Raw genomic sequence first — 56,607 nt, forward strand, 5'->3', positions numbered from 1 at the left:
CACGCTGTTGAGTTCTCAAGGAACGGACGCTTCCTTCGGACCGCCTTCCAGCGGACCCTCCGGGCTTCGTTCTTTCGTGTTTCCAGCTTATCAGACGCTTTCCGCTCCGTTTACCGGGGCTTTTCGCATCCAAAATCTGGTGTTAACCGCGGAGTCGCGGCGACTCGACCCACCATAGCCGGTCGATGGCCGGAGCGCGAATCGAGCCGCACCGACAGTCCTCCGGACGGCGGCATGATTTGTTGCTCTCGCGAGCATATACAGCAATGGTCCCGATTCGCCAAGATGCCTGTAGAGTGCGGCGCATCGGCCCAGAGGACTAGACCACTCACAGGTCGGTGAGTCGCCGGCCGGACAGGTAGGCAAGGGCGGGCGGGTCTTCGCCCGGGAATGTCAAAAGATGTCCGAAGTTGACATGATTTAGGCTTCAGTTGATCGTCATGCCGCTCCTCGCGGCCGCTCGCTGTACTGCGCATTTGGGAGGCACAACCATGACCACTGTGACGTCGCCGCTGACCGGCAAGATCGTGGGGCTCGCGGGCGTGCCCGACCCGGTGTTCTCGGGTGCGATGGTCGGCCCGGGCACCGCGATCGACCCCGTTCGTGAGCAGACCACGGCGGTCGCTCCGGTGGACGGTGTCGTCGTCTCCATGCACCCGCACGCGTTCGTCGTCGTGGACGCCGAGGGCCACGGCGTGCTGACCCACCTCGGGATCGACACGGTTCAGCTCAACGGCGAGGGCTTCGAGCTGCTCGTCAACAAGGGCGACACGGTGACCCGCGGTCAGGCCGTCATCAAGTGGGACCCGGCTGCCGTCGAGGCCGCGGGCAAGTCGCCGATCTCGCCGATCGTGGCGCTGGAGGCCACCACCGAGTCGCTCGGCGCGCTGCGGGAGGACGGCGAGGCCAAGGCGGGCGACCAGCTGTTCAGCTGGAGCTGACCCCTTCCTTCCGACACCCGCCCCGGACGAGATGACGGGGCGGCCCCCACACAGCGGTTCCCGGCGGGGCCGCTCATCTCAGCGGAGACAGGTGACATGGAGAAGACGCTGCGCGGCGTGGGCGTGAGCCACGGGGTCGCGATCGGCCAGGTGCGGCACATGGGGACGGCGGTGCTGGAGCCCCCGGCCACCCAGATCCCGACCGAGGACGCCCCGCGCGAGCAGGCGCGTGCCGAGGCCGCCGTCGAGGCGGTCGCCGCCGACCTCATCGCGCGCGGCAACCTCGCGGGCGGCGAGGCGCAGGCCGTGCTGGAGGCCCAGGCGCTGATGGCGCAGGACCCGGAGCTGATGGCCGACGTGTCCCGCCGGATCGCCGTCGGCAGCAGTGCCGAGCGCGGTGTCTACGACGCGTTCGCGGCCTACCGGGCGCTGCTCGCCTCCGCCGGGGACTACCTGGCCGGACGGGTCGCCGACCTGGACGACGTGCGCAACCGGATCGTCGCCCGGCTGCTCGGTGTGCCGATGCCGGGCGTGCCCGACAGCGACGAGCCGTACGTGCTGTTCGCGCGGGACCTGGCGCCGGCCGACACCGCGCTGCTCGACCCGACGCTGGTGCTCGGCTTCGTGACCGAGGAGGGCGGGCCGACCAGCCACAGCGCCATCCTGGCCCGGGCGCTGGGCGTGCCGGCCGTCGTGGCGCTGCCGGGTGCGACCGAGGTCGGCGAGGGCACCGTCGTCGCGGTGGACGGCAGCTCCGGTGACGTGCTGCTGGAGCCGTCCCAGGAGAAGCAGGACGAGCTGCGGGCGGTCGCCGCCGAGCGCAAGGCCGCGCTCGCCGCCTCCTCTGGCCCGGGGCAGACCTCGGACGGCCACAGGGTGCCGCTGCTGGCCAACGTGGGCGGCCCGGCCGACGTGCCGGCCGCGCTGGAGAACGGCGCCGAGGGCGTCGGCCTGTTCCGCACCGAGTTCCTGTTCCTGGACGATTCGGCGAAGGCACCCGGCGCCGAGAAGCAGGTCGAGGCGTACCGCAAGGTGCTGGAGGCCTTCCCCGAGGGCCGGGTCGTGGTGCGGGTGCTGGACGCCGGCGCTGACAAGCCGCTGGACTTCCTGACCCCGGCCGACGAGCCGAACCCGGCGCTGGGCGTGCGCGGTCTGCGCACCCTGCTCGAACACCCCGAGGTGCTGCGGACCCAGCTCCAGGCGCTCGCCAAGGCTGCCGAGGGCCTGCCCGTGCACCTCGAGGTGATGGCCCCGATGGTGGCCGACCGCAAGGACGCCAAGGACTTCGCGGCCGCGTGCCGGGAGGCCGGGCTGGACGCCAAGTTCGGTGCGATGGTCGAGATCCCGTCGGCCGCACTGCGCGCCAGGGCGATCCTCCAGGAGGTCGAGTTCCTGTCCCTGGGGACCAACGACCTCGCCCAGTACACCTTCGCGGCCGACCGTCAGGTGGGTGCGCTGGCCCGGCTCCAGGACCCGTGGCAGCCGGCCCTGCTGGACCTGGTCGCCGCGGCGGCCGACGCCGCGCGGGCGAGCGGCAAGAGCTGCGGAGTCTGCGGCGAGGCGGCTTCCGACCCGCTGCTGGCCGTGGTGCTGACCGGTCTGGGCGTCACCAGCCTGTCGATGGGCGCGGCCTCGATCCCCTACGTGCGGACCACGCTCGCCAAGTACACGCTGGCGCAGTGCCGCCGGGCGGCGGAGGCGGCCCGGGCCGCGGACGGTGCCGAGGAGGCACGGGCCGCCGTGCAGCAGGTGCTCTCGGGCGAGTAGGGACGGAGAGACGCGAAAGGGGCGCCCCCCGAGAGGACGGTGGGGGGCGCCCCTTTCGCGTACCTCGTCGTGTGCCTGGGGGCCGGTCAGGCCTGGCGGTCCAGGCGGAGCCGCTCGAAGAAGCGCAGGTGCTCGATGTGGTCGACGGAGCCGGGGTTGACGGCCTGCTCCAGCGGGGTGCCGGAGAGGATGCGCTTGACCGGGACCTCGATCCGCTTGCCGGTGAGGGTGTGCGGGAGGCCGCGGACGGCGATGACCTCGTCGGGCACGTGGCGCGGGGAGAGCTCGGTGCGCAGCGAGGTGCGGATGCGGCCGATCACGTCGTCGTTCAGCTCCGCACCGGGGGCGAGGACGACGAACAGCGGCATCCAGTAGCCGCCGTCGGGCTCCTCCAGGCCGATGACCAGGGACTCGGCGATCTCGGGAAGTCGCTCGACCACCTCGTAGATGTCCGAGGAGCCCATCCGGACGCCCTGGCGGTTGAGGGTGGAGTCGGAGCGGCCGTGGATGACGACGGTGCCCCGGGAGGTGACGGTGATCCAGTCGCCGTGGCGCCAGATGCCGGGGTACGTGTCGAAGTAGCTGTCGTGGTACCGGGTGCCCTCGGGGTCGTTCCAGAAGCCGGTGGGCATCGACGGGATGGGCTTGGTGACGACGAGTTCGCCGACGGTGTCGGTGTGCGGGTGGCCCTGGACGTCCCAGGACTCGACGGCGGCGCCGAGGCAGGGGGCCTGGATCTCGCCGAGGTACACCGGGAGGGTGGGGACGCCGCCGACGAAGCAGGAGCAGACGTCGGTGCCGCCGCTGACGGAGGCGAGCCAGACGTCCTGCTTGACCTCGTCGTAGATCCAGCGGAAGCCGTCGGGCGGGAGCGGGGAGCCGGTGGTGCCGATGCAGCGCACGGCGGAGAGGTCGAGGTCCCGGCCGGGGTGGAGCTCGGCCTTGCGGCTGGCGATCACGTAGGCGGCGGAGGTGCCGAGGACGGTGGCGCCGGTACGGGCGGCGACCGACCAGAGGGCGCCGGTGTCGGGGTGGCCGGGGCTGCCGTCGTAGGTGACGATCGTGGCCCCGACCAGGAGGCCGGCCAGCAGGAAGTTCCACATCATCCAGCCGGTGGAGGTGTACCAGAGGAACCGGTCCTGGGGGCCGAGGTCGAGGTGGAGGCCGGCCTGCTTGAGGTGTTCGAGGAGGATACCGCCCTGGCTCTGGACGATCGCCTTGGGCAGGCCGGTGGTGCCGGAGGAGTAGAGGACCCAGAGCGGGTGGTCGAAGGGGACCGTCTCGAAGACCGGCTCGACCTCGTCGGCGACCAGGTCGTCCCAGTTCAGGGCGCCCTCGGGGGCGGGGGCGCCGAGCAGCGGGACGTGCACGACGGTGTGCAGGCTGGGGAGTTCGCGGCGCAGTTCGGCGACGACCTCGGTGCGGTCGTGGTCCTTGCCGCCGTAGTGGTAGCCGTCGATGGCGAAGAGGACGGCGGGTTCGATCTGCTGGAGGCGGTCGAGGACGCTGCGGGCGCCGAAGTCCGGGGCGCAGCTGGTCCAGACCGCGCCGACCGCTGCGGTGGCGAGCAGGGCGACGGCAGCCTGCGGGACATTGGGCAGGTAGGCGCCGACGCGGTCGCCGGGGCCGATGCCGCGGGCGCGCAGGGCGGCGGCCAGCGAGCCGACCTGGCGGCGGAGTTCGGCCCAGGTGAGGACGGCCGGCTGGTCGGTGGTCTCGTCGAGGTGGAGGATCGCGGGACGGTCGGCATTGGCCGGGTCCTCGGCGGCGCGCAGGGCGTGCTCGGCGTAGTTGAGGCGGACACCGGGGAACCAGCGGGCGCCGGGCATGGTGGCGTCGGCGAGGATCTCGACCGGGATGGTGGTGCAGTGGTCGGTGGCCAGCCGGACGTCGAACCACTGGGTGATCGCGGTCCAGAACCGGTCGAGGTCCCCGGTGGACCAGGCGTGCAGGTCGGCGTAGCGCTGGGCGGCCTGCTGGTCGTCGACGGCCGGGGCGAGCGGGGCGGCCGGGGCGCCGTGGTGTTCGGCGGCCCAGGCCTGGAAGGCCACGAGGGTGGTGGCGGCGGCGCGAGCGGGGTTCGGGCGCCAGAGCGGCTGATCCTGCGGTGGGGTGCTCACGGTGGTGGTCTCCCGGCCGGTGGTGGGGACGGGAGGGCTCGTGGCAGACCCGTCCGGTTGGGCTGTCGGTGCAGACCATGCCATGTGATCGCCCGCCGCGCCAGGGTCGGCCGGTGGGTGGACGGCAGGTCAGCGGGGGGTGAACTCGCCGCTGAACCAGCGGCGCAGGACGCCGTTGTGGAAGTCCCAGACCAGCGGGGTCTCGGCGGTGGCGAGCAGCCAGCCGTCGGTCTCGTCGGTGGGGCGCGAGGGCGGGAGGTCGGCGAGCGGGCGGGCCGGGAGCAGTCCGCAGAGCATGACGAAGCGGCCGTTGGGGTCGGACGCGGTGTGGATCAGGGTGACCTCGGCCGGGTCGGCGGGGATGCCGGTCTCCTCGTGCAGTTCGCGCACGCAGGCCTGCTGCCAGCTCTCGCCGTAGTCCATGTAGCCGCCGGGAAAGGCGAGTTCGCCGTAGCCGGGCTCGATGGTGCGGCGGATGACGACCAGCGCGGGGTCGGCGTCGGGGCGGGTGACGGGGAGGACGGTGACCGCGACGGGCAGCGGGTTGCGGTAGCTGATCTCGGTGCAGCCGGGGCAGGTGCGCGGCCAGTCGCGGGTGCCGGGCGGGTAGGGCGTGCCGCAGAAGTGGCAGTGCGAGAACGGCCGGTGGGCGGTCTGGATCGCTTCGTCAGTGGTCATGGCCGGATGGTAGCCCGGTGGGTCGACGGTGTTGCCGCGAGCTGCGGAACGTCAGGGGGCCCCGGGGCCGTCGGCCGTGCCGTCGCGGGTGGGGCGGAGCAGCGCCGGGTGCAGCAGGCGGGCGTCGCCGGCGTGGTAGGTGCGGGCGCGGGGGCCGCCGCGGGCGCCGCCGCGCTCGGTGGTGGCGCCGGTGCTCTCGACGAAGCCGGGCACGGACAGCACCTTGCGGTGGAAGTTGCCGGGGTGGAGCTTCTCGTCCCAGACCGCCTCGTAGACGGCGCGGAGCTCGGGGATGGTGAAGTCGTGCGGCAGGAAGGCGGTGGCCAGCGGGCTGTACTCGAGTTTGGCGCGCACCCGGTCGAGGCCGTCGGCGAGGATGCGGGCGTGGTCGAAGGCCAGCGTGAGCGGGCCGGGGCCGGTGCGCCCGTCGACGCCACCCCCGTGGGTGTCGGCGGGCGCACCGGCGGCTCGGGACCGGCCGCAGGGCCGGAGGTCCAGGTCGGAGACGGGGTGCCAGGCGGCGGCCGCGGCGTCCGTGCCGGCCTGGGGGTCGGGCAGGTCGGGGGCGAAGGCGAGGTAGGCGACGGAGACGACGTGCATCCGCGGGTCCCGCTCGGGGGCGCCGTAGGTGCCGAGCTGTTCGAGGTGGAGGCGGCAGAGCCTGACCTCGGCCTCGGAAGCGCTCCGCAGGCCCGTCTCCTCGGCGAGCTCGCGGGCGGCCGCCTCGTCCAGGCCTTCCTCGCCGGCCCGCAGGAAGCCGCCGGGCAGCGCCCAGCAGCCCTGGTAGGGCGGGGCGCCGCGCTCGACGAGCAGGACGTGCAGGCTGCCGTGGCGCAAGGTCAGGGCGACCACGTCCACGGTGACGGCGATCGGGGCGTAGGCGCGCGGGTCGTACGCGGCGAGCCACTCCTGCTCGGCCTCGGGCCCGGTGGAAGGCGGTTGGTCGTCCGCTGCCATCGCCGGGCTCCTTTCCGTGCTCGCCGACGCCAGGTGACCTGTCTCACCGGCGTTGTTCTTCTCGGGATGAGCACAACGTAGCGATTGGGTTCCCCCGCGGCAAATGGTTTTCCCGCTCGGCGGGGACACCCACCTCTAGGCTGTGACCAGGAACTCTGCCAGAGGAGACCGACATGCCCACTGCTCCCCCGCCGGATTTCGCCGCCGCGCTGGCCGCCGGGCCGCTGGTGCTCGACGGCGGGATGTCGAACCAGTTGGCGGCGTCCGGGCACGACCTGTCGGACGAACTGTGGTCGGCGCGGCTGCTGGCGGACGACCCGCAGGCGGTGGTGGCCGCGCACCGGGCGTACTTCGCGGCGGGCGCGGACGTCGCGATAACCGCGAGCTACCAGGCGAGCTTCGAGGGCTTCGCGCGCCGAGGGGTCGGCCGGGCACAGGCCGCGCGACTGCTGGCGAGCAGCGTGGAGCTGGCCCGGGAGGCGGCGCGGTCGGAGCCGGGCGGGCGACGGCGCTGGGTGGCGGCCTCGGTGGGCCCGTACGGGGCGGTGCTGGCGGACGGTTCGGAGTACCGGGGCCGGTACGGGCTGAGCGTCGCGGAGCTGGCGGACTTCCACCGGCCGCGGCTGGAGGTGCTGGCGGCGGCCAGGCCGGACGTGCTGGCGCTGGAGACGGTGCCCGACGTGGACGAGGCGCGGGCGCTGCTGGGGCTGGTGCGCGGGCTGGGGGTACCGGCCTGGCTGTCGTACAGCATCGAGGGCGACCGGACCAGGGCCGGGCAGCCGCTGGCGGAGGCCTTCGCGCCGGCCGCCGATGTGGACGAGGTGGTCGCGGTAGGCGTCAACTGCTGTACGCCGCAGGACGCGGACCGGGCGGTGGCGGTGGCCGCCGAGGTGACCGGGAAGCCGGTGGTGGTCTACCCGAACAGCGGTGAGAGCTGGGACGCCGCCCGCCGGGGCTGGTACGGCGAGCCGACCTTTCGATCGGCGCGGGTGGGCGGCTGGCTCGCGGGCGGGGCGCGGCTGGTGGGCGGCTGCTGCCGGGTCGGGACGGACGGGATCGCGGCGCTGGCGGCGGAGGTGGCGGTGCTGCGGGCGGGGGCGGTGGGCTGAGGCGGCGGGGCCACGGCCTGCGGTTCGGACCGCCGGCGGGCGGGGTTACCCGGGGGGAAGGTGCACGGAGTCGGGGCGGCCTGGCAGACTCGTCCCGTCACCACTGCGGTCGACATTGTCGACCGCCTGTCAGCGCGGAGGTACCCATGCCCGGCCCGATCCAGTCGCTTTCCCGGGCCGCCGCGATCATGCGCCTGCTGGCCGGCGGCGAGCGCCGGCTCGGCCTGTCCGAGGTCGCGACGGCGCTGGACCTGGCCAAGGGCACCGCGCACGGCATCCTGCGCACGCTGCAGCAGGAGGGGTTCGTCGAGCAGGACCCGGAGAGCGGCAAGTACCAGCTGGGCGCCGAACTGCTGCGGCTGGGGCAGAGCTACCTGGACGTGCACGAGCTGCGGGCGCGGGCGCTGGTGTGGGCGGACGACCTGGCCCGGGCGGCCGGGGAGACGGTCTACCTGGGGGTGCTGCACCAGCAGGGCGTGCTGATCGTGCACCACGTGTTCCGGCCGGACGACACCCGGCAGGTGCTGGAGGTGGGCTCGATGCAGCCGCTGCACAGCACTGCGCTGGGCAAGGTGCTGGTGGCCTACGACCCGGTCGCGCGCGGGGAGTTGGGCGACGACCCGTACGAGTCGTACACCCTGCGGACGCTGACCGGTTCGGCCGACGTGGACGCCGAGTGCGCGCTGATCCGGGAGCGCGGCTGGGCGGACTCGATCGAGGAGACCTGGGAGGGCGTGGCCTCGATCGGCGCGCTGATCCAGGACCGGCGGCGCAACCCGGTGGGCGCGGTGTGCATCAGCGGGGCGGTCGAGCGGGTCTGCGAGGACGGCTTCGTGAAGCCCGCGCTGGTGGCCTCGGTGCGCAGCGCGGCGCGGGCGATCTCCCGCGACCTGGGCGCCGGGCGGTTCTGAGTACATCCGGGGACGGCTCGCGACGGGCCGTCGATTCGTCACGCTGAGGCGCGGACGGGCGGGAGGCCTGTCCGCGCCTCTGGCGTTTTGTCCTGTTTCGGGGCGCTCCGCTCGGTAACGTCGACGGACCGGTCGAGGCGAGGGTCACAGCTCCGTAACCCCGCCTTGACGTGGGGGCGACCCGGGGAGGAAGCTTCCGCATGACGGTCGACATTGTCGAACGATGGCCGGGAAGATCACTCCCACAGTGCGCTCACCCGCACAGCGATCGACCAGCCGCCTGCCCCCACCCACCCTCCGGGCCATATGGACAAGGGAGTCTTTGTGTCCGCGTTCTCCAACGGCGACGTTTTCGTCGGCGAAACCCTCGGCACCGCCGCCCTGATACTCCTCGGCGGCGGCGTCTGCGCCGCCGTGACCCTCAAGAAGTCGAAGGCCGTCAACGCCGGCTGGCTGGCGATCACCTTCGGCTGGGGATTCGCGGTCCTCATCGCCGCCTACATGTCGGCTCCGAAGTCCGGTGCCCACCTCAACCCGGCCGTCACCATCGCGCTCGCGGTCAAGAGCGGCGAGTGGAGCCAGGTGCCGCTCTACATCGGCTCCCAGCTGCTCGGCGCGATCATCGGCGCCGTACTGGTCTGGGCCACCTACCTGGGCCAGTTCAACGCGAACAAGGAACCCACCCTCGGCATCTTCTCGACCGGCCCCGAGATCCGGAACCCGATCCAGAACGTGATCACCGAGGTCATCGGCACCTTCGTGCTCTGCTTCGCGATCCTCACCATCGGCACCAACTCCGGCCTCTCCCAGTCCGGCACCGGCACCCTGATGGTCGCCTTCACCGTCGTCGGCATCGGCCTCTCGCTGGGCGGCCCGACCGGCTACGCCATCAACCCGGCCCGCGACCTCGGCCCGCGCATCGCGCACACCCTGCTGCCGATCCCGAACAAGGGCGACTCCGACTGGTCGTACGCCTGGATCCCGGTCGTCGGCCCGCTCCTGGGCGGCCTGGCGGCCGGCGGCGTCTACAACGCCATCTTCTAGCGGACGGGTTCGACCCCGCCGAGCACGGGGACTGACCGAGCAAGCGCGTCAGGCCCACCCACCCCGTAACCCCCGAACCCGAGCCGAGGACCCTCCCCATGACCTCCACCGGTAACTACATCGCCGCGATCGACCAGGGCACCACCTCCAGCCGCTGCATCATCTTCGGCGCCGACGGCCGGATCGTCGCCGTCGACCAGCAGGAGCACCGGCAGATCTTCCCCCAGCCCGGCTACGTCGAGCACGACGCCGCCGAGATCTGGACCCGGGTGCAGTCGGTCGTCCGCGGCGCGCTGGAGAAGGCCGGCCTGACCAAGGACGACATCCGCGCGATCGGCATCACCAACCAGCGCGAGACCACCGTCCTGTGGGACAAGAACACCGGCGAGCCGGTGCACAACGCGCTGGTGTGGCAGGACACCCGCACCGAGGCGCTCTGCCGTGAGCTGGGCCGCAACGTCGGCCAGGACCGCTTCCGCCGCGAGACCGGCCTCCCGCTGGCCAGCTACTTCGCCGGCCCGAAGATCCGCTGGCTGCTGGACAACGTCGAGGGCCTGCGCGAGCGCGCCGAGGCCGGCGACATCCTCTTCGGCACCATGGACACCTGGGTGATCTGGAACCTCACCGGCGGTGTCAACGGCGGCAAGCACGTCACGGACGTCACCAACGCCAGCCGCACCATGCTGATGAACCTGCACACCCTGCAGTGGGACGAGAAGATCGCCGAGTCGATGGACGTGCCGATGGCCGTCCTGCCGGAGATCCGCTCCTCCGCCGAGGTGTACGGCGAGGCCGTCGGCGACCTGGCCGGCGTCCCGGTCGCCTCCGCGCTCGGCGACCAGCAGGCCGCGCTGTTCGGCCAGACCTGCTTCGACGAGGGCGAGGCCAAGTCCACCTACGGCACCGGCACCTTCCTGCTGCTGAACACCGGCGAGAAGATCGTCAACTCGTACCACGGCCTGCTGACCACCGTCGGCTACCGGATCGGCGACCAGGCCCCGGTGTACGCGCTGGAGGGCTCGATCGCCGTCACCGGCTCGCTCGTCCAGTGGCTGCGCGACCAGCTCGGCATCATCTCCACCGCCGCCGAGATCGAGACCCTCGCCAACACCGTCGAGGACAACGGCGGCGCCTACTTCGTCCCGGCCTTCTCCGGCCTGTTCGCCCCGTACTGGCGCTCCGACGCCCGCGGTGTGATCGCCGGCCTGACCCGGTACGTCACCAAGGGCCACCTGGCCCGGGCCGTCCTGGAGGCCACCGCCTGGCAGACCCGCGAGGTCGTCGACGCCATGCAGAAGGACTCCGGGGTCGAGCTCACCGCCCTGAAGGTCGACGGCGGCATGACCAGCAACAACCTGCTCATGCAGAACATCGCCGACGTCCTGGACGCCCCGGTCGAGCGCCCGTACGTGGCCGAGACCACCGCCCTCGGCGCCGCCTACGCTGCCGGTCTCGCCGTCGGCTTCTGGAACGACCTCGACACCCTGCGGTCCAACTGGCACCGCGCCGCCGAGTGGACCCCGCGCATGGACGAGGCCACTCGGGAGCGTGAGTACAAGAAGTGGCTCAAGGCCGTGGAGCGCACCATGGGCTGGGTGGAGGAGGAAGAGAACAACTGACCGACAAGCCGGTCGGGGCCCCGTGCCCCGACCGGCCGCCCGCTGTTCCGGCAACGGGCGTCACCGTGTTTCACCGGCCCGCCGCACCGGGCCGCCCGGCCTCTCCCGTAGGGGCCGCACCGCACACGAGAGGAGTAACGGCGCCGCCCGACCCGCGCGCCGTACACAACCACCATGGCAACCATCCCGACCCTGGGCGCCGAGCGCACCGCCGGCCACACCGCCTCCCGCGCCGAGACCCGCGAGCTGCTCGGCAAGGCCACCTACGACCTGCTGGTGATCGGGGGCGGCATCCTCGGCACGGCCGTCGCCTGGACCGCCTCCCAGGCCGGCCTGAAGGTCGCCATGGTCGACGCCGGCGACTTCGCCGGCGCCACCTCCAGCGCCTCCTCCAAGCTCGTCCACGGCGGTCTGCGCTACCTGCAGACCGGTGCGGTCAAGCTGGTCGCGGAGAACCACAAGGAGCGCCGCGCGCTCTCCACCGACGTGGCCCCGCACCTGGTCAACCCGCTGACCTTCTTCGTGCCGGTCTACAAGGGCGGCCCGCACGGCGCCGCCAAGCTCGGCGCCGGCGTCTTCCTGTACTCGGCGCTGTCCGCCTTCCGCGACGGCATGGGCCGGGTCTCCACCGCCGCGCACGCCGCCCAGCAGGTGCCCGCACTGCGCACCGAGGGCCTGCGCTCGGTGGCCGTCTACGGCGACCACCAGATGAACGACTCGCGCGTCGCCGTGATGACCGTGCGCGCCGCGGTCGACGCCGGTGCCGTGGTGCTCAACCACGCCGAGGTCACCGGGCTGCGCTTCACCGGCGGCCGGGTCACCGGTGCCGAGGTCCGCGACCGCCTGGACGGCAGCGAGTTCGGCATCGACGCCCGCCTGGTGCTGAACGCCACCGGCCCGTGGGTGGACCACCTGCGCACGATGGAGGACTCCGGCGCCGCGCCGTCGATCCGCCTCTCCAAGGGCGCCCACGTGGTCGTCAAGCGCCGCTCGCCGTGGCGCGCCGCGCTGACCATCCCGATCGACAAGTACCGCGTCTCCTTCGCCATCCCGTGGGAGGACCACGTCCTGCTCGGCACCACCGACGAGGAGTACACCGGCGACCCGAAGGACGTCCGGGCCACCGAGGCGGACATCGACCAGATCATGGGCGAGGCCGCGCACGCGATCCGCGACGAGCACCTCGACCGCGACCTGATCACCTACTCCTTCGCCGGCCTGCGGGTGCTGCCGGGCGGCCCGGGCGACACGGCCGCCGCCAAGCGCGAGACCGTCGTCACCGAGGGCCGCGGCGGCATGCTGTCGGTCTCCGGCGGCAAGTGGACCACCTACCGGCACATCGGCCGCACCGTGCTGGAGAAGCTGGCCCACGTGCCCGGCACCAGCCTCGGCGAGGACATGTCCCCGATCGCCCCGACCGTCCCGCTGCCGGGCGTCGGCGCACCGAACGCGGTGGCGCACCGCCTGCTGATCGACCGTGAGCCGGGCTCGCGGATGGAGCCGCTGGTGGCCAAGCACCTGGCCAGCCACTACGGCACCCTGTCCTTCGAGATCGCCCGCATGATCGACGAGAACCCGGAGCTCGGCCGGCCGATCCACGAGGACGGTCCGGACGTCTGGGCGCAGGTCGCGTACGCGGCGGACAACGAGTGGGCGTACACCACGGACGACGTGCTGCGCCGCCGCACCACGATGACGGTGCGCGGGCTGGACACCCCGGAGATCCGGGCCGAGGTCGAGGCCTTCCTCGCGAAGCGCTCCAAGTAGGCGCGGCTCGGCACCGTCGGTCCGAGGACGTTCACAGGGCGGGCACTCCGGGGTTTCCCGGGGTGCCCGCCCTTTCGCACTCGTGCGTGCACAATGCGTCACGATCCCATCAACTTCCTAAGGAAATATTCAGAATCTGGACGGATTTGCCCCTATTTACCATGATCATCCTCCCTGATGATCTTGCTTATGCTCCGGACCTCTTTCACCAAGAGTGAGCCAAGGAGCTCCCATGCACGTTCCAAAGCGGGCCCTCGTCGGTCCGCTGTCCCTCGCGGTGGCGCTGTCGCTGTCACTGGCCGGCGGAGCGCCGGTCGCGTACGCGGCGAAGCCCCACCCCAAGCCCTCCCCCGGAAAGCCGCCGTCGGCGGCCGCCGTCGACCCGACCGGCAGCATCGCCGCCGCCCGGGTTGCCGCGCGCACCACCGGCCGGCGCGTCGAGGCGGTGTCCGAGCGCAGCGAGGTGTCCACCACCTGGGTCAACCCGGATGGCACGCTCACCACCGAACTCGCCGCCGGTCCGGTCCGCTTCCTGCGCGACGGCACCTGGACCGAGGTCGACCTGACGCTCAAGCAGGCGCCCGACGGCTCGGTGGCCCCCGCCGCACACCCGCACGCGATGAAGCTGGCCGGCCCCGGCGGCAAGCGGCCCCGCACCCTCGCCGAGTCACAGGCCGCCACCGCGCCCACCGCCGCCGAGCCCGCCCGCACCCTGGTGTCGCTCGGCTCCGGCGACGACGAGCTGGCGCTGGAGTGGAAGGGCGGCCTGCCCGCACCCGAGCTGGACGGCCCGCGCGCCGTCTACCGGGACGCGATCGGCGACGGCGCCGGGGACCTCGTCGTCGAGGCCAATCGGAACGGTTTCGAGCAGTTCGTCACGCTCAAGCAGCGCCCGGTGAGCGGGAGTTACTCGTACACCATGCCGTTCCGGGCCAAGGGCCTGAAGGCCGTGGCGCAGCCGGACGGCGGCGTGCTGTTCACCGACCGGAAGAACGGGCAGAAGCGCGCCGTGCTGCCCGCGCCGGTGATGTGGGACGCCACCACCGTGACCGGGTCGAGCGAGCACCCCCGGCAGGCCAGGGTCGACCTCGAGGTCGTCCAGCACGGTGACGACGTCGACCTGGTCTTCACCCCCGACGCCGCCTTCCTGGCCGACCCGGCCACCGCCTACCCGGTGACCGTCGACCCGTCCACCAGCGGGCTCGGCAACGCCCTCGACACCCGGGTCCAGAAGGGCGAGACGGTCGACTGGTCGGCCGATGTCGAGCTGTACTGGGGCAACCCCGGCACCAAGAACGCCGACGGCAGCTCGCGCGAGGCCCGTTCGCTGATCAACTGGAACACCTCCTCGATCGCGGATGCGCTGGTCCAGAACGCCACGCTGTCGCTGTACAACATCCACTCCGGCAACACCGACTGCCTTCCCTACGCCTGGGAGGTGTGGGACACCGGGCTCGCCTCCACCGCCTCGCGCTGGACCAGCCAGCCGGCCTGGAACGCCAAGAAGGCCAGTTCCACCGAGACCAAGGGCCGCGACAACTGCGGCGGCGACGGCTGGATCACCGCCAACGTCACCGACCTCGTCCAGGGCTGGGCCTCGGCGAAGAACCAGGTCTCCGGGATGGGCCTGCGGGCACCCGACGAGGTCAACACCAAGTACTGGAAGGAGGTGAACTCCGCCAACGCCGCCACCGACGTGCCCAAGCTGACGGTCAACTACAACTACCGTCCGCGCACCGGCACCAAGCAGGAGGCCGGTCCGCCGTTCCTCCAGGACGGCACCGGCACCTGGCGCGTGGACACCACCACGCCCGTGCTGCGGGACACCTTCATCGACCCCGACGGCGACAAGGTGACCGGCACCTTCCAGCTGGTCGACGCCATCTCCGGCGCCCAGGTCGGCAACGTCAACGTCTCCGGCTACGTACCCAGCGGCACCCCCGCCGAGGTCACCGTGCCGGCGGGCCTGCTCCAGTACGGCCACACCTACCGGTTCCGCAGCTCGCCCTACGACGGCCTGCACTACAACCTGGGCTGGTCCGCCTGGGCCACCTTCAGCGTCAGCCCGCTGCCGGACGTGCCGAGCCAGCTGCAGACCGGCGCCCAGCAGACTCTCACCCCGGTGCTCTCCGCCCTGGTCACCAACCCCAACCAGGGCCGGATCCGGACCGAGTTCGTGCTCAAGGGCCGAACCGGCCAGCCGCTGCCGACCTCGATCGCCCCGGTGTGGGCGGAGAGCGGCACCCGGGCCTCCGTCCAGCTGCCGGACGGCGCGGTGACCGACGGCGGCGACTACACCTGGGCCGTGCGTGCCTGCGCCGCCGTCGGCTGCTCCGCGTGGACCGCCGACCAGCCGCTGGCCGTCCGCGTCCAGGCCCCGCCGGTCCAGCCCGCGCCGACCACCGTGGTCCTCACCGGCGCCGCCCTCGCAGACGCCTCGGCGGCCACGGCCGGGGGCGGCTGCGACACCGGCGCGTGCCCGGCCGCCGACCCGGCCGAGCTGCGGATCGGCACCACGCCCGACGGCAGCAGCTGGACCGGCTGGCTCAAGCCCGACCTGTCGGCCGTCCCGGCCGGCTCCCGGGTGATCGGCGGCAAGCTCGCACTGACCCGCTCGGACTGCGCGGCCGGTACCGCCGGCTGCGACGAGGCCTCCGTGGACGTCTTCCAGCTCGGCAGCGCCTGGGCTCCCGGCCAGGGCGGTGCGGCGCTGACCGCGGCCGCCGGCGCGGAGAGCTACGCCTCCGCCGCCAAGCTGTCGGAGACCGACCTGGCCGCACTGGTCGGCTCGTGGATCGAGAAGGGCGAGGCCTACGGCCTGGCGCTGCGCCCGCCGGCCGGCTGGACCGGTGCGGCCCGCTACTCCTCGGCCACCGCCGCCGACCCGGCGCGGCGGCCGAAGCTGACCCTCGACTACCTGGCGCCGACCGCGCCGGGCGCAGCCGAGCTGGTGGCCGCCGTCGGTGGCGACGCCGGTCTGGTCGTCACCTGGAACGCCCCGGCCGACCGCGGTTCGGTCGGCGACGTCGGTTACACCGTCCGGGTCGAGACCTCGGCCGGCACCCCGGTCCAGGAGGTCACCACCGGCGACCTGCGGGCCGTGTTCACCGGCCTCGACAACGCCCTCTCGTACCGCGCGGTGGTCACCGCCCGCAACAGCTACGGCACCGCCGCCCCGGTCACCTCGGCCGTGGTCCGGGGCACGCCGACGGCCGGCGGCCCGAACCAGTACCGCGGCTACGTGCAGGAGTACCTGGACGCCCGCAACAAGATCAAGATGAAGGCCGGGTTCACCGCGCCGGACGCCGCCGCCGAGGCCGCTCACGGCACCGTCTTCGTCGACCTGCTGGCCACCCAGGAGGCCTCGCTGGTCGCCAACCGCGAGGCGCTGGCGACCCAGAACCAGCTGTACACGGCCGCCGCGGTCAGCCTGACCGACGTGGTGGTCGACCAGCAGACGGCCGGCAAGGTCGTCGTGCGGGCCACCGTCAAGGACTCGGTGATGATCCGGTCGGGCGGTGTGGACTCGCCGAGCGAGAGCGCCGGCCCGAAGCGGTTCGAGTTCGCCGTCGGCACCGCCGCGGTGATGGTCTCCGAGGCCGACGACCTCGCGGCCCAGCAGAAGCTGTCCTCCTCCGCGGCCGCCCAGGCCCAGGTCGACGTGGCCGACGCCGCACAGGCCGACCCGGCGGACGCTCAGAAGGCCGTCCCGCTGGACGCCAACGGCTTCCCGGTCCAACCGGCGCAGCCGGCCGCCGGCGCCGTCCAGGCCGGGTACAACTACAACGGCACCGCCGACTGGGCCCGCCGCAACGTCAACATCGGCTGGGACTTCCCCCAGGACTGCACCAACTTCGTCTCCAAGGCCCTGTACTACGGTGGCGGCATGCGCACCCGGTACGGCTTCAAGACCTGGGACAGTGCCTGGTGGACCAACGACTACTGGCTGTTCGGCTGGCACAAGAACCGCAGCTACACCTGGGCCGGCGCGGCCAACCTGCACCGGCACCTGCTGAACTACCGGTACTCGACCTGGCTGCGCTGGACCTCCGAGGCGCGCCCCGGCGACGTGGTGTTCTTCAAGTGGCGCAACGAGTCGCGGATCAACCACGCCGCGATCGTGGTGAGCTGGGGCGCCCGGATGGAGCTGCGCCAGCACGGCCGGCAGGGTGTCACCACCCTGAACGAGGTGCTGTCGTACTACCGCCAGAAGGGCGACCCGATCGAGTGGTTCGTCGTCGTCCGCCCGCTCGGGACCAACTGATGGCGGCGGGGCGGCCCGTGGCGGCCGTGCTCTCGGCCGTGCTGTCGGCCGCCCTCCTGGCCGGATGTTCCAGCGGTGCGGAGGACGCCCGGCTTCAGCACGCGGCCGACTACTCCGCCCATCCGCACCTGAAGGTCACCGGCTACCCCGTGCCGGAGACGCTGGGCCTGGTCCAGCAGGTGGTGTGGCGGCTGGCCGACGGCTCCGCGGACCGGTTGGTGAAGCTGGCCGCCGCGGAGGGCCCGACCGACGCGCGCCGGGCGGCGGCCGAGGAGTGGGTCCGCACCTACGGGCCGGGCGCCGCCGGGGAGGTCACCGCCGACTTCGGTGACGATCCGGCGAACCGGCAGACCGTACGGCTCACCTTCCACGGCACCGGCCAGGTGAAGGAGCTGACGCTCCGCATGGACGGTCCGGACGGCGGGGGCGGCTGGCGGGTCCTGCTGACCTGATCCCGCCGGGGCCGGCCGGCCGTGGGCCCGGATGCGGGGGACGAACGGGTGGGCGCTCCGTGAAGGAGCGCCCACCCGTTTCGTTTCAGATGACGGCGCCGGCCTTGACCACGTGCCGCAGGTGCCGGTCCGGACGGGTGAGCACCGAGAGGTCGGCGAGCGGGTCGCCGTCGACCACCAGGAGGTCGGCGTGGGCGCCCGGGGCGAGGGTGCCGATCTCCCCCGCCATGCCGAGCAGCCGGGCCGCCGTGGTGGTGGCGGAGCGCAGCACGTCGGCGGCCGGCTGGACCTGGGCGCGCAGCGTGAACTCCGCCGGCTGGGCCGGGTGCAGCGGGCCGAGCAGGTCGCTGCCGTAGACCAGGTTGACACCCGCCCGGTGGGCGCGCTCCAGGGCGGCGAGCCCCTGGTCGCGGACCTCGGCGAGCTTGGCCAGGGACGCCGGCGGCAGACCCGAGGCCGCGCCGAGCTCCGCGGTCCGCGCGTACGCGACCAGGGTGGGGACCAGGAAGGCGTCCTTCTCCAGCAGCAGCGCGACCGTCGTGTCGTCCAGCAGGTTGCCGTGCTCGACGCAGCGCACGCCGGCCCGCAGGGCTTGGTCGATCGCGCGCGGGTGGTAGGCGTGCACGGTGACGTAGCGGTTGTGGTTCTCCGCCTCCTCGACGGCCGCCCGGATCTCCTCCTCGCTGTACTGGACGGCCGCGATCTCGTCGTGCGGGGAGGCGACGCCGCCGGAGAGCAGCACCTTGAGGTGCCGGGCGCCCTTGCGGAACTCGTCCCGGGCGGCGGCGCGCACGGCGTCCACGCCGTCGGCGATCCGGCCGAAGTGGGGGCGGGCCTCGCAGCAGGGCAGCGAGTCGTCACCGAGCGGGCGCAGGTCGCCGTGGCCGCCGGTCTGGGAGAGCGCCTTGCCCCCGTGCAGCAGTCGGGGGCCGAGGGCCAGGCCCTCGGCCAGGGCGCGGGCCATGCCGTGGTCGGCACCGCCGACGTCGCGCACGGTGGTGAAGCCGCGGCGCAGCATCCGCTCGGCCTCGGCGAGGGCGCGGACGGTGGCGTAGCCGGGGGTCCAGTTGGCGACGTCGGGCAGGTCGAGCGAGGTGACCAGCAGGTGGACGTGGGCGTCGATCAGACCGGGCAGCACGGTGCCGCCCTGCGCGTCGAGGACGCGGACCCCGTCGGGGGCGGCGGGCGGACGGCCGGTGCCGGTGGCGGTGATCCGGCCGTCGGCGGCCTCCAACCAGCCGCGGTCGGTACGGGTGCCGTCCTCGGGGTGGAGCAGGTGGGCGTCGGTGATCAGCAGTCGGCTCACGGTGGTGGCCCCTCCGGTTCGGTGCGGAACGCGATTTCAGTACGAGGCGTACTGAATACGACCCGTACTGAATACACCATGTACCGTTCTCTTGTGAACCCGCCCCCGGCCGAAGCCGCCGCTCCCCGACCGCCCCGCCGCCGCGTCCACACCCGCGCCCGGCTGCTCGCCGCGGCGGGCGAGCTGTTCCTCTCCGTCGGCTTCGCGCGGACGAGCATCGAGGACGTCTGCGCCACCGCCGGCTACACCCGCGGGGCCTTCTACTCGAACTTCGGCAGCAAGGAGGAACTGCTGCTGGCGCTCTTCGACGACCAGGCGGCCGGGCGGATGGCCGAGCTGGAGCGGCTGGCGGCTGCCTGCGAGGCGCTGGCACCGCAGGAGCGGGCCCGGCTGCTGGTCGAGGCGCTGCTGCGGGTCGAGCCGGAGGAGTCCGGGTGGATCCTGCTGTTCCTGGAGTTCCGGCTGGTCGCGGCCCGTACGGAGGCGCTGGCCGAGCAGGCCGCCGCGCACGACCTGGCGGTCGCCCGGGCACTGGCGGACGTCCTGGAGCGGGCGCTGCCGGAGCTGGTGCCCCCGGGGGCGAGCGCCGCTCAGGCGGCGACGGTGATCCTGGCGGCGCGCGAGGGGCTGCTGGCCCGTACGGCCGCCGGCGGGGCGGCCGCGGAGGAACTGCTGGCGGCGACGGCCGCGGTGCTGTCGGGGCTGCTGGGCTGAGACGCGGAAACGCCGAGGGGCGGCCCCGTTACGGGGCCGCCCCTCGGCGGTGGTGTTGCCTCGTCGGCTAGATGACCAGGCTCAGCGGCAGGATCAGGGCTATCGCGACGACCGAGATCACCGTCTCCATCACCGACCAGGACTTCAGCGTCTGTCCGACGCTCATTCCGAAGTACTCCTTCACCAGCCAGAAGCCGGCGTCGTTGACGTGCGACAGGAAGAGCGAACCGGCGCCGATCGCGAGCACCAGCAGGGCCGCGTGGGTCGAGGACATGTCGGCGGCGAGCGGGGAGACGATGCCGGCCGCGGTGATGGTGGCGACCGTCGCCGAGCCGGTGGCCAGGCGGATCAGCACCGCGATCAGCCAGCCCAGCAGCAGCGCGGAGACGTGCCACTTGCCGGACCACTCGCTCACCGCGTTGCCGACGCCCACGTCGATCAGGGTCTGCTTGAAGCCGCCGCCGGCGCCGACGATGAACACGATGCCGGCGATCGGGCCGAGCGATTTGCCGACCGTGTCGGAGATCCGGGCCTTGTCGAAGCCGGCCGCCTTGCCGAGGGTCAGCATGCCGAGGAGGGTCGCGGCGAGCAGCGCGATCAGCGGGGAGCCGATGAAGTCGAACACCCGCTGGCCCAGCGCCTTCGGGTTGTCGATCACGACGTCGGCCAGCGCCTTGCCGAGCATCAGCACGACCGGCAGCAGGATGGTCGCCATGACCGCACCGAAGGACGGGGTGCGCTCGTGCTTGGCGGTGTCCTCCGGGGCGGTGTCGGCCGGGATCTCCAGCGGGCCGACCCAGCGCTCGGCGAACCTGGCGAACAGCGGGCCGGCGATGATCAGGGTCGGGACCGCGATCAGCAGGCCGAGCGCCAGGGTGATGCCGAGGTCGGCCTTCAGCGCGTCGACGGCGACCAGCGGGCCCGGGTGCGGGGGCACCAGGCCGTGCAGCACCGACAGGCCGGCCAGGGCCGGGATGCCGACCCGCATCAGCGGCACGTTGCCGCGGCGGGCGACCAGCAGCACGATCGGGATCAGCAGGACGACGCCGACCTCGAAGAACAGCGGCAGCCCGAGCACGGCCGCGATCAGCGCCATCGCCCACGGCAGCGCCTTGTTGCCGGTCCGGGAGAGCACGGTGTCCGCGATGATGTTGGCGCCGCCGGAGTCGGCGAGCAGCTTGCCGAGCATCGCGCCCAGGCCGATCAGCAGACCGACGCTGGCGACGGTGGAGCCGAAGCCGGTGGAGAAGCTGCTGAGCAGCTTGTCGAAGGGCGCGCCCGCGACGGCGGCCAGCAGACCGGAGCCGAGCGTGAGGGCGAGGAACGGGTGCAGCTTCAGCTTGGTGATCAGCAGGACGATCGCACCGATGCTGAGCAGCACCGCGATCAGCAGCTGGGAGTCGCTGTCGGTGTGCGGCAGGGCCGGTGGGGCGGCCGCCAGCAGAGTGGGGGCAATGCTCATGCGCCTGCCCCGCTTCGCTCGGCAGGGGCATGCGCCCATGCGCGCCTTCTGATGGCTCGCTCGCTTCGCTCGCTCACGTGAGGTCTCCATTGACGGGCCGCAGCAGCGCCACGGCCATCTCGACGAGTTCTTCGGGGGACGGGCCCACGTCCAGGACGGCGCCGCGCTCGTCCGCACCCAGGGGCTCCAAGGTGGCGTACTGGGAGTTGAGCAGCGACGTCGGCATGAAGTGGCCGGTGCGGTGGGAGAGCCGGTCCTCGACCAGGTCGTGGCCACCGCTGAGGTGCAGGAAGAAGACATCCGGGGCGTCCGCGCGCAGGGTGTCGCGGTAGCCGTGCTTCAACGCCGAGCAGGTGACCACGCCGCCGGTGCCGTCCTCGGTGCGCTCCTTGAGCCAGGCGCCGATGGCGCGCAGCCAGGGCTGGCGGTCCTGGTCGTCCAGCGGGATGCCGGCCGACATCTTGGCGATGTTGGCCGCCGGGTGGAAGTCGTCCGCCTCGGCGAAGGGGAGATCGAGGCGGTCGGCCAGGAGGCGGGCCAGGGTGGTCTTGCCGACACCGGAGACGCCCATCACCACGACGGTGAGGGGACCTTCCGGAAGGTCGTGGTTCTCGACGCTGAGAGCCATGGTGGTGCTCCTTCGTTGCAGGCCGCCACTATCGCCTCAAAGATATGACGTATTCAAGTGGCGGAAACCAAATCGTCATACTTTTTGGGTGTGGGGTAGGTCGCAGGGCGGCGTGGGCCCGACGGAGGCGGGCGTCTACCCTGGGCGGATGGAGATCCAGGGACTGCCCGGACGGCTGCTTGACGAGCTCGGGCCGGCGATCGCGTCGGGGGAGATCCCCGAGGGAGCAGTGCTGCGCGGCGAGGAGCTGGAGGCCAGGTTCGGGGTGTCCCGGACGGTGGTCCGCGAGGCCGTGCGGGTCCTGGAGGGGATGCGCATGGTCGCGTCCCGGCGGCGGGTCGGGATCACCGTGCAGCCGAAGTCGCTCTGGGACGTCTTCGACCCGATGGTGATCCGCTGGCGCCTGGCCGGCTCGGACCGCCCCGCCCAGCTGCGCTCGCTCGGCTCGCTGCGGGTCGCCGTCGAACCGGCCGCGGCCGCGCTCGCCGCCACCCGGGCGAGCGACGACGACCGGCGCGAACTCAGCTCACTGGCCGTGGATCTGACGGTCACCGCACGGGCAGCCGACCTGACCACCTTCCTCAAGCACGACATCGCCTTCCACTCCCTGGTGCTGCGCGCCTCCGGCAACGAGATGTTCGCCCACCTCGGGGACACCGTCGCGGCGGTGCTCACCGGCCGGACCGAGTACCATCTGATGCCCCATCAGCCGGAGTCGTACGCGATCCGGTTGCACCGCGAGGTCGCGGAGGCGATCTGCGCCAAGGACCCCGTCCACGCCGAGCAGGCGATGCGGACGATCGTGAGCGGCGCACTGGAGGAGCTCAACCTCCAGCTGGGCTGAGCCCGAGCCGACGGAGCGGCCGGGAGCGCCGGGCCTGCCGGGAATTCCCGGATGACACGATTTGGCGGCAGTTCGGCGATTTCGGACGCATAGTCCTGGTTCGGCGGGGCAGAGTGAGGCCAGGGGGCGCGTTTCGTGTGCGCCCGTTCCGTATGCTTCACCAAACACGCGCCACGCGCCTGGGGGTCGCTCGATGTCCGTGCCACGCCGCCGCCGTCGCCGCCTGCCCGACGAGGTGCGCGCCGCCGCAGTCCGGGCGGTGCTCTGCCTGTCCTTCACGCTCGTCGGCGTCGTGGTGGCCACCCTGGCCTCGTACGCGAGCAGTTGGCTGCTGACGCCGGCGCTGATGGCGATGGGGCTCGGGGTGTTCGGCACCATGTGGTGCCTGCTGGAGATCCTGATCTCCCGCCAGGTCGCCTCCCAGCGGATGCGGGCGCCCGGCTCCGCGCACCCGATGGCGGGCAGCCGGGTGCCCTCCGAGCCACTGGCCGCGCGGCCGCTCCCCCGGCCCGGCTCGTCCTCGGTGTACCGGCAACCGTACGAGTCGGCGCAGCCGCAGCCGTACGGGCCTGGGCAGGCGCAGCCGCAGCCGTACGGGCCGGGCCAGCAGCAGCCCCGACTGCCCTACCAACAGCCGTACCAACCGCCGCGCCAGTCACCGCCTCAGCCGCCGCGCCAGGCCCGGATGCGGACCAACCAGCCGTAGCACCGGGCGGCCCGGTCAGTCCTGGAACGGCAGTGCCCGGTAGTGGGTGGTGAGCCGGCCGTCCCCGTCCAGGATGTGGAAGGCCAGCATCGGCGGGTGGTCGAAGGAGATGCCCTGCCCGCCCTCGCAGGGCAGCGTGACGGTGGAGACCACCCCGGGGGCGACCAGCAGCGGCAGGCCCGCGAAGGTGGTCGCGGCGGGGGTGTGCGAGTGCCCGCAGAACAGGGCGGCCACCCGGGGGTGGCGGCGCAGCACCCGAGCCAGCCGCACCTCCCCGAACTGGCGGATCTCGTCGACATACGGCAGGTGCAGCTCCACCGGCGGGTGATGGAAGGCCACCAGGGCGGGCAACTCGCTGCGTCCGGAAGCGAGTTCGGCGTCCAGCCAGTCCAGCGTCCGCTCGTCCAGCAGGCCGTCGTGCTGCCCGGGTATGGAGGAGTCGAGCATCAGCACGTCGGCACCGGGCAGCCGGTACAGGCGGTTGACCGGCTCCTCCCCCGGCGCCTCGCCGAGCAGCACCTCGCGGTAGGGCGAGCGATGGTCGTGGTTGCCGGGGCAGGTGAGCACCGGGTGCCGGGAGGACAGCACCTCGGCGACCTGCCGGTACTCCTCGGGCAGGCCGTGGTCGGCGAGGTCGCCGGTGACCAGCACCGCGTCCAGCGGGCCGGGCAGGGCGTCGAGGTACGCCATCACCTGCTCGGCCCGCCGCCGGGCGCGCTTTCCGCCGTCCCGGCGGTGGACCTGGCCGAGGTGGATGTCACTGAGGTGCGCGATCGTCAGCATGTCGATCACGCTAGTGAGTTCACGGCCGGACGGGAACCTCCGCGGGGCGCTTGAACATCCGGGTGGCGGTGATCTCGCCGTGGATGGTCGGGCCGTCCGGGTCCGGCGCGGCGGGCAGGCCCGGGCGCAGGTGCTCCTCGACCGAGATGTACTTGAGGCCGGCCCGCAGGTCGGCGTCGTTGCGCAGGCGGATCACCAGCGGGAACTCGGCGAGTGCGGTGGTGTCGAACAGGCCGGTGGTGTAGATCAGCTGGACGCCGAGCGCGTCGGCCACGGCCCGCTGGAGCTCCAGCAGGTAGGTGGCGTTGGCGCGGCCGATCGGGTTGTCCAGGAACAGCGTGCCGGCGTGCCGCAGCTGGGACTGGCCTCGGTCGTTGGCACGCAGCGCGGCCATCGTGCAGTACAGCGCGATGGCGGCGGTGAGCAGCTGGCCGCCGGAGAAGACGTCGGACATCTGGCCGACACCGACCCGCTCGGCGCGCAGCACCGCGTCGGGCTTGAGGATCTCGACGCTGACGCCCTTGGGGCCGATCGCGGCGGCGACCCCGCGCAGCAGCAGGGACATGCCGTCGCGGCGCAGGTCGCTGTTCTTCCTGACGGCCGCACGGGTCGCCTCGTCGATGACCTCGCCCAGGCGCTCGACCAGGGTGGCGTGGTCCGGGTCCTCGAAGCGGATCCGGAGGAACTCCTGACCGGACCACTCCCCCAGACCCTCGGGCAGCCGGGACAGCCGCTGGGCGGCGCGCAGGGTGGTGAGCGAGGACTCGACCAGGCCGCGCAGCCGGTCCACGATCGAGCCGCGGTTCTTCTCCAGCTGGGCGAGCTCGTCGGTGAGCACCCGCAGCCGGGGCGCGAAGGCGGCGGCCCAGGCGGCGGCGTGCTCGGGCAGCGCGGAGGCGGGCAGTTCGCGGATCTGCTGACGGGCGGGGGTGCGGACGGCCTCGTAGCGGGCGGCGTTGGCGTGCCGGACCAGGGCGTCGGCAGCGTCGCGGACGGCGAGTTCGGCGGAGGACAGCTCGCCGGCGGCGGTGCGCAGGGCGCGGCGGGCCTCGGTGGCGCCGGTGCGGGCCTCGGCCAGCGAGCCCAGGTACGGCTCGACCGGGTCGTCCGGGTCCTCCTGGTGGTCGCGCAGGCCGTCGCGCAGCTGGCCGGCCAGCTCGTCGAAGTCGGCGGCGGCGGACTGGGCGGTGTCGAAGGTCCGCTGGAGGTCGGCGTGGGCGGTGCGGGCGGCGTCCAGGGCCTCGCGCCGCTCGGCGAGGCGGCTGGTGGCGGTGCGCAGCAGGGTCTGGGCGTGCTCCGGGTCGGTGGGGACGAGGTCCTCGGGCAGCTCGGTGTGCGCCTCGCCGTCGGCGGGGGCGGAGCGTTCGGCCTCGCCGCGCAGGCGGCCGAGCTGTTCGCTGGCGGCGGCGGAGCGGGCCTCGATGGTGGCGACCAGTTCCTCGGCGCGCACGGCGGCGGCCTGGCGGGCCGGGCCGTCGGCGCCGTCGGGGCTGCCGAGGAGTTCCTCGGCGCGGGTGCGCACCTTGTTGGTGAGGCGGTCGAGTTCGGCCGCGGCGGCGGCCTCGTCGCCCTCGGCGCGGGCCTGTTCGGCGCGCAGGTCGGCGCCGACGCCGACCTTCTCGTACAGCTGGGAGGCGGCGCGGTAGGCCTCGCGCAGGGCGGGCAGCGCGGCGGGGGCGGTCTCGGCGGGCTCGTCGGCCTGCTCGGCAGCCGGGATCTCGGCGCGTTCGGCGCGCAGCGCGCGGGCCGTCCGGCGGGCGTCGTCGGCGGCGCGCTGGGCGGCACGGCGGTCCTCGTCGCAGGTGCGGGCGCGCTCGGCGCACAGTGCCTGGCGGCGGTCGCACTCGGTGGCGTCCTCGGCGAGTTCGCGCTGGCGGCGGGCCCAGTTGCCGCGCTCGCGCAGGCGGAAGGCGAGGCCGGAGAGGGCGTCGGCGCGGCGGCGGGCGCGCTGGGCGGCCTCGCGGTGCTCCTCGTGGGCGGAGGCGGCCGCGGCGTGGTCGGTCTCGGCCTCGTCGTGGTCGGCACGCAGGGTGGTCAGGGCGGCGGCGGCCTGCTCGGCGTGCTCGCGGGCGGCCTCGGCGGCGGCGGCGAGTTCGGCGAGGGTGCCGGGCGGGCAGCTGGCGTGCCAGGAGGCGAGGCGGGCGGCGAGGGCCCGGTCGGCGCCGAGGCGGCCGGCCAGTTCGCGGATGTGCTCCTCGCGGGCGCTCGCCCGGGCCCGCAGTTCGCGGCGCTCGCCGTCGGCGGCGGACTCGTCGTGCATGGCCGGGTTCGGCGGCACGAGGAAGAAGGCCGGCTCGTCGGTGATCGGGGCGATCAGCGAGGCGGCGGCACCGACCGCGACGGTGGAGCGCGGCAGCAGGGCGGCGGCCTGCAGGGCCTCGCGGGCGCGCTCCAGCGAGGCCGGGTCGGTGACGACCACGCCGTCGACCAGTTCGGGGCGGGCGGCGAGGATCGCGTCGTGGTCGGCCGGGTCGACGGACTGGGCGAGGTAGCGCCAGCCGGGCAGGGCCGGGATGCCGTGCTCGGCGAGGTACTCGACGGTGGCGAGCACGTCCGGGCCGGGCGGCAGCAGACCGCCGTCGCCGAGGGCGGCGAGGATGCGGGAGTCGTCGGCGGCGGCCGTACGGAGGTCGAACAGGGTGCGTTCGGCGGTGGCGATGGACTCGTCGAGGAGTTCGCGCAGGTACTCGGCGTTGCGGTCGAGCACGGTGGGGGTGAGGAAGCCGGCGTCCTCCTCGGCGCCCTCTTGGTAGGGGGTCAGGGAGAGCAGGTCGGCGAGGCGCTGTTCGGTGGCGAGCAGGGCGGCGGTGCGCTGCTCGGCGGCGAGGGTCCGGGCGGCGTCCTTGCGGGCGTCGCCGGCCCGCTCGGCGGCGAGTTCGGCGCGCGAGGTGGCGGCGGCGGCCTCGCGCAGCCGTGCCGCGGCGGCCTCGGCGGCGGTACGGGCCTGGGCGAGTGCGGCGGCGGCGGCCTTCTCGACGTCGGCGGCGTGCAGCGCGGCGCGGGCCGGGTCCACGTCGCCGTCGGCGTCGATGAATCCGGCCGAGACGGCGGCTTCGGTCTCCTGCTCGACCTCGGCGAGGCGCTGGCGCAGGTGCTCGGCCTCGCTGCGGGCCTTCTGGGCAGCGGTGGCGGCCTCGGTGGCCCCGGACTGCGCCTTGCCGCCGTCCTCCTGGAGTTCGCCCGCGCGCTCCTCCTCGGTGTCGGCGCGGGACTCGGCGGCCGCGGCGGCGGACTCCAGGGCACGGGCCAGGGCGGTCGCGGCGCGGGCGCGGGCGGCGAGCGCGGGGGCGGCGTCCAGTTCGGCCTCGCGGATGGCGGCGGCGACCCGGGCGACCCGGTCGGCGGCGGCGCGCTGGCGCAGCACCGCCTCGGCGGCCTGCCAGGCGGAGTGCAGGGTACGGGCGTCGATGAGTTCGCGGCGCAGCGCGGCGGCCTCGGCGGTGGTCGCGGTGAGGCTCAACGTGGCGTGCCGGTGGGTGAGTTCGTCGGTGATCAGGCTGTGCCGGGTGCGGTCGGCCTCGGCTGCGGTGACGGCGCTCGCGGCGGCGGCGACCTCGATGGCGAGGTCCTGGGCGCGGTCGCGTTCGGCGGCGGCCCGGGAGGCGAGGGCGTGGGCGAGGCGGCGGGTGCGGCGCTCGGCGGTGCGGTGGGCCTCGCGGACGGTCTCGCGGGCGGTGGTGGCCTCCGCAATGCGCTCCAGGAGGTCCAGCGAGCCGGCGGTGAAGTCGCGTTCGGCGGTGAGTTCGGCGCGGCGGCCGAGCTTGGCGGCGAAGCCGTGCACGAGGTCGGCGAGGCCGTCGGTGTCCCGGGTGTCGGTGACGGCGCGCAGCAGGAGGTCGGTGAAGTCGCTGTCGTGCTTGACCGCGAAGAGACCGGCCGCCTCGCCCTCGTCGGCGTTCATCTCGCGCTGGTAGCGGAAGAGTTCGGGGTCGAGGCCGAGTTCGCCGAGGTGCTCGGTCCAGCGGTCGTGGCCGTCCTCGAAGACCAGGTCGAGGTGGGGGTGGGCCTTGCCGGCCTCGGTGAGGGCGTCGCGGAAGCCCTTCATGGTGCGACGGCGGCCGCGGGCCTTCTGGTCGCCGGCCAGGCTGACCCGCTCGGCGACCGGCAGCGAGTCGAGGGTCAGGCCGGGGCCGGGGCGGAAGGAGTACCAGGTCTCGGCGAACTTGCGCGGGTCGGAGGAGACCTGGCGGCCGCGCCACTCGCTGACCTTGCCGACCACGATCAGCTCGCCGGTGACGGTGTGCTGCCACTCCAGGGCGACGTGGCCGCAGTCGTCGGCGAGCAGGAACTTGCGCAGCACGCCGGAGCTGGCGCCGCCGAGGGTGTTGCGGTGGCCGGGGAGCATGACCGAGAAGATCAGCTTGAGCAGGACGGACTTGCCACCGCCGTTCTCCAGGAAGAGCACGCCGGCCGGGGCGGGGCGGCGGACCGGGCCCTCGATGTCCTCGCCGAACAGGCCGATCTGCTGCGGGGCCGGGTCGGCGACCGGCTCGCCGACGCCGCGCAGGTCGAGCACCGTGTCGGCGTAGCGGGCGCCGGCCGGTCCGATCGAGTAGAGGCGAACCCGGTTGAGCTCGTACATGTGCGGCGGTTCTCCGTGGCTTGCGGGACGTGAGGGACGGGCGGCGGGCCGGCTCGGGCGGGTGGCCGGGGCCGGCGCGGTGGGCTCGGAGCGGGTGGACTCCGAGCCCCGGGGCTCAGAGCGAGTGGAACGGCAGCCCGGCGTCGGCGACCAGTTCGTCGCCGGTGTCCGGCGGCAGCAGGCTGGCGGTGCCGTCGGAGACCGGGACGATGCCGAGGTCGAGCAGTTCGGCCATGGCCGCGCTGCCCGCCAGGTCGCGCACCTGGAGCTGGTAGCGGGCGGTGGTGCGGTAGGTGCCGCCGGAGTCGTCGGAGACCTTCTGGAGGAAGCCGGAGTCGACCAGGAACAGCACCGCCTTGGCGACGATGCCGATGGTCGAGCCGGAGAGCCGGCGGGCGTCCTTGGTGGCGCCGGTGGCGGTGCGCCGGGCCCACACCCGCCAGGCGGCCTCCAGGCCGGGGGCGTCGGAGGCCGGGTCGGTGTTGGCGCCCTCGGCGCCGGCCTGCTCCTCCAGGCGGCGGCAGGCCTGGCGGACGAAGGAGTCGACGCCGTTGACGGTGATCCGGCCGAGGTAGCCGTCGTCGGCGAGGTCCTCGGGGCGGGGGAAGGCCATCGCGGCGACGGCCAGGTGGGCGAGGCCGTGCAGGAAGCGGTCGGTGGACTCGGAGGCGGCGCGGCGCGAGTAGTCGCCCATCCGGACGGCGAACAGCGAGTCCTCGGCGGCGGCCACGGCCATGCCGGCCCGCGGGGAGACCTCCAGGACGACCAGGCCCATGCCGGTGGCGATGGCGTCGGCGAGCCGGGCGAACGGCGGGTCCTCGCGGTGGCGGCGCACCAGCTCGGCGTACTCGGCGTCCCGGGCGGGCAGCAGCTTGGCCTGGAGGCCGAAGGACACCAGCCGGGCGGCGTCCGCGACGTCGGCCGGGGTGATCGGCGCGGGGGCCGCGGGTTCGTTCTCGGCCGCCCAGGACGTGTCGTGGTGGGTCGTCACGGGCGGTGCTCCTCGGGGGTGGCGCGGTGGTTACGGTTCGTCAAGGTTGGTCCCGGCAACGTGTGCTCGCCGGCCGGTCAGCCGGCGTCCTTGCGGTCGGCGGCCATGCCGACCGCGTCGAGCAGGGCGCTGCCGACGATCAGGTCGGCGCCGCCGAACTCCGGGTCGAGCAGCGGGGTGCCGTCGTCCACGGCGAACAGCAGCCGTTCCTCGCCCTGGCGGTAGGCGGTGCCGACCGGCGGGCTGGCGGCGTGCACGGCGAGCAGGGCGACCAGGTACGGCAGGTCCGGATCCTGCTTGCGGGCGTCGGAGAGCAGGCCGGAGAGCCGGCGGGGCGCGTCCGGGGGCAGGTCGAGCAGGACCATCGCGGACTCCAGCTGGGCCTCGGAGAACCGGCTGTCGTCCGGGGTGGCGACCAGGTCCGGGTCGGGGAGCTCGGCGCCGAGGTGCTCGCGCTCGACCGGCGGGGTGAGCAGCAGGTCGACCAGGTCGGCGACCCGGACCGAGACCGGGGTGCGCAGGCCGGCGCCGCGGGCGAAGAACGCGCCGGTGGGGCGGACGGCCTGCTCGATCGGCAGCCGCAGCACGGGGGCGAGCAGCTGCCCGTAAAGGTCGATGCCGCTGCGGGCGCCGGGGGTGGCGAAGGCCTGCCGGTCCTGCTCGGCGCGGAACAGCGGGCCGGCCTCCAGCAGCCGGGTCTGGAGCTGGGTGTGACGGCGGATGCAGTCCTTGACGATGTCGACCAGCTCGGCGGCGCGGCGCTTGTGCTCTGGGTCCTCGGCCTCGTCGCGGGCCTTGCGGATGTTGGTGAGAATCGCGTTCTCGTGCCGGTAGCGGTCGGCGATGTGGTCCAGCGCCTCCTCGATGAGGTCGGGAATGGCGCGCATCCAGTCGACCGCGCGGACGTTGCGGCGGGTGGCGTCCAGGGCGCGGCGCAGCGTCTCGGCGTACTGGACGGTGCGGTAGCGGGCCTGCTCGGCGGCGAGCTGGGCGTCGGCCAGGCGGCCGCGGCGGATCAGCACCTCCAGCTTGACCTCGGCGGCGATCTGGGCCGAGGTGACGTCGGTGTCGAGCGCGCCGACCAGGACGTTGACCGCCTCGTCGGTGGTGCGCAGGTAGACGCCCCCGTCGGGGCCGGGGACCTCCTCGATCAGCTTGAAGTCGTAGTCGCGGCGGACGTACTCGCCGTCCGCACCGAAGGTGCCGTAGACGGCGCGGAAGCCGCGGTCCACGCTGCCGACGTTGATCATCGACTCCAGCACCCAGCGGGCGACCCGCTCGTGCTCGGCGGCGGGGCGGCCGACGGCCTGGGCGGCGACCCGGGGCAGCAGCCGGGCGAGCACTATCTCGCGGTCGGCCCCGGTGTCGAAGTCCATGTTCAGGGTGACCAGGTCGATCGCGGCGAGGCCGACCTCGGCCATCGCGTAGCCGCCGTACTCGCCGGCCAGGTTGACCTTGCGGTTGTCCAGGTCGTGCAGCGGGGCGGTGCAGGCCAGCGCCTTGAGCCGGCGGGCCAGGCCCTCGTCGGCGGCAGGGCCGGGCGCGGGGCGCGCGGCGGCGGCCGGGCCGGCGGGCGGTCGGAGGCCGGGCTCGATGGGCGGGTCTGCGATGGCGGTCACGGGGGACAAGATTAGAGGTTCGCACCGACATCGACCGAAACGGACCTTGCGGGCCGGCGGAGCAGCAGATGGACGGCCGTGCGGGTGACCGATCCAGAACGCGGGTTCGACGGAATTCCGCCATTCCCGAACCCGCATTCGAGAAAACCGTGAGGGCGGAGCGTTGGTTCGGTGATGATCGACCCATGATCACCCGACTGGCCAAAGCGAGCCTCGCCGCCGCGCTGTCCGTGACCACCCTCGCCACCGGCGCCGTCCTCGCCGTCGGCGCCGCCGCGGCCGCCCCGGCCGCCGCGACATCGACCTCCGCCCAGCAGACGTCGACCTCCGCCCAGCACGTGACCGTGTCGCAGAGCGGGAACTATCCCGGCGGCTTCTTCACCACCGGCAACATGTCGGTGGGCTGGACCTCGTCCGGCACCGCGGACCTGACCGGGCCGACGCACATCACCCTCGACCTGCCGCCGGGCGTCACCACCGACGGCGCGATGTTCTTCCCCACGCCGCAGGACTACACCTTCACCTCGGCCCTCTCCCCCGACCACCGCCACCTGGAGGCCGTGTTCACCGCCACCCGGGCCGTCGGGGCGTACAACTTCATGAAGCTCAACCTGGCGACCACACCCGGAGTGCCGATCGCCGGCGTGATCACGGCGACGGTCGCCAACCCGAACGACACCGACCCGGCCGGGCACATCTCCCGCTACGACCTCGTCAGCAAGAGCTACCTGCCGGCAACCGTCCAGCCCGCACCGACCGTCACCGGCCTCGACACCGCCACCGGCCCGGGCGCCGGCGGCACCACGGTGACGGTCGGCGGCAGCAACCTGACCAACGGCATGGTGCTGGTCGGCGGCGTCCCGGCGCCCGGCACCTGCACCGACACCGCCTGCACGGTGACCACCCCGGGCGGCTCCGGCAGCGTCCCGGTCAGCGTGGTGACGCCCGGCGGCGGGGCCGCGTCCCCGGCCGCCTTCGACTACACCGGCGCCCCGCCGCCGGCGCCCGCCGCTCCGGCGGTCAGCAGCCTCTCCCCCGCCTCCGGCCCGGCCGCCGGCGGGACCCGGGTGACCGTGCTGGGCAGCAACCTGACGTACGGGACGGTGTCCTTCGGCGGGGTGCCGGCCACGCACGTCTCCTGCGGCCCGTCCTTCTGCACGGCCACGGCCCCGGCGGGTGCCCAGCCCGGACCGGTGGACGTCACGGTCACCACGGCGGGCGGGACCAGCGCGCCGGTGACGTACACCTACACGGCGTAACGGCTGCTACATGGCGTAACGGCCGCGCCGCTGCATGGCGCAACGGCCGCACGCGGCGTACCGCCGCACAGGGCGGACCGCCCGCCATCGGTGCCCGGGTTCCACGGAGCCCGGGCACCGGTGCGTTCCAGGTCCGGCCGACCCGCCGACCCTCCGTCCGCACACTCACCCGAGGGAGAGTTGAACGCGTTCAAAAGATAGGTCTAGAGTCGGTTCCGCGCAGACGGGACAAGGCTCCGCCTGCACTTCGGCATGCTCGGCATGGAGGTGTGCGAGATGGACGGCGACTCGGTGGTCATCCTTCGCAAGGTCCGACGATGGCTCGGGTTCTTCCTGGTCTGCCTGGTGCTCAGCGGTCTCACCGCGTTCCCGCTGGAGACCGAGACCCGCTGGCTGGTCGACCTCACCTCCGGCCCGGCCGCCCCGCTGAGCGACCGCCTCCCCGCCGCGACGGCCTGGTTCGAGCGGGTCCACGCCGGCCTCGCCGAGACCAACGAGCGCTACCCCTTCCTGGCCTACGGAACCGACTGGCTGGCCTTCGCCCACCTGGTGATCGCCGCCGCCTTCTGGGGGCCGCTCAAGGACCCGGTCCGCAACATCTGGGTGATCCGCTGGGCCGTGCTCGCCTGCGGGGCCGTCATCCCGCTGGCGCTGATCTGCGGGCCGCTGCGCGGGATTCCGCTGGTATGGCGATTCATCGACATGTCGTTCGGGGTCTTCGGCGTCATGCCGCTGCTCATCGTGCTGCGGGCGCTGCACCCGCTGGAGCGCTCCGTCCGGGAGCCGGCGCCCACCGGCTGAGCGGGGCGGGGCGCGCGACCCGCTCGCGGACCTGCACGACCCCGCGCGGCGCCGCCCAGGGGCGTGCGGTCCCGGGCACGCGCCGCAGCGCCCGCGGGGCTCCGGGTCACGCGCAACGGCCTTCATCCGTAGGCCCTACCATCTGGCTCAACAGCTGCTGGGAGGCGGACGGGCGTGGCCGATGCGGTGATCGATCTCAATGCGGACCTCGGCGAGGGGTTCGGACGCTGGACCCTGACCGACGACGAGGCACTGCTGTCCGTGGTGACCAGTGCCAATGTCGCCTGCGGGTTCCACGCCGGGGACCCGTCGACGATGCGCCGGGTCTGCGCCCTGGCGGCCGAGCGCGGCGTCCGGATCGGCGCCCAGGTCTCCTACCGCGACCTGGCCGGCTTCGGCCGCCGCGCGATGGACGTGCCCCCGGAGGAACTCGCCGACGAGATCGCGTACCAGATCGGCGCCCTCCAGGTCTTCGCCCGCGCGGCCGGCTCCCGGGTCTCCTACGTCAAGCCGCACGGCGCCCTCTACAACCGCGTGGTCGGCGACTCCGAGCAGGCCGAGGCCGTGGTGGCCGGCGTGCTGCGGGCGGGCGCGGTCTGCGACGGGCCGCTGCCCGTGCTCGGCCTGCCGGGTTCGCTGCTGCTGGAGGTGGCCGAGGGCGTCGGGCTCCCGGTGGTCGCCGAGGCCTTCGCCGACCGCGCGTACACCCGCACCGGCACCCTCGTCCCGCGCCGTGAGCCGGACGCGGTGGTGCACGACCCCGAGTCGGTGATCACCCGCGCCGTCGGCATCGCCCGGGACGGCACGGTGGAGGCCGTCGGCGGCGAGCGGATCGGCGTCGAGGCCCGCTCGCTGTGCGTCCACGGCGACACCCCCGGCGCCGCCCAGCTCGCCTGGCGGATCCGCGGCGCCCTGGCCTCCGCCGGGGTCCGGGTGGAGGCCTTCACGTGACGGTGGGGACGGTGCGCCGGGTCGGCGAGCGGGCGCTGCTGGTCGAGCTGCCCGGGACGGCCGCGGTGGCGGCACTGTACGGCTGGCTGAGCGAGCGCCGGGAGGCAGGCGCGCTCGGCACGGTGGAGGAGCTCGTACCGGCCGCGCGCACCCTGCTGCTGGACGGCGTCGCGGACGTCGACGCGGTCGCGGCGCTGCTGCGCACCGCCCGTCCGACGGCGGCCGGGACGGCGCACGGGCCGCTGGTGGAGGTCCCGACCGTGTACGACGGCGCCGACCTGGCCGAGGTCGCCGCACTGTGGGCGGTGTCCGAGGAGGCAGCCGTCCGGATCCACACCGAACCCGAGTACGTCGTCGCCTTCTGCGGCTTCGCCCCCGGCTTCGGCTACCTCACCGGCCTCCCGGCGCGGTACGAGGTACCGCGCCGGGCCACCCCGCGCAGCTCCGTACCGGCCGGCTCGGTCGCCCTGGCCGGCCCGTACACCGGTGTCTACCCGCACCCCTCCCCCGGCGGCTGGCAGCTGATCGGCCGCACGGCACTCACGCTCTGGGACGCCGACCGGGTGCCCCCGGCCCTGCTGGCCCCCGGCACCCGGGTCCGCTTCACCGCGGAACGGGCTTGAGGGAAAGCGGAGTTGAACGAGCTGGTGGTGGAGCGGCCGGGACCGCTCACCACGGTCCAGGACCTCGGGCGGCGCGGCGTCGCCCACCTCGGGGTGCCCAGGGCCGGGGCGCTGGACGAGCCGGCGCTGCGGGCGGCCAACCGGCTGGTGGGCAACGAGCCCGGGGCCGCAGGGCTGGAGACCACGCTCGGCGGGGTCGCGCTACGGGCCGTCGGGACGGTGCTGGTCGCCGTCACCGGTGCGCCCTCGCCCGTCCGGGTGGACGGCCGGCCGGCCGCCTGGGGCGCGCCGGTCGTGGTGCCGGCCGGGGCGCTGCTCGAGGTGGGGGCGGCGACGGCCGGGGTGCGCGGCTACCTGGCGGTGGCGGGCGGGATCGCCGTCCCGCCGGTGCTCGGCAGCCGCTCGGCGGACCTGCTCTCCGGGCTCGGGCCCGCCCCGCTGGCCGTCGGGGACCGGCTGCCGGTCGGCGCCCCGCCGCCGTACCGGGCCCGGCCCGAACTGGTGCCGCTGCCCGCTCCCCCGGCCGAGCTGGTGCTGCGGCTGCGGCTCGGACCGCGCGCGGACTGGTTCACCCCGGAGGCGGTGGCCCGCCTCGCCCGCGACCGGTACCTGGTCTCCCCGACCGGCAACCGGATCGGGCTGCGCACCGAGGGCCCGCCGGTAGCCCGCGCCCGGGACGGTGAACTGGCCAGCGAGGGAATGGTGTTGGGCGCGGTGCAGATCCCGCCGGACGGGCAGCCGGTGGTGTTCCTGGCCGACCACCCGACCACCGGCGGCTACCCGGTGATCGGCGTCGTGCCGGCCGCCGACCTCGCGGCCGCCGCACAGGCCCGGCCGGGGACGCCGGTGCGCTTCGCACCCCTGCGGGAGCGCTGAGCCGGAACGCGGCGCGGCAGCACCGAGCGGGAGCATCGAACAGGAGCACCGAACAGCCCGCGAGATCCGCGCTCAACGCCCCAACAGCAGTTCGGCGACGACGCGTTGGGCCGGGTCCAGCGCCGTCTCACCCCCCTCGGCCGACCAGACCGCGTTCTGCAGCACCCGGGCGAGCGTCCAGGCCGCCGCCACCTCGCGGTCCAGCTCCAGCACCTCCGCCATCAGGTCGAAGCGCCGCCGCAGCGCCCGGGCGAGGTCCCCGGTGGCCACCAGGTCCGCCCAGCGGTTGCGCAGCGCCGGGAGCAGTTCGAAGCCGGGGTGGCCGGCCAGCGGCTTGGGGTCGATGGCCAGCCAGGGAGCCCGACCGCTGCCGGGGAGCGGGGCGAGCACATTGCCGTAGTGCAGGTCCCAGTGCAGCAGGCGGTCGCCGGGCTCGGCACGGACCTCGCGCAGGACGGCCGCGCAGTCGGCGAGCAGGCGCTGGTCCGCCGGGTCCGCGAGGGAGGCGACGGCCGCCGGGACCCGCTCCAGCAGACGGGCCGACCCCTCGGCCAAGGTCCGCAGCCCGGCTGGCGCCTGACAGACAGTCAATTCCCGTAGCAACTCGGCGATCACGCGCAGCGCTGCGAGGTCGTCGGGCAGGTCGAGCAGCGAGCGCCCCGGGTCCAGACGCTCCAACAGCAGGGATCCGGTGGCCGGTTCGTGGTCGAGGAGCCGGACGGCGCCACGGCCGCCCCAGGTCCGCAGGGCGAGCGGTTCACCCACCGTCTCCTCGTCCACGGGCTGGAGCTTGAGCACGGCCGGCGCCCCGTCGGCACGCAGCACGGGCAGCACCAGCCCGACCACGCCGTGCGCGACCGGCCCGTCCGGGCGCAGCTCCCAGCGGTCGAGCAACTCGCCTGCCAAGACGGGAAGGCGTGCCACCCAGGCGCGGCCCTCGGCGCCGAGGAACTCCTCCAGGGTGGCGGCCAGCGCGGGCGGGACCTCGACGGGCATCGGGCGGGCTCCTCTCGGGCGGTCCGTCCAAGCCTACGGCGGGACCCGGCCGACCCTCCCCGCTCACGTCCGCCCGAGCGCCTCCGCCGCGGCGACCGCGAAGCCGTCCGGGTTGTCGAGCATGATGTTGTGCCCGCAGTCCGGGACCGCGACCACCCGCACGCCCGCCGCGCGGAGGGTGTCGGCGCCCGCCGGCTCGCCGTCCGCCGCCGGGTGGAGGAAGGTGCGCGGGAGGTCGAGGCCGAGCAGCAGTTCGCGCATGGTCGGCACGGTCGCCCGGGCCAGGTAGCGGGCGCTGCGGTAGACCGCTTCCGGGCCGGCCAGCCGCATGGTGGACCACCAGAACGGGCCGACCCGCTCGGCGACTTCGTCCCGTCCGCCGGCCAGGAACTCCTCCTCGGTGTAGGCCGCGATGCCGCTGCTGCCGGGATGGCGCCGGTCGGGGTCGATCCGGTCCAGGTTGGCGTCCACCAGGAGCAGCCGCTCGACCAGCCGCGGGTGCCGCTGGGCGAGGACGATCGCGACCGCCCCGCCCATGCTGTGGCCGACCACCTCGACCCGGTCCGGTCCGGCGGCCGCGACCGCCGCCGCGACCGCGTCCGCGTGCTCCTCCAGCGTGTAGCCGAAGCCCGTCGGCCGGTCACTGAGGCCGAAGCCGAGCAGGTCCAGCAGCAGCGAGCGCCGCCCGGCGAGCAGCGGGTGGGCGGCGGCGGCCGCGAAGTAGGCCGGTGAGGTGGCGCCGAGCCCGTGCAGGTAGAGCCGGGCCGGCTCGGCGCCGGGCAGGTCGACCCAGCGGATCCGGTCGCCGTTCGGGGTGACGGGGGCCTCGCGCATGCTCACTCCTCTTCCAGGGGTTCCGGTTCCGGGGGGCCGGGCCGACGGGCTCCGACCCGGGTCCGGCTCCGGGGATTCCGGCGGACGACGAGGACCATACATCGAATCCGAGGTATCGCGGAAGCGAGATACCCATACACCGAGGGAAGGATCTGAGAGAGTGGCCCCATGCTGAAGCTCGCCATCCTCGGGTTCCTGTACGACCGGCCGCTGCACGGCTACGAGCTGCGCCGTCACCTCGCCGCGCTCACCGGCCACGTCCGCCCGATCAGCGACGGCACGCTCTACCCCGCGATCAAGCGTCTGGAGGCCGACGGCCTGCTGGTCCGCGAGACCGAGCCGGGCAGCGCCGCCGCGCCCCGGCACACCCTGCACCTCACCGAGGCCGGCCGCACCTCGCTGCTCGACCGGCTGCGCGAGCCCGAAGCGCTCGACGTCAGCGACGAGAACCGCTGGTTCACCCTGCTCGCCTTCCTGCGGCACCTTGCCGACCCGGCCGCCCAGGCCGCCGTGCTCCGCCGCCGGCTGACCTTCCTCACCGAGCCGGCCAGTTTCTTCTACGAGGGCGACCGCCCCGTCGGCGCCGAGGAGTTCGCCGACCCGTTCCGGCGCGGCCTGCTGCTGGTGGCCCGTGCCACCACCGAGGCCGAACTCGCCTGGCTGCACGCGACCCTGGCCGACCTGGAAGGCGGGCCGCGGTAGACCCGAGCCCGAACGCGCCGCGGCCCGCACCGGCCGTCGAACGGTCGGTGCGGGCCGCGGGCGAGGATTTCCGGCGCCCGGGAACGGGATCAGTGCCGGTGGTGCGCGTGCACCACGGCATGGCCGCGCCCCCGGCCGATCATCCACCGGTTGACCGGGACGGTCAGCACGAACGCCAGGGCCAGCGAACCCGCCAGCGCCACCCAGAACAGCAGGTCGCCGAGGCCCGCGTCCATCGCCCCCGGGACGGCGACCATCACGGTGTTGTCGATCAGCTCCATCACCAGGATCGACACGGTGTCGGCGGCCAGCGCGACCTTCACCGCGGCACCGACGTCGAGGCCGGCCTTCAGCACGCCGCGCATGGTCAGCGCGTAGCCGAAGACGAAGGCCAGCAGGATCGAGAGCACCACCGTCGCGCCGTTGTGCAGGCCGAAGGCGGTGCCGAGCACCATGCCGAGGATCTCGCCGATGGCACAGCCGGTGAGGCAGTGCAGGGTCGCCTGGGCGGCCGTCCGCCAGCCGGTCCCGCCATCGCCGTGGGCCTGGTGGTGGCCGGCGTGCGCCTGGTACTCGCGGTGACCGCCGCGCTCGTGGTGCCCACCGTGGTCGTGCCCGTGGTGCTCGTGCTGCGCAGGGTGTGCCATGTCGTCCTCCGCTTGCCGCGGCGCCCGGTTCGGCGCCCCTTCTCTCGCTCCGTCGCCGATCGAACTTATACCCCCATGGGGTATGCGGCAATCACTTTCCGACGCCCTCTTCCCCCTGCACACCCGTCTGTGCTCGGATGAACGGCATGGCAGATGAACGACGCACGGGTTACGACGGAACGGGCGAGGGCGCGATCACCCCGGACGGCTGCGCCGTCGAGGTGTGGAGCCGCCTTCCGGCGGGCGACGCCCCGGAGGTGATCGAGGCCGCGGTGCCGCCCGGCGCGCGCATCCTCGAACTCGGCTGCGGCGTCGGCCGGATGACGCACCCGCTGGCCGACCGCGGCTTCGCCGTCACGGCCGTGGACGAGTCCGCCGAGATGCTGGCCCGGGTTCGGACGGACGTCCGCACGGTGCGCAGCCCGATCGAGGAGCTGGACCTCGGCGAGCGCTTCGACGTCGTCGTGCTCGCCTCGTTCCTCGTGCACGCCGGAGACGTGACGGTCCGCCAGGGCCTGCTGGAGACCTGCCGCCGGCACGTCAGCGAGGACGGCTGCGTGCTGGTGCAGCGCGAGGGCGAGGACTGGCACCGGAACGTGCCGCGGGAGAGCTCGATCGGCCCGGACGGGCGGGCCCGGCTGGTCTCGGCCACGCCGGTCGGCGACGGCGTCAACTCCGTCCGCTTCGAGTACGTGTTCCCGGACGGCACTTGGACGCAGACCTTCCTGTCCCGCCCGCTCAGCACCGAGGCGTTCGAGCAGGCGCTCGCGGAGGCCGACCTGGTGGTCGAGCGTTACCTGACCGAGGACCGCACCTGGGTCCGGGCGCGGCCGGTGCTCTAGGCACCGCCCCGGGCCGGTTCCGGACGGGCAGGGCCCTGTGCGCAAAGCCGGAACAAAGGGTGAACAAAGAACTGTCACTTTCACCCCGTACCATCAGCCGCGCGCCGGGCTCGCGCGCGGCCTGCGGGCCGGGCGGGTCGCGGCAACCCCGCACGCCCTTCCGACCCGCAAGGACCCGCCCATGCCGCCCCTGCCCCACGCCCGACGGATACCCCCGGCGGGTGCCCGGTGATCGACTGGTTCCACGGGGCCGTCCTCGGCCTGATCCAGGGCCTCACCGAGTTCCTGCCGATCTCCTCCAGCGCCCACCTGCGGGTCTTCTCCGCGCTGCTCGGCTGGGACGACCCGGGCGCGGCCTTCACGGCCGTCACCCAGCTCGGCACCGAGACGGCGGTGCTGATCTACTTCCGCCGGGACATCGCCTCGATCATCAAGACCTGGGCGCTGTCCCTGTTCCGGCCGGCGCTGCGCTCGGACCCGGACGCGCGGATGGGCTGGTTCGTGATCATCGGCACCCTGCCGATCGGCATCCTGGGCAAGCTGTTCCAGGACACCATCGAGACCCACCTGCGCGACCTCCGGATCATCGGCACCACACTGATCGTCTTCGGCCTGATCCTGGCCTTCGCCGACCGTACCCGGGCCGTCCGCCACGCCCGTCCGATCACCGACCTCACGCTGCCGCACGCCGGCGCCTACGGCTTCGCCCAGGCGCTGGCGCTGATCCCGGGCGTCTCCCGCTCCGGCGGCACGATCAGCGCGGGCCTGCTGCTCGGCTACAGCCGGGAGGCGGCGGCACGCTACTCGTTCCTGCTCGCCATCCCGGCGGTGCTCGCCTCGGGGGCGCTGGAGCTGTTCAAGATCGGCGAGGGCCCGGCCCCGGCCTGGGGGCCGACCATCCTGGCCACCGCGATCGCCTTCGTGGTCGGCTACGCGGCGATCGCCTGGTTCCTGAAGTACATCTCGACCCACAGCTTTCTGCCGTTCGTGGTCTACCGGGTACTGCTCGGCATTCTGATCATCGGACTGGTCGTCGGTGGCGTCCTGGCCCCGGACGCCGGCGCGGTGAAGTAGAACCAGGTTTCAGAACCGAGGACCTGCAGAAGCGAGTGGGCCGGGACACCGACACGGTGTCCCGGCCCACTGAACGTCGAGGACCCTACCGCCCGTGCTCCCGGGCGGCGGTCAGTCGGCCGCGTACGGCGGCGTGGACCTCGGCCTCCTCGGCCGGGTCGGCGGCGAGCCTGCGCAACCGCTCCAGCACACGCGCGTCGCCCGTGGTGGCGACGTGGCGCGCGGCGAGCTCACGCGTGGACTCCTCGCAGTCCCAGAGGCACTCGACGGCGGGCCCCTCGGGGAAGTGCACGTCGGTCGCGGCCAGCGCCTGGGCGGCGCGTCCGCGCAGTTCCGAGGAGGCGGCCTCCCCGTAGATGTGGCGCAGGACCGGTACGGCGTCGGCGGCGACCAGCCGCCCCGCACCGTCCACCAGCGACCCGAGCCCGGTACCGCTGACCCCGCGCACGGAGATCCAGCGGCGCAGCCCGGCCACCACCAGCGGCGCGTCGTCCGGCTCCCCGGCATCGGCGAGCAGCCGGACGGCGGCCTCCCCGAGCGCGCTGTCGGCACCGCCGCTGGCCGGGTCCGCCCAGCGGCGGGCGTGCGCCAGAACCTCGGGGCCGCGCATCCGGCCGAGCAGCTCCAGGGCGGCCCGGACGATCCGGTCGTCCACGTCCGCGGCGGCGGCCTCGATCAGTTCGACGGCGGCCGGGTCGCGCTGGTCGACCAGGTGACGGAGGGCGGCCCGGCGGGCGCCGGGCAGGCCGTCACGGGCCGCCTCCAGCAGCAGCGGGCGGTCCTCCGGCCGGACCACGGCGGTCAGGCAGCGGGCGGCCGCGGCGGCGCGGCGGTCCACCGCGTCGGGGCCGGACGGCGAGTCGGTGCCGCGCGCGGGCTCCGGGCGGACGTCGGGCCGGCCGAGGAAGGCGCCGGCGCCGAGGCCGCCGAGCTCGCCCTGGTCGGCCCAGGCCAGCACGTCGGCGGTGGACCAGCCGGGCGTGACCCCGCTGCGGTTGATCTGGCGTTGCCACAGGTCGAAGGGTGACTGTTCGCTGGCCGCCGCCACTCTGGGGTGGTAGGCCGCCCACAGTCGCCAGGGCCGGGGCTCGTACGCGTTGCGGATGAACTCGCGCAGCTCGGCGTCGCCCTCGGGGCCCGGCGCGAAGCGGTCCAGCACGGCGGTGCCGAGCAGCAGCAGGCCGCGGTCGTCGTCGCGCAGGGCGAGCTCGTCGAGGGCCCAGGACCAGTTGGCGCCGGTGGCGGCGTACTCGCGCAGCATCAGCAGCGCGTCGCGCCGGCCGTACGCGGCGAGGTGGCCCAGGACGGAGAGGGCGAGGCCGGTGCGGCTCTCGTCGTCGGTGACCAGGTCCTCGGCGGAGTGGAGGTGGTCCTCGATGCCGTCGAGGGGGGCTTCCAGCTCCATGTAGATGCGCGCGTAGTAGAGGGAGCGGCTCTCGACCTGCCAGTCCGATCGCGGGTCCCTGGTGACGCACTCCTCCAGCGCAGCGATGGCCTCGGCGCGGTCGGCGGCCAGCGCGTGGAGCTGCCCGTCACCACGGCCTCGCTGAAGGAGGCCGAGGAGGCTGGCACTGGGTGCTATCACTGGCTCGAACATGAGGTCAGCATCCGTTGCGGCGGTCGTAGTGGCAACGGGATTTCCGTCGCCGGGGTCTCTGGTCGGTACTGCGGTGGGCGCCCGGGCGCCGGAATCACCGAAGGTTACCGCCTCGGACCCCCGTCCGCACACAGGGCGACGAAGCCTCCGGCCACAGTGGCATATGCCAGTGGAATTTTGCCTGCGTTCTGTCCAAATCGCCCCCGGGGTTGACGACGCTGTGCGACAGTCTTCTCACTGTCCGAACTACCCGCACACCGCGGGACATCCCCGAGCGATGGGTTCGCCATGAACATGCCCTTAGGCGCCACCCGCCCGCCGGGAGCCGTCACGGTGGACGGCGCCCCGACGGACGGGAGCAGCGCGGTGAGCGGCGGGAACGGCGCCACGGCCGGAGCGCCCGGTGCCGCGGGCGGAGACGGCACGGGCGACGCCGACAGCGGAACGGACGGCAGAGTGGACGGCACGGCGCAGGAGCCGTCCGGCCCTCGTCTCGGCGACGGCGGCGACCACGACGCGGCCGACGACGGCCTGATCGGCTCCGCCGCATGGGACCTGGTGACCGACCGGATCCAGTGGAGCCCGGAGACCTACCGCCTCCTCGGCTGCGACCCGGAACACGGCCCGCTCAGCCTCGACCGGCTGCCCGACCGCCTCCCCGAGGCGGACCGGCCACTGCTGCGGCGGATGATGACCGACGCCCTGGTGCACGGCCGCCACGCCGCCGGCACCCTGCGGGTCCGCCGGCCCGACGGACGGCACGACGGCGTCGAGTGTGTGGGCGAGCCCCTCCTCGACACGGACGGCACCGTCGTCGCGCTGCGCATGCTGCTCCGCCCGGCCCCGCCGGCCTGAGCCGACGGCCCGGCCCGGGCCCTCACACCCGGGACCCCGTCAACTCAGCCGCGGCCGGTTCTTGGCGTCCGCCGCCCTCAACTCCCGGCCCAGCTCCTCCCGCAGCTCGTCCACCACCGGCAGCCCGCGGTACTGCGCGGTCAGCCGGTACATCTCGCGCAGCCGGTCCCAGGTCCGGTGCGAGGAGTTCTGGCCGATCAGGTTCATCACCATCTTCGCCTGGAACTGCGCCGCGTCCGGCTCGCCGGAGATCAGGTGCACCGAGGCCAGGGTGATCCGGTCGAACAGCGCCGAACGCAGCTGTCCGGTGCCCTCGCGCAGGGTGATCACCCGCTCCGCGAGCCGGCGGGCCTCGGGGGCCGCCGCCGGGTCGTGCTCGGACAGCGTGCGCAGCACCAGGGCCTGCATGCCGCGCAGTTCGGCTTCGTCGAACACCTGCATCCACGAGGGCGGCGGCTCCGGTGCCTCCTCGGTGAACAGGTCCTCGGCCTCCCCGAGCAACCGGTAGGTGTCCTGGGAGTGTCCGATCGAGGCGTGCGCCCACGCCTCGACGGTGTTGAGCATGGCGCGCGTTCTGGGCAACAGCCGCCCGCCGGTCGCCTTGGCCGCCGCCATCAGGTCGAGCGCGTCGTCGGCCCGGCCCAGGTGCACCATCTGCCGTGCGGCCCGGGAGATCGCCTCGCCGGCCCGCGGCCGGTCGCCGGCCTCCTTGGCCGCATCGGCCGCGATCATGAAGTACTTCTGGGCGGTGGGCTCCAGACCCACGTCGTGCGACATCCAGCCCGCCAGCACCGCCAGGTTGGCCGCGACCAGCCACAGCCGCTGCTCCACGGCGGGCGCATGCCGGTGCGTCAACAGGCCGCCGACCTCGTTCAGTTGACCGACCACCGCCTTGCGCTGCAACCCGCCGCCGCGGGCGGCGTCCCAGGCCCGGAACACCTGCACCGAGTGCTCCAGCGACTCCACCTCGTCGAGCCCGACCGGGCCCGCGTCGTACACGTCCACCACCGGGTGCGCTCCGCTCCCGGTGACCACCTGTCGCGGCCCGGGGACGGAGGCCGCGTACGCGACCGCCTCCCCGCTCAGCCAGCCCTTCAGCGAGTCGGCGATGACCGCCCCGGCCGTGAGCGCGGCTCCCGCGCCCACCAATCCACGTCGGTTCAGCATGAGGTCCATTCCCGTGAACTCGGTGAGGACCGCGGCTGTTCGATCCGGCGACCATGGCACTGCTGCGGACGCTTCCGCTCCGGACCTGGTGGGCCGGTGTCGTTCCAGACCGAGGTCCTCAGTGGTGACGACACGGCCGAGCCGCTCCGTGAACACGGCCGCCAGCACCCTGGGCACCGGATCGCGCGGGATCTCCCCCTGCTCGATCCAACGCCGTACCCTCGACGTGTCGGTGGACAGCTGCAGCTGCCCCATCGCGGCACCCCGACGGTTGACCAGCCGCGCCAGCTCGCCCTTCGACCATCCGGTCAGGACGAACAGATCGGCCAGTCGGGTGTTGGGTTCCCTGCTCAACGAAGCCCCCAGGTTCCTCGGCTGATCCGAGGCTAGAGGCTCCGGCAAGTGCCGGGCGAGCATTCGCCACCGTTCGCCAGGGCCCGCCAGACTACTAAGCCAGTGCCCGATGGGTGTGTTGTAGGGGTGCGCCACCTCGCCCCCCGGGTCGGGCGGCGTCCCATCAGCGTCGGGGCTGTCCCCCGACGGTGGCACGGGGCGCTCCCGGTCCTCACCCGAGGGGGTGGCGCGGCCGGGTGGCGCGGGAGCGCCGGGCACGGCCACGGCAGACCGGCCGACCGCATTCCCCAGGGTGCGGACGGCCGGAGCACCGTCGAACAGGGGTTCCCGACCCCATGTCCGTGCCCGGCGCCCGCGCACCACCCACCGCGCCGCATGCCGTACCCGCACCACCCGCAGGGCCGCCGTCACGCCAGGAAGCACACGGCACCGGCCCTCCCCCGCCCCCGCGGGGCAGCACCCGCCGACGGACCGGAAGGGACCAACTTCAGCCCATGTACTCCTCAGCGACGACCCCCACGCCCACCGCGACCCGCCCAGCGCTGCGCCCCCCCACCGCAGCCACCGGCCGCACCGGCCCCAGGGCGGTGCCCCCGGCGAGCCGGCCCGCGGCCCCGCGCGGTGCCGAGGGCCGGGCCGCGGACACCCGGGTCGTCCCGACCGGCCGTACGGCGCCGGGCCCCGTCGGCCGCACCGCGCTGGGGCTGCGCGCCCCCGAGACCGCCCTGCCGGCCGGTGGCCGGATGCCGCTGGCCCGGCAGGCCGACGGCCAGGTGCTGCGGGCCCGACGGCCCGGCCAGCCCGGCGGCGGCCCGGAGCGGATCGACCCGTCGGCGCTCCAGACCCCGGCGGTCCGGGCGGCGCTCGCCAGCGTCTCGCGGATATGTCCCGCGTTCACCCCGCGTCAGGTCCTGCGCGAGGGCAGCCGCCACATCCTGGTGGCGGGCACCATCGGGCGGGCCCCGGTGGTCGCCAAGTGCCTGGCGCCGCAGGCGGTGCGGAGTGAGTACTTCGAGCAGCTGGTGGCCGACTTCCACCACGAGGTGGCGGTCTACCGCGCGTTCGTCCGGCACCGTCCGCCGGTGCGGCTGCCCCGGCTGGTGGCGGCCGACCACGACCGGTGCGTGCTGGTCATGGAGCGCGTCCCCGGGCGCCCGGCGGCTCGCGAGCGCCACCCGGTCAACGCGCCCACCCCGGGCGAGGTGCGGGCGCTGCTCACCGCGGTCCGCACGCTGAACCTGTGGCGGCCGCCGACCGACGTCTTCCAGCCGCGCCTGGACTACCAGTTGGAGATCTCCCGCTACCACTCGGTGGGCCAGCTCACCGACCGGGACGCCGGCGACCTGCGCGGCCTGCTGCACGGCCTCGGCCACACCCCGCTCCAGCTCTGCCACGGCGACGCCCTGCTCAGCAACATGCTGCTGGCGCCGTCCGGCCCGGTGCTGGTCGACTGGGAGCAGGCCGGCTGGTACCTGCCCGGCTACGACCTGGCGGTGCTCTGGAGCGTCCTGTCCGGGGACACCGCGGCGCGGCGCCAGATCAGCCAACTCGCCCAGAGCGGCGGCACGCTGGCCCGGGACGCGTTCCTGGTGAACCTGGTGCTGGTGCTGATGCGGGAGATCCGGCTGTACGACGTGCCGGGCGCCGGCGAGGAGCAGCGGATCATGATCCGTCGGCTCTACGACGACGCGGCGCTCGCCCGCCGGGCCGTCCGCGCCGCGGTCGGGACCCGCTGAGCCGCGGTCGGGGCCCCGCCGGGTCGCGGGAGCTCCTACGGCCGGGCGCCCCGTTCGAGGGCGGCCCGGCCGGCGGCCTCCAGGACGGTCTCGTCCGGGGCCAGGTGCACCCGGCTGCTGAGCACGTCCCGCAGGTACCGCTCCAGCGGGTGGCGCCGGCTCAGGCCGGGGTTGCCGGTGAGGGCGACGGCCTGCTGGACCACCGCCGTCGCGGCCCGGGTGGCCAGCAGGTGGGCCGGACCGGTCCGGGCGACGGCCTCCGGCTCGCCCCGGTCCACCCGGGGGGCCAGGCCCTCGACCAGTTCCTCGGCGCCGATCAGCTGGGCCTCGATCTCGCCGAGGGCCGTCCGGTAGCGGGGCAGGGTGCCGAGCGGCTCGGTCAGGTTGGCCGGGGTGCGCTGGTTGAGGAAGCGGATCAGCCAGGCCTCGGCGGCCCGGGCCACGCCGATCGCCACCGCAGAGAGGGCCAGGTCGTGCCAGGCCAGGGAGAGTTCGGCGTCGGCGCCAGCGCCCTGACGGGCCGTCCGGCGACCGGCCGTCAGGCCGAGCGCGAGGTCGGCCGGCACCCGGACCCCGTCCAGCACGACGTCGTGGCTGGCGCTGGCCCGCAGCCCGAGCTGGTCCCACGTCGGGTCGATCTCCAGGCCCTCGCTCTCGCCGCGGACCAGGAAGGTGCCGATCCTCGGCTCCTCGTCGTCGGTCCGCGCCGTCACCGCCATCCAGGCGAGCGCCTCGGCGCCGGTGCAGTACGTCTTCCGGCCCGTCAGCAGCCAGCCGTCGCCGTCCCGTCGGGCGACCGTCGCGGGCAGCTCGCCCGCCCCGGCACCGGGCTCCGCCCGCAGCGTGTTGACCAGGACCGGGCCTCGCCGGGACTCGGTGAGCAGCCGCCGGTAGCCGGCCGTCGGCCAGTCGGCCCGCCGGGCCTGCTCGGCGTGCCGGAGCAGGGTGAAGGCGGTGACCACGGCCACCGAGGCGTCCCCACGGCCGAGTTGGGACAGCACCCGGACGGTGTCGGCGAGCGTTCCACCCGGCCCGCCGTACCGCTCGGAGACGGTGAGGGTGAGCAGTCCGGCCTCGTGGACGGCCTCGATCCCCTGGTACGGGAAGGTCGCGTCGCGGTCGTGCTCCTCGGCGAGGGCGGCCAGCAGGTCGACCACCCGGGGCAGCCCGGCGAGGGCGGTCTCGATCGCGGTGCGGTCGGGTGCGGGGCCCGTGGGGCCGGCGGACGGGAAACCGGTGGACGGGGAACCGGTGGATTCGAGATGGCCGGAATCGGACCGGCCGGAACCCGCCGACGGCGGAGCGGTCCGGGAGCGGCGCCCGGCGGAGGCGTTCTCGGCCGGAGCGTCCTTGACGGGAGCCTCCTTGCCGGAGGCGCTCCCGGGCGGACGGTCGCCGACGGGGTGGTCGTCGAACACGTGGTCCTCGGACGGACGATCGGCGGTCGAACGGTTGGCGGCGCGGGTCGTCATAATGCTGTGCCTCCGGGCGGCAGCGTGGGCTCGGCGGATGCGGGCGGCACGCCGTACGGGCGCGCGGTACCGATTGGCGGCCCCGGAGGTCGGCTCACGGCCCGCCCCCTGGTGTCGGCGCCGACCGGGCACCCGGCCGACCGCCCGCCGCCGGGGGACGAATCCCCCTCAGCGGCCCGGACACGCCGCGCTGGCGGTGCGCCGCAGGTCGAGATGCCTGCGACGGGTCAGCAGCGGAAGACGGCACGGCATGTTCGCGACTGTACGAATCGTTGATCGAACCCGTCAAGCAGCGTCCGGCCACCGGGCGGAGCCGGTCACCCCGCCGGGATCAGCCCTGCTGGAACATGTCCGCCGGAAGCGGCTTCAGCAGCTGATACAGGTCGTCCGAAATCGGTCGGTCCCAGGACGCGATGGTGACCAGGACGCCGTCGCTGCGGCCGAACTGGGCGCAGAACACACGCTCCTCGCTGACCTTGACCTTCTTCACGATCAGCAGGTCGTCCCCGAGCATCACCGGGAAGTCCTCCGCCGAGACGAACTCGACCGGCTCGTCGTTCTCCAGCGCGGCGAGCAGCTGCCGCACCTCGAAGGGCACGCTGTCGCCGGTCTCCCGGGCGGGCGAACCCTCGGGGAGGTTGCCGATGAACATCGCCGGGCCTCTGCCGCCGAACAGGTCGTAGCGCAGGAAAATCCCCTGGCAGGAGCCGTCCGGGCCGGTCATCATGGCCGCACCGAAGTCACCGGGCCAGTCGCCCGGGTCCATCGCGAGCACGTCGAAGTCCGGGCCGGCGGGCTGTCCGGTGCGACGGCGGAGAAAAGACATGGGAACATCGTACGTGTCCGGCACACCGCGCTCGCGAGGTGGGTGGGGCGCCGCCGGGGGACGAGCGGGAGATCGACGCTCAGAGACCAATGTTGACTCTGAGCAACCGTCCGGGCTACGTTCGGTTCAGCACGACAGCCGTTCTGGGTTTCACCCTCCGGGGGGACGGCATGTCGCAACGCGGCCCTACACGCGTTTCCCTCACTGTGCACTTGTCGTGCCGAACTGCCGAGCACCCAGCTTCGTCGTCGCACACAGCACAAACACACAAGCCAACAGTTCCATGCATCACAAGCCAGATCCGCGGGGCCCCGGCCCGTCGCTCCCGTGGATCTGCTCGGGACACCGCCGCGTGGGGGCGTGCGGGTCCCGAGCATCGGTGCCGTCGTCCGAGTCGCTCTCGGCTTCGGCGCCAGCCTCCCGGCGACTGCCGGCCCCTCGCGGGGCCGGGACCGGCCGACGCACCCCGGTGCGCAGGGGATGACTGGGAGGATGGCCTGGCAGTACTGCCGGGCCGCACAGCAGGCGCCGTGTCTGGCCGCGTGGGGGCGGTGGGCACGGCGTCTGCCCGTGCTCATACTCTGAGCTGCGTTTGTCTAACAGTCAACAGAAATTCTGACGGGGCACGCTCAATGGATCATCACTTGTGATGTTCGGACCCGAAAGATCGTCTGCGGAGCGGACCCCGTCGATCGGGGCCCGCTCCGTGATGTGCGGCCCGGCAAGCCTCGGCTCGGGCCTCAGGTGAGGTCGAACTCGCCGTCCCGGGCGCCGAGCACGAAGGCCCGCCACTCGCCCGGCGTGAAGACCAGGACCGGCCCGTCCTCCTGGCGGCCGTCCCGCATCCCGATGTAGCCGTCCACGAAGGCGATCTGCACGTCCCCGACGCCCTGGCTGCTGCACAGCCACTCTGCTCCGGTGAAGTCCACCCTGGGCTTCCCGTTCGGCGCCAGCGCCGGCTGTGCCCCGCCGACCTCCGCGTCCGTCCCGCTGTTGGATCCCACTGACCGATCTCCTCCCGACGGCATTCCGGGGCCAGCCTAGCCACACCGCCCGGCCCCGGTCAGCGGGTTGACGAGGACTCCTCCAGGTGGGGACGGACACCGCCGGAGGAAGGGTTGAGGCGTGTCCCGACCGGCGGGGGCGGCGGGCAGCTGCCAGAGTGCTGCCAGGACGCCTCCCCGGTGCCTCCCCGGCCCGGAAGGACCGGAAGGACGAGCCCGCCGGCCGTCCGGGAGCCCTCGGCGGCCCCGCGCGGACCGGGCCGCCGCGCTGCTCGACTGCTCCGCTCCGCCCGACCGCTTTGCCCGAACGATCCACCCACCGATCCGCTCAAGGGAGCAGCCGATGAGCCGCCGGGACGGCACCCGCGCCGACGTCATCCCCATCTCCGACGCACCCTCGGCCCACCCCCCAGCGCCCCGTACGCCTCCCTCGCCCACCTCGTTTCCCCGGCCGACGCCCGCCCGGCCCGCCACGCACGGGCGGGTCGGGATCGTCCTGGTCTCGCACAGCCAGGAACTGGCCACCGCCGCACGTTCCCTCGCGCTCGCGTTGACCGGATCCGACTCCCCCGCGCCGGTCGCGGCGACCGGCGGCGACCCGTCGGACGGACCGGGCATCAGCGCCGTCCTGGTGGCCGCCGCGACCCGCCAGGTGGACCAGGGCCACGGCGTGGTGGTGCTCGCCGACCTGGGCGGGGCGGTCACCACCGTCCGCACCCTGCTGTCCGACGCGGACGAGCACGGGCTGCCGTTCCCGGTCCGGTTCGCCAACGCCCCGTTCGTCGAGGGCGCGGTGGCCGCCACCGCGACCGCCACGGCGGGCGGGGACCTGGCCGCGGTGCTGGACGCGGCGGAGGAGGCCTACCGGCAGCACAAGGGCTGACCCCGCTCGAACGGGGCCCTGGGGAGCCCGGGGGCCCGCAGCCGGCGCGGTGGGCGCGGTGGGCGGGCTCAGGGGCGCTCCTTGCCCTCCCAGGTGAAGACCGCCGGGCCCTCGCACTCCAGCGCGTGGCGCAGCCGCTCGTGCTCGCTCTCGATCATCGGCGGCAACTCGTCCAGCCCGAACCAGCCGACCTCCAGCGACTCGTCGTCGTTCACCCGCGCCTCGCCGCCGACCGCGCGGCAGCGGAAGGTCAGCACCAGGTACTGCGTCACATCGCCGTTCGGGTACGTGACCTGCGGCGAGACCGTGACGGAGGCGAGCAGCTCGGGCACGACCACCACCCCGGTCTCCTCCTCGCACTCGCGCACCACGCCGTCGGCGGGCTGCTCGCCGGGGTCGAGAATGCCTCCGACCGGCGCCCATCGGCCGTCGTCGGCCCGGCGGGCGAGCAGCACCCGGTCGTGGTCGTCCAGCACGACGGCGACGACGGCGCTCAGCCAGAGCGGACGGGTGCCCACGACGGCGCGGAGTTCGGCGAGGAAGGGGGGAATGGCCATGGCCCGCAGCCTATCGGGGCGGCTACGGGCCGACCTGGCGCGTCCGGCCGGTGTCGGGGCGCAGCAGGTCGGGGCGCAGCAGGGCGAGCACGGTGAGCCCGAGGATGTGCAGGTCGAGCCCGAGCGAGCGGTGCTCGACGTACCAGAGGTCGAGCTCGGCCCACTCGGGACGGCTGAGCGGGCGGGACGTCCGGCCGCGGCTCAGGGCGTGCAGCTGGGCCCAGCCGGTGAGGCCCGGCCGCACCGCGAGCCGGCCGCGCTCACGGCGGGAGTAGCGCACCACCTGGTCGGGGCTGGCCGGCCGGGGTCCGATCACCCCCATCTCGCCGCGCGCCACGTTCCACAGGCGTGGCAGCTCGTCCAGGCCGGTGCGGCGCAGCAGGGCGGTGAGCCGGCCGTCGCCGCCGGCCCGGAAGCGCAGGACCTGGAACTCGCGGCCGTGCCGGCCGGTCCGGGTCTTCCGCTGGAGGACCGGGCCGCCGGTGGTGCAGCGGAGCAGCGCGGCGATCAGTAGGGCCAGGGGCAGTGCGACGATCGCGGCCAGGACGGCGACGGCGAGGTCGCCACCGCGTCTCATGAGGTGGCCACGGCACGATCCGGTCTGCCGCCCATCGCTCCCCCTCCGCGGCGCTTCGAGCCGGAAGAACGCATTCACAGTAGAGGCGGGATGGAACCCTCGTCCGGGAATGGTGAAAGAAGGGGACCCAAGATTGTCCGACTGGACGATATTCAGTCGGTCTGACCAATTTCGCTCGATCTGCCGTTTCGGAATGCCGAGAGCGATCGGCGTAACGGGTGGGGGCATCGTCCGGACGAAACCCGCCGACCGTACGGCCGGCGCGCCGGCCGGGGAGCCGTCAGAGCGCGGCGCGGCGCCGGTCGCGGATCACGCCGAAGGCGATCCGGCCGAGCAGCAGGACGCCCGCTGCCAGACAGCCGGCCACCGCCATCGCCCAGGCCGGCCCGTCACTGTCCGGAACGAACACGGCCACGACGATGCCGAGCGCCAGGCAGGCCACGCCCACCGCCGCCAGCGGGAGCTGGTGGGTGACCAGGGCTCCGCCGCTGCACGCACGGGCCATCCGGGAGGCCCCGTGAAGGTCGAGGGGGTCACGGTCCGCATCTGCCATGAGCCCAAGGTACCCCGGGGCGGCGCCGGCGGCACCTGCGGGGAGTGAAGACGGGAACACCCTGCGCAACCGGCGGATCCGGCTGGTCAGGGGCTCCCCGACGCCGCCCCGAAGTGTGTCCGAGACGTCCGCGCGGGCATTCCGGCTCCACAATCAGTCCACGAAAAATCCTCGTCCCCCCGGTACAACCATCCGACCGGTGCAGCGGTCTCAATGGCATTGAGTGATCCAGGAGCCGTTCGAGGGGCGGGTGTGAACCCCCCACCGAGAACAGGAATATCCAGGGACGGAGCCTCCGCCCCTGGAGTCGGAGGCCGGGCTCCGTCCTCCGGCGGTACCGCCACGCCGCTCGGCGAACGAGGGGGAACCGTGCCGCAGTCCCAGTCCAGTACATCGACCTCCATGGCCCGCGCCCGGCCGGCACCCGGTGTGCGCGCCCTGCCTCCGCCCGTCGGATGTGCTGCGGACCGGCACGACACCGGCCGGCCCACCGACCGCCTGCACGGCGAGCATCTGCACAACGAGCTTCTTCACGGCGAGCGCCGGCACGGCGAGCACCGCCAGGGCACGCACCGGGACGGCGGGGGCCGTCACCGGGCGGCCGTCGATACGGAACAGCAGGACGCTCGGGGCGAATGGCTGCGGTTCGCCCCCGTCCAGCCGCTGTTCCGGGCCCTGGCCGCCCAGCGGCTCGCCGTGCTCGCGTACCACGGGGTGACCGACCACCGCTCCTTCGGCGCCCAGCTCGACCGGCTCCAGCGGCTCGCCACACCCGTCTCGCTCGACGCGGTCCTCCAAGCCGTGACCGAGCGGCGGCCGCTGCCGCCCCGGAGCGTCCTGGTCACCTTCGACGACGCCGACCGGAGCGTGCTCACCCACGCCCTGCCGGCCCTCGACGCCCGGGGCATTCCGGCCACCGCGTTCGTCATCTCGGAGCTCATCGGCACCGAGCGGCCGTTCTGGTGGCACGAGGCCGACTTCCTCGCCCGGCACGGGGGCCGGGCCCGCTCACTCGACTGCGGACACCCGTCCCAGTTGCTCCGACGGCTCAAGGCCATGCCGGACCCGGACCGCCGGCGCAGCCTGCACGAGCTCCGGGTCAGCGCCGACCGCCGGCCGCCCCGGCAGGAGCAGCTGACCCCGGGCGACCTCCTCGCCCTGCGGGGCGGGGGCGTCGCCATCGGCAACCACACCCAGGGGCACCCATGCCTCGGGCGTTGCGACGACGACACCGTGCGCTCAGAGATCACCGGCGCCCACGAAGCCCTCACCCGGTGGCTGGGCGAACCACCGATCGCCTTCGCCTACCCGGACGGCGGCCACGACGTCCGCGCTGAAACCGTCCTGCAGGAGCTCGGCTACCGTCTCGGCTTCCTCTCCGACCACCGCCTGGGCCCCCGACTCCCCTCCCATCCCCTCCAGATCAGCCGCCTCCAGGTCGACTCCACCACCAGCACCCGCCGCTTCGACACCATCCTCTCCGGCCTCGAACCGGCCTACCGCCGCTGGCGCCGCCAGGCCGTCGCGTAGCGCGGGCGGCGCCTCCGCGGTTGCGTGGAAAGTCGGCTGGACCGACTTCCCACGCAACCGCGTGGCGCCTGTCAGACTCCTGCGCACGTGGATTCCCCCTTGACGCCCCTCGCTCGCACAGACCTGCCGGCCGATTTCCCGCGCCGGCCGGACAGGGCCCGAAAGCGACCGGCCATCGAGCCGGCCCCGCACCAGAAGTCGGTGTGGTCGACTTCTGGTGCGCCGTAATCAAGCCAGGAGGTACGGCCGGCAAATCTCCAGCCCATCGCCACCGTATGAGAAGTCGATCAGGTCGACTTCTCGTACGCTCGGCCGAAGCTCTACGGGCGCCAGGAATGCCGGACCAACACCCATAGCCTTCTCGAACGAAAAGTCGAATCCACCGAGTTCCAGCAAACTCTACACGAGTAGATACGCCTCTTGGCAACGCCGCTCGACGCGAGAAGTCGGCCGGGCCGACTTCCTGTGCTGGCGTGGCAGGGCCAGTCGGGCGGCCAGCAGCTTTCGGGGGGCGGGCTCCGCAGAGATGGCGCCGGGGGCGGTGCTGGAAGTCGGCCGAGCCGACCTCCAGCACGTTGCCGGAAGGTCGATCTGTCGACTTCTGCCCGTGTCAGCCGATGAGGGTGGCGAGGATGCTGCCCTGGGGGTAGAGGGCTGCGGTCGGGGGGAGGTCGGCGGGGGCGCCGGCGTGGAGGACGGTCAGGGTGCCGGTGCCGGTCCGGGTGGGGTCGGCGACGCGGCGCAGGGCCTGGGCGGCGACGGCGTCGGCGGAGCCGTACAGGGTGAGCGCCGGGGAGGCGGTCGGAGCGACGGCGGCGCGGATGCGGTCTTCGACGAGTTCGTAGTGGGTGCAGCCGAGCACGACGACGTCGGTGCCGGCCGGTGTCCGGGCGGCGGCGTCGGCGATGGCGGCCGTGATGGCCTCGTCGTCGCCGTGCTCGACCGCGTCCGCGAGGCCCGGGCAGGCGACCTCGGTGACGTCCGCCGAACCCCCGAAATCGTGGATCAGCCCGCGCTGGTAGGCGCTGCCGGTGGTGGCCGGGGTGGCCCAGATGGCGACCCGGCCGCCCTGCGCTGCGGCGGGCTTGATCGCCGGGACGGTGCCGATCACCGGCAGCCCGGGCTCCAGCTCGGCCCGCAGGGTGGCGAGCGCGTGCACGGAGGCGGTGTTGCAGGCGATCACCAGCGCGTCGGGTTCGAGCGCGGCGGCGGCCCGGCAGCAGCCGAGGGCCAGCTCGGTGACCTCTTCCGGCGTACGGGGCCCCCACGGCATCGAAACCGGGTTGGAGGAGAGCACCAGATCCACGTCCGGGCGCAGCTTCCGAAGAGCGGCAGCGGCGGCCAGCAGGCCGATTCCGGAGTCCATCAGTGCGATCTTCACGGGTCAAGACTTTAGTCGATCCGCCCGCCCGGCCCGGTTCTGCGGCAGACTGCCGGGGTGACCGTCCTGCTGTGGATCGCCGCGTTCTCCCTGCTGGTCTGGCTCTGGCTGGCGTGCTGCCACGGCTCGTTCTGGCGCACCGACGTGCGGCTGCCGCCGCGTCGTCCGCCGGTCCGCTGGCCGCAGGCGGCGATCGTGGTGCCGGCCCGGGACGAGGCCTCGGTGCTCCCGGTGAGCCTGCCGACGCTGCTCGCGCAGAAGTACCCGGGGCGGGCCCGGGTGATCCTGGTGGACGACCACAGTTCGGACGGCACCGGCACGCTGGCGGCGGAGCTGCGGACGATCGACGGGCTGGAGCTGACCGTCACCACCCCTCCCCCGTTGCCGCCGGGCTGGACCGGCAAGCTGTGGGCGCTGCGGCACGGCGTGGCGCTGGCCGGGCCGGACGTCGAGTACCTGCTGCTGACGGACGCCGACATCGCGCACGGCCCGGACTCGCTGGCCGAGCTGGTGGCCGCCGCCGAGAGCAACGGGCTGGACCTGGTGTCACAGATGGCCCGCCTACGGGTGGAGACCGGCTGGGAGCGGCTGATCGTGCCGGCCTTCGTGTACTTCTTCGCCCAGCTGTACCCGTTCCGCCGGAGCAACCGCCCGGGTACCCGGACGGCGGCCGCGGCCGGCGGCTGCTCGCTGGTGCGGCGCGAGGCGCTGGAGCGGGCGGGCGGGGTGGCGGCGATCCGCGGTGCGGTGATCGACGACGTGTCGCTGGCCCGGGCGGTGAAGTCCACCGGCGGCCGGACCTGGCTGGGCCTGGCCGGCGACGTGGACAGCGTGCGCCCGTACCCACGGCTGGAGCAGCTGTGGCGGATGGTGTCGCGCAGCGCGTACGCCCAGCTCAGGCACTCGCCGCTGCTGCTGTCCGGGACGGTGCTGGGGCTGGGGCTGGTGTACCTGGTCCCGCCGTTGGCGACGGTGGCCGGGCTGGCGGCAGGGGTGCCGGCGGTGGCGGCCGCGGGCGGGGCGGCGTGGGCGCTGATGGCGGGCACGTACCTGCCGATGGTCCGGTACTACGGGCAGCCGGCCGCGGCCGTGCTGCTGCTGCCGTTCACCGCGGGGCTGTACCTGCTGATGACGGTGGACTCGGCGGTGCAGCACTGGCGCGGCCGGGGCGCGGCGTGGAAGGGACGCACCTACTCCCGGGCCTGAGAAACCCCCTGCACGGCGGTCCGCCCCGATCCATACTGCT

Annotated in this window: 48 protein-coding genes; 25 read left to right on the forward strand and 23 right to left on the reverse strand. The window is 73.9% G+C overall.

The genetic code is table 11. From position 1 onward, the window contains the following. Positions 1–491: 491 nt before the first annotated feature. Positions 492–941 carry a PTS glucose transporter subunit IIA gene (locus AB0O11_RS29260; protein ID WP_363392837.1) on the forward strand — a complete coding sequence of 150 codons (450 nt, stop codon included), beginning with the start codon at positions 492–494 and terminating at the stop codon, positions 939–941. Positions 942–1,037: 96 nt separating this feature from the next. Beyond that, on the forward strand, positions 1,038–2,708 hold the full coding sequence (ptsP, locus tag AB0O11_RS29265; RefSeq protein ID WP_363392840.1) for a phosphoenolpyruvate--protein phosphotransferase: 1,671 nt from the start codon (positions 1,038–1,040) through the stop codon (positions 2,706–2,708). 86 nt (positions 2,709–2,794) lie between these two features. Here the strand turns inward: ptsP and AB0O11_RS29270 are convergent, their stop codons facing one another. From AB0O11_RS29270 to AB0O11_RS29280, 3 genes are all read right to left on the reverse strand, one after another. Then, positions 2,795–4,828, reverse strand: a complete 2,034-nt coding sequence (locus tag AB0O11_RS29270; protein ID WP_363392843.1) for an acetoacetate--CoA ligase — start codon at positions 4,826–4,828, stop codon at positions 2,795–2,797. Between the two features lie 129 nt (positions 4,829–4,957). Then, entirely contained in the window at positions 4,958–5,506 is a 549-nt protein-coding gene (locus tag AB0O11_RS29275) for an NUDIX domain-containing protein (protein ID WP_363392846.1), read from the reverse strand. Between the two features lie 51 nt (positions 5,507–5,557). Beyond that, positions 5,558–6,463: an NUDIX domain-containing protein gene (locus AB0O11_RS29280; RefSeq protein WP_363392849.1), complete on the reverse strand. Its 906-nt coding sequence runs from the start codon at positions 6,461–6,463 to the stop codon at positions 5,558–5,560. Positions 6,464–6,636: 173 nt separating this feature from the next. On the opposite strand from AB0O11_RS29280, the gene mmuM reads away from it, so the two are divergent. The 7 genes from mmuM to AB0O11_RS29315 all read left to right on the forward strand — a co-directional run bounded on the left by mmuM (position 6,637) and on the right by AB0O11_RS29315 (position 17,629). Continuing rightward, positions 6,637–7,572, forward strand: coding sequence for a homocysteine S-methyltransferase (mmuM, locus tag AB0O11_RS29285; protein WP_363392852.1), 936 nt, complete (start codon positions 6,637–6,639; stop codon positions 7,570–7,572). Between the two features lie 146 nt (positions 7,573–7,718). After that, complete coding sequence (locus AB0O11_RS29290) at positions 7,719–8,483, forward strand: IclR family transcriptional regulator (protein WP_363392855.1); 765 nt, start codon at positions 7,719–7,721, stop codon at positions 8,481–8,483. 324 nt (positions 8,484–8,807) lie between these two features. After that, positions 8,808–9,527 (forward strand): MIP/aquaporin family protein, encoded by a 720-nt coding sequence (locus tag AB0O11_RS29295; RefSeq protein ID WP_363392858.1) that lies wholly within the window; start codon positions 8,808–8,810, stop codon positions 9,525–9,527. A 98-nt stretch (positions 9,528–9,625) separates the two neighbouring features. Beyond that, entirely contained in the window at positions 9,626–11,146 is a 1,521-nt protein-coding gene (glpK, locus tag AB0O11_RS29300; protein WP_363392861.1) for a glycerol kinase GlpK, read from the forward strand. Positions 11,147–11,320: 174 nt separating this feature from the next. Further along, positions 11,321–12,913: a glycerol-3-phosphate dehydrogenase/oxidase gene (locus AB0O11_RS29305; RefSeq protein ID WP_363392864.1), complete on the forward strand. Its 1,593-nt coding sequence runs from the start codon at positions 11,321–11,323 to the stop codon at positions 12,911–12,913. A 232-nt stretch (positions 12,914–13,145) separates the two neighbouring features. Next, complete coding sequence (locus AB0O11_RS29310; RefSeq protein ID WP_363392867.1) at positions 13,146–17,177, forward strand: DNRLRE domain-containing protein; 4,032 nt, start codon at positions 13,146–13,148, stop codon at positions 17,175–17,177. Further along, positions 17,177–17,629 carry a hypothetical protein gene (locus AB0O11_RS29315; RefSeq protein ID WP_363392869.1) on the forward strand — a complete coding sequence of 151 codons (453 nt, stop codon included), beginning with the start codon at positions 17,177–17,179 and terminating at the stop codon, positions 17,627–17,629. Before AB0O11_RS29310 ends, AB0O11_RS29315 begins: the two co-directional genes overlap by 1 nt. 85 nt (positions 17,630–17,714) lie before the next feature. Here the strand turns inward: AB0O11_RS29315 and AB0O11_RS29320 are convergent, their stop codons facing one another. Next, complete coding sequence (locus AB0O11_RS29320) at positions 17,715–18,935, reverse strand: amidohydrolase family protein (RefSeq protein ID WP_363392872.1); 1,221 nt, start codon at positions 18,933–18,935, stop codon at positions 17,715–17,717. A gap of 93 nt (positions 18,936–19,028) precedes the next feature. Here AB0O11_RS29320 and AB0O11_RS29325 point away from each other — a divergent pair, with 93 nt between their 5' ends. Further along, positions 19,029–19,649: a TetR/AcrR family transcriptional regulator gene (locus tag AB0O11_RS29325; protein WP_363392875.1), complete on the forward strand. Its 621-nt coding sequence runs from the start codon at positions 19,029–19,031 to the stop codon at positions 19,647–19,649. 67 nt (positions 19,650–19,716) lie between these two features. Here AB0O11_RS29325 and AB0O11_RS29330 read toward each other — a convergent pair whose 3' ends face one another. Both AB0O11_RS29330 and AB0O11_RS29335 read right to left on the reverse strand, forming a co-directional pair. After that, positions 19,717–21,111, reverse strand: coding sequence for a gluconate:H+ symporter (locus AB0O11_RS29330; RefSeq protein ID WP_363392878.1), 1,395 nt, complete (start codon positions 21,109–21,111; stop codon positions 19,717–19,719). 73 nt (positions 21,112–21,184) lie between these two features. After that, the gene (locus AB0O11_RS29335) at positions 21,185–21,739 is read right to left on the reverse strand and encodes a gluconokinase (RefSeq protein WP_363392881.1); all 555 of its coding nucleotides are present in this window, start codon (positions 21,737–21,739) and stop codon (positions 21,185–21,187) included. 148 nt (positions 21,740–21,887) lie between these two features. Here AB0O11_RS29335 and AB0O11_RS29340 point away from each other — a divergent pair, with 148 nt between their 5' ends. Both AB0O11_RS29340 and AB0O11_RS29345 read left to right on the forward strand, forming a co-directional pair. Beyond that, positions 21,888–22,583: an FCD domain-containing protein gene (locus AB0O11_RS29340; RefSeq protein ID WP_363392884.1), complete on the forward strand. Its 696-nt coding sequence runs from the start codon at positions 21,888–21,890 to the stop codon at positions 22,581–22,583. 193 nt (positions 22,584–22,776) lie between these two features. Then, entirely contained in the window at positions 22,777–23,289 is a 513-nt protein-coding gene (locus tag AB0O11_RS29345; RefSeq protein WP_363392887.1) for a hypothetical protein, read from the forward strand. 15 nt (positions 23,290–23,304) lie between these two features. On the opposite strand, the gene AB0O11_RS29350 is transcribed toward AB0O11_RS29345, so the two are convergent. The 4 genes from AB0O11_RS29350 to AB0O11_RS29365 all read right to left on the reverse strand — a co-directional run bounded on the left by AB0O11_RS29350 (position 23,305) and on the right by AB0O11_RS29365 (position 31,240). Then, complete coding sequence (locus tag AB0O11_RS29350; RefSeq protein ID WP_363392890.1) at positions 23,305–24,072, reverse strand: metallophosphoesterase; 768 nt, start codon at positions 24,070–24,072, stop codon at positions 23,305–23,307. A gap of 19 nt (positions 24,073–24,091) precedes the next feature. Continuing rightward, on the reverse strand, positions 24,092–28,654 hold the full coding sequence (locus AB0O11_RS29355) for a hypothetical protein (protein ID WP_363392892.1): 4,563 nt from the start codon (positions 28,652–28,654) through the stop codon (positions 24,092–24,094). 115 nt (positions 28,655–28,769) lie between these two features. Next, entirely contained in the window at positions 28,770–29,645 is an 876-nt protein-coding gene (locus AB0O11_RS29360) for a hypothetical protein (protein ID WP_363392895.1), read from the reverse strand. A gap of 77 nt (positions 29,646–29,722) precedes the next feature. After that, on the reverse strand, positions 29,723–31,240 hold the full coding sequence (locus tag AB0O11_RS29365; protein ID WP_363393026.1) for a hypothetical protein: 1,518 nt from the start codon (positions 31,238–31,240) through the stop codon (positions 29,723–29,725). A gap of 209 nt (positions 31,241–31,449) precedes the next feature. Between AB0O11_RS29365 and AB0O11_RS29370 the strand changes: the two genes are divergently transcribed. From AB0O11_RS29370 to AB0O11_RS29390, 5 genes are all read left to right on the forward strand, one after another. After that, positions 31,450–32,523 carry an IPT/TIG domain-containing protein gene (locus AB0O11_RS29370; RefSeq protein WP_363392898.1) on the forward strand — a complete coding sequence of 358 codons (1,074 nt, stop codon included), beginning with the start codon at positions 31,450–31,452 and terminating at the stop codon, positions 32,521–32,523. 276 nt (positions 32,524–32,799) lie between these two features. After that, complete coding sequence (locus tag AB0O11_RS29375; protein ID WP_363392901.1) at positions 32,800–33,324, forward strand: hypothetical protein; 525 nt, start codon at positions 32,800–32,802, stop codon at positions 33,322–33,324. A gap of 174 nt (positions 33,325–33,498) precedes the next feature. After that, a complete protein-coding gene (locus tag AB0O11_RS29380; protein WP_363392903.1) occupies positions 33,499–34,275 on the forward strand; it encodes a 5-oxoprolinase subunit PxpA in 777 nt (258 codons plus the stop codon). Then, entirely contained in the window at positions 34,272–34,898 is a 627-nt protein-coding gene (pxpB, locus tag AB0O11_RS29385; RefSeq protein WP_363392906.1) for a 5-oxoprolinase subunit PxpB, read from the forward strand. Before AB0O11_RS29380 ends, pxpB begins: the two co-directional genes overlap by 4 nt. 12 nt (positions 34,899–34,910) lie before the next feature. Then, positions 34,911–35,774, forward strand: coding sequence for a biotin-dependent carboxyltransferase family protein (locus AB0O11_RS29390; RefSeq protein WP_363392909.1), 864 nt, complete (start codon positions 34,911–34,913; stop codon positions 35,772–35,774). A 72-nt stretch (positions 35,775–35,846) separates the two neighbouring features. On the opposite strand, the gene AB0O11_RS29395 is transcribed toward AB0O11_RS29390, so the two are convergent. Then, positions 35,847–36,770, reverse strand: a complete 924-nt coding sequence (locus AB0O11_RS29395) for an aminoglycoside phosphotransferase family protein (protein ID WP_363392912.1) — start codon at positions 36,768–36,770, stop codon at positions 35,847–35,849. A gap of 63 nt (positions 36,771–36,833) precedes the next feature. Continuing rightward, positions 36,834–37,604 carry an alpha/beta hydrolase gene (locus AB0O11_RS29400; RefSeq protein ID WP_363392915.1) on the reverse strand — a complete coding sequence of 257 codons (771 nt, stop codon included), beginning with the start codon at positions 37,602–37,604 and terminating at the stop codon, positions 36,834–36,836. Positions 37,605–37,772: 168 nt separating this feature from the next. Between AB0O11_RS29400 and AB0O11_RS29405 the strand changes: the two genes are divergently transcribed. Beyond that, positions 37,773–38,306, forward strand: coding sequence for a PadR family transcriptional regulator (locus AB0O11_RS29405; RefSeq protein WP_363392918.1), 534 nt, complete (start codon positions 37,773–37,775; stop codon positions 38,304–38,306). An 89-nt stretch (positions 38,307–38,395) separates the two neighbouring features. Here AB0O11_RS29405 and AB0O11_RS29410 read toward each other — a convergent pair whose 3' ends face one another. After that, entirely contained in the window at positions 38,396–38,953 is a 558-nt protein-coding gene (locus AB0O11_RS29410; protein ID WP_363392921.1) for a DUF4396 domain-containing protein, read from the reverse strand. A gap of 146 nt (positions 38,954–39,099) precedes the next feature. Between AB0O11_RS29410 and AB0O11_RS29415 the strand changes: the two genes are divergently transcribed. Both AB0O11_RS29415 and AB0O11_RS29420 read left to right on the forward strand, forming a co-directional pair. Continuing rightward, entirely contained in the window at positions 39,100–39,795 is a 696-nt protein-coding gene (locus tag AB0O11_RS29415) for a class I SAM-dependent methyltransferase (protein WP_363392924.1), read from the forward strand. Positions 39,796–40,023: 228 nt separating this feature from the next. Then, entirely contained in the window at positions 40,024–40,869 is an 846-nt protein-coding gene (locus AB0O11_RS29420; RefSeq protein ID WP_363392927.1) for an undecaprenyl-diphosphate phosphatase, read from the forward strand. Between the two features lie 85 nt (positions 40,870–40,954). Here AB0O11_RS29420 and AB0O11_RS29425 read toward each other — a convergent pair whose 3' ends face one another. Further along, on the reverse strand, positions 40,955–42,466 hold the full coding sequence (locus AB0O11_RS29425) for a HEAT repeat domain-containing protein (protein ID WP_363392930.1): 1,512 nt from the start codon (positions 42,464–42,466) through the stop codon (positions 40,955–40,957). Between the two features lie 288 nt (positions 42,467–42,754). Between AB0O11_RS29425 and AB0O11_RS29430 the strand changes: the two genes are divergently transcribed. Next, positions 42,755–43,321, forward strand: coding sequence for a PAS domain-containing protein (locus AB0O11_RS29430; protein ID WP_363392932.1), 567 nt, complete (start codon positions 42,755–42,757; stop codon positions 43,319–43,321). Positions 43,322–43,360: 39 nt separating this feature from the next. Here the strand turns inward: AB0O11_RS29430 and AB0O11_RS29435 are convergent, their stop codons facing one another. Then, a complete protein-coding gene (locus AB0O11_RS29435; protein ID WP_363392935.1) occupies positions 43,361–44,842 on the reverse strand; it encodes a hypothetical protein in 1,482 nt (493 codons plus the stop codon). 494 nt (positions 44,843–45,336) lie between these two features. On the opposite strand from AB0O11_RS29435, the gene AB0O11_RS29440 reads away from it, so the two are divergent. Further along, on the forward strand, positions 45,337–46,578 hold the full coding sequence (locus AB0O11_RS29440; RefSeq protein ID WP_363392937.1) for a phosphotransferase: 1,242 nt from the start codon (positions 45,337–45,339) through the stop codon (positions 46,576–46,578). Positions 46,579–46,613: 35 nt separating this feature from the next. On the opposite strand, the gene AB0O11_RS29445 is transcribed toward AB0O11_RS29440, so the two are convergent. The 4 genes from AB0O11_RS29445 to AB0O11_RS29460 form a co-directional block, all read right to left on the reverse strand. Beyond that, positions 46,614–48,050 carry an acyl-CoA dehydrogenase family protein gene (locus AB0O11_RS29445; protein ID WP_363392940.1) on the reverse strand — a complete coding sequence of 479 codons (1,437 nt, stop codon included), beginning with the start codon at positions 48,048–48,050 and terminating at the stop codon, positions 46,614–46,616. 168 nt (positions 48,051–48,218) lie between these two features. Next, positions 48,219–48,302 carry a putative leader peptide gene (locus AB0O11_RS29450; protein ID WP_350526312.1) on the reverse strand — a complete coding sequence of 28 codons (84 nt, stop codon included), beginning with the start codon at positions 48,300–48,302 and terminating at the stop codon, positions 48,219–48,221. A 79-nt stretch (positions 48,303–48,381) separates the two neighbouring features. Continuing rightward, a complete protein-coding gene (locus AB0O11_RS29455; RefSeq protein WP_224281170.1) occupies positions 48,382–48,876 on the reverse strand; it encodes a hypothetical protein in 495 nt (164 codons plus the stop codon). Positions 48,877–49,616: 740 nt separating this feature from the next. Further along, complete coding sequence (locus AB0O11_RS29460) at positions 49,617–49,829, reverse strand: DUF397 domain-containing protein (protein WP_181970881.1); 213 nt, start codon at positions 49,827–49,829, stop codon at positions 49,617–49,619. 394 nt (positions 49,830–50,223) lie between these two features. Between AB0O11_RS29460 and AB0O11_RS29465 the strand changes: the two genes are divergently transcribed. Further along, positions 50,224–50,763 carry a PTS fructose transporter subunit IIA gene (locus tag AB0O11_RS29465; protein ID WP_363392944.1) on the forward strand — a complete coding sequence of 180 codons (540 nt, stop codon included), beginning with the start codon at positions 50,224–50,226 and terminating at the stop codon, positions 50,761–50,763. Between the two features lie 68 nt (positions 50,764–50,831). Here the strand turns inward: AB0O11_RS29465 and AB0O11_RS29470 are convergent, their stop codons facing one another. The 3 genes from AB0O11_RS29470 to AB0O11_RS29480 all read right to left on the reverse strand — a co-directional run bounded on the left by AB0O11_RS29470 (position 50,832) and on the right by AB0O11_RS29480 (position 52,450). Beyond that, positions 50,832–51,320, reverse strand: coding sequence for an NUDIX domain-containing protein (locus tag AB0O11_RS29470; RefSeq protein WP_363392947.1), 489 nt, complete (start codon positions 51,318–51,320; stop codon positions 50,832–50,834). 22 nt (positions 51,321–51,342) lie between these two features. Further along, on the reverse strand, positions 51,343–51,897 hold the full coding sequence (locus tag AB0O11_RS29475) for a sugar transferase (RefSeq protein WP_363392949.1): 555 nt from the start codon (positions 51,895–51,897) through the stop codon (positions 51,343–51,345). 280 nt (positions 51,898–52,177) lie between these two features. Further along, positions 52,178–52,450 carry a hypothetical protein gene (locus AB0O11_RS29480; RefSeq protein WP_363392952.1) on the reverse strand — a complete coding sequence of 91 codons (273 nt, stop codon included), beginning with the start codon at positions 52,448–52,450 and terminating at the stop codon, positions 52,178–52,180. 402 nt (positions 52,451–52,852) lie between these two features. Between AB0O11_RS29480 and AB0O11_RS29485 the strand changes: the two genes are divergently transcribed. Beyond that, positions 52,853–53,980, forward strand: coding sequence for a polysaccharide deacetylase family protein (locus AB0O11_RS29485; protein WP_363392955.1), 1,128 nt, complete (start codon positions 52,853–52,855; stop codon positions 53,978–53,980). Between the two features lie 610 nt (positions 53,981–54,590). Here AB0O11_RS29485 and AB0O11_RS29490 read toward each other — a convergent pair. Then, positions 54,591–55,361, reverse strand: a complete 771-nt coding sequence (locus AB0O11_RS29490) for an aspartate/glutamate racemase family protein (protein ID WP_363392958.1) — start codon at positions 55,359–55,361, stop codon at positions 54,591–54,593. Positions 55,362–55,418: 57 nt separating this feature from the next. Between AB0O11_RS29490 and AB0O11_RS29495 the strand changes: the two genes are divergently transcribed. Then, entirely contained in the window at positions 55,419–56,567 is a 1,149-nt protein-coding gene (locus AB0O11_RS29495) for a glycosyltransferase (protein WP_363392961.1), read from the forward strand. Positions 56,568–56,607: the final 40 nt, after the last annotated feature.

It is taken from the genome of Kitasatospora sp. NPDC093102, from assembly GCF_040683915.1.
Classification (GTDB): Bacteria; Actinomycetota; Actinomycetes; order Streptomycetales; family Streptomycetaceae; genus Kitasatospora.

Coding starts and splice junctions, on each gene's coding strand:
- AB0O11_RS29260 (WP_363392837.1), top strand. CDS start 492: ATGACCACTGTGACGTCGCCGCTGACCGGCAAGATCGTGGGGCTCGCG.
- ptsP (WP_363392840.1), top strand. CDS start 1,038: ATGGAGAAGACGCTGCGCGGCGTGGGCGTGAGCCACGGGGTCGCGATC.
- AB0O11_RS29275 (WP_363392846.1), bottom strand. CDS start 5,506: ATGACCACTGACGAAGCGATCCAGACCGCCCACCGGCCGTTCTCGCAC.
- AB0O11_RS29280 (WP_363392849.1), bottom strand. CDS start 6,463: ATGGCAGCGGACGACCAACCGCCTTCCACCGGGCCCGAGGCCGAGCAG.
- mmuM (WP_363392852.1), top strand. CDS start 6,637: ATGCCCACTGCTCCCCCGCCGGATTTCGCCGCCGCGCTGGCCGCCGGG.
- AB0O11_RS29290 (WP_363392855.1), top strand. CDS start 7,719: ATGCCCGGCCCGATCCAGTCGCTTTCCCGGGCCGCCGCGATCATGCGC.
- glpK (WP_363392861.1), top strand. CDS start 9,626: ATGACCTCCACCGGTAACTACATCGCCGCGATCGACCAGGGCACCACC.
- AB0O11_RS29305 (WP_363392864.1), top strand. CDS start 11,321: ATGGCAACCATCCCGACCCTGGGCGCCGAGCGCACCGCCGGCCACACC.
- AB0O11_RS29310 (WP_363392867.1), top strand. CDS start 13,146: ATGCACGTTCCAAAGCGGGCCCTCGTCGGTCCGCTGTCCCTCGCGGTG.
- AB0O11_RS29315 (WP_363392869.1), top strand. CDS start 17,177: ATGGCGGCGGGGCGGCCCGTGGCGGCCGTGCTCTCGGCCGTGCTGTCG.
- AB0O11_RS29330 (WP_363392878.1), bottom strand. CDS start 21,111: ATGAGCATTGCCCCCACTCTGCTGGCGGCCGCCCCACCGGCCCTGCCG.
- AB0O11_RS29335 (WP_363392881.1), bottom strand. CDS start 21,739: ATGGCTCTCAGCGTCGAGAACCACGACCTTCCGGAAGGTCCCCTCACC.
- AB0O11_RS29340 (WP_363392884.1), top strand. CDS start 21,888: ATGGAGATCCAGGGACTGCCCGGACGGCTGCTTGACGAGCTCGGGCCG.
- AB0O11_RS29345 (WP_363392887.1), top strand. CDS start 22,777: ATGTCCGTGCCACGCCGCCGCCGTCGCCGCCTGCCCGACGAGGTGCGC.
- AB0O11_RS29350 (WP_363392890.1), bottom strand. CDS start 24,072: ATGCTGACGATCGCGCACCTCAGTGACATCCACCTCGGCCAGGTCCAC.
- AB0O11_RS29355 (WP_363392892.1), bottom strand. CDS start 28,654: ATGTACGAGCTCAACCGGGTTCGCCTCTACTCGATCGGACCGGCCGGC.
- AB0O11_RS29370 (WP_363392898.1), top strand. CDS start 31,450: ATGATCACCCGACTGGCCAAAGCGAGCCTCGCCGCCGCGCTGTCCGTG.
- AB0O11_RS29375 (WP_363392901.1), top strand. CDS start 32,800: ATGGACGGCGACTCGGTGGTCATCCTTCGCAAGGTCCGACGATGGCTC.
- AB0O11_RS29395 (WP_363392912.1), bottom strand. CDS start 36,770: ATGCCCGTCGAGGTCCCGCCCGCGCTGGCCGCCACCCTGGAGGAGTTC.
- AB0O11_RS29400 (WP_363392915.1), bottom strand. CDS start 37,604: ATGCGCGAGGCCCCCGTCACCCCGAACGGCGACCGGATCCGCTGGGTC.
- AB0O11_RS29405 (WP_363392918.1), top strand. CDS start 37,773: ATGCTGAAGCTCGCCATCCTCGGGTTCCTGTACGACCGGCCGCTGCAC.
- AB0O11_RS29410 (WP_363392921.1), bottom strand. CDS start 38,953: ATGGCACACCCTGCGCAGCACGAGCACCACGGGCACGACCACGGTGGG.
- AB0O11_RS29415 (WP_363392924.1), top strand. CDS start 39,100: ATGGCAGATGAACGACGCACGGGTTACGACGGAACGGGCGAGGGCGCG.
- AB0O11_RS29425 (WP_363392930.1), bottom strand. CDS start 42,466: ATGTTCGAGCCAGTGATAGCACCCAGTGCCAGCCTCCTCGGCCTCCTT.
- AB0O11_RS29430 (WP_363392932.1), top strand. CDS start 42,755: ATGAACATGCCCTTAGGCGCCACCCGCCCGCCGGGAGCCGTCACGGTG.
- AB0O11_RS29440 (WP_363392937.1), top strand. CDS start 45,337: ATGTACTCCTCAGCGACGACCCCCACGCCCACCGCGACCCGCCCAGCG.
- AB0O11_RS29445 (WP_363392940.1), bottom strand. CDS start 48,050: ATGACGACCCGCGCCGCCAACCGTTCGACCGCCGATCGTCCGTCCGAG.
- AB0O11_RS29450 (WP_350526312.1), bottom strand. CDS start 48,302: ATGCCGTGCCGTCTTCCGCTGCTGACCCGTCGCAGGCATCTCGACCTG.
- AB0O11_RS29455 (WP_224281170.1), bottom strand. CDS start 48,876: ATGTCTTTTCTCCGCCGTCGCACCGGACAGCCCGCCGGCCCGGACTTC.
- AB0O11_RS29465 (WP_363392944.1), top strand. CDS start 50,224: ATGAGCCGCCGGGACGGCACCCGCGCCGACGTCATCCCCATCTCCGAC.
- AB0O11_RS29470 (WP_363392947.1), bottom strand. CDS start 51,320: ATGGCCATTCCCCCCTTCCTCGCCGAACTCCGCGCCGTCGTGGGCACC.
- AB0O11_RS29475 (WP_363392949.1), bottom strand. CDS start 51,897: ATGAGACGCGGTGGCGACCTCGCCGTCGCCGTCCTGGCCGCGATCGTC.
- AB0O11_RS29480 (WP_363392952.1), bottom strand. CDS start 52,450: ATGGCAGATGCGGACCGTGACCCCCTCGACCTTCACGGGGCCTCCCGG.
- AB0O11_RS29485 (WP_363392955.1), top strand. CDS start 52,853: ATGGCCCGCGCCCGGCCGGCACCCGGTGTGCGCGCCCTGCCTCCGCCC.